This window comes from Tumidithrix elongata BACA0141, from assembly GCF_036349135.1.
GTDB lineage: Bacteria > Cyanobacteriota > Cyanobacteriia > Pseudanabaenales > Pseudanabaenaceae > Tumidithrix > Tumidithrix elongata.
In genome coordinates this window covers 1-57,671 of the sequence record NZ_JAZBJZ010000012.1, presented here as the reverse complement: position 1 = coordinate 57,671, position 57,671 = coordinate 1, and the positions used below count along the sequence as shown (strand labels likewise).

Genomic DNA, 57,671 nt, shown 5'->3' with positions numbered 1-57,671 from the left:
TATTGCCGTTGCGATCGTATTTCCTCTCATTGGTATTGTGGTTAATATGGCATGGCAAACCCGCCAACGCCGTCTTGAGACCACAGGGGGAGGTAAAAGTAAAATTCCACCTTTAGTGGGTCCAGAACATCTTAAGTATGGGCGATGGTTGGCAGGAGGCGTAGTAGGGCTATGTCTACTGGGTATGCTTCATCCTTCGGTGAAATATATTCTCAAAAACAATCTGCTCGATAAAGAACCGTCACAGGTAGCGATCTTGGCGTTGTTGTTCGTCGCAACCATTGGCTCTTTGGTTTGTCTGTTTCGGGCTCGACAACGGCTCTGGATCGTTATTTTTACAGTGTTGGCAAGTTTGGGCGTACTGCTATTAGGGTTTCAGGATACGGTATTTGCTCGAAAAGGCTTTGGGGCAATTTTTCGGCTTGATAACGAATGGTTTTGGTCGCATTTCTACTTTGGTATGGCTGCCACTTTACTCATGATCTTCTCTTTGGCGATTATTCAAGATATTTATCGCGATCGCAGCAATCGTTGGCGTACGGTTCACGTAATTTTAAATTGCTTTGCCCTGTTGCTCTTTTTGGCTCAAGCCTTCACGGGTACTAGAGATCTTTTGTCAATTCCGTTCAGTTGGCAAGAACCATATATTTACTCTTGCAATTTTGAGTTTAAAACTTGTCCTACTCCCAACAAGTAGAAGCGATCGCTATGCTTCAAGAGAGTTGGGTTGAGTCTTCTGAGTTGTCAGGCAGGTTTACTTTAAGCGATCGCTTATTATGTAGAAGTCCTAAATTAGTGGTAAAAAATTCATAAGATATCTGGATTTTCCTAGTGGAGAATATGCCTGATTCTTGAAATTTTCATAATATACAAATTCTGATTTTGAAATAAAGCTTTCATCTTCAGTAATTCGCTAGCAAAACTCCAATCTCAGTTTGTTGCAAATTCCAATGAAATTGCGATAACTTACGTCGCTCAAGATTTTAGAAAATTACCAGCGATCGCTTTCCCTGATACGTCGGAATCAATTTATTGCTCGTATTATTTTTACCCAGAAAGGATTCTACGATCCGTCACTCTAGAAACCTAATAAAGACTTTCTGATGTTGTCTTGATGCTGTAACCCCGAACTCATGAAAGAAATTACTGCTTCTAAACCCCACGCCAGTAAGTTTGACGCCCCAGATATCCGAAGTGTTTTTCGTCCCCAAACGGCCACCTTGGTCATGCTTGGCATCATTCTTTTCTGTGGCTTGATTGCTGCAGCTTGGTTTACTAAAGAAGGTGTCGTTAGCAAAATTTTCTGGCAGATCCAATGGTTGCAGAGAAATCCCCCCATGTGGCTCAAAGTACCCATGGTGACGGGGGAATTTTTGATTGCACCGACGATCGCACTGGGACTGCTGGCATTTATCATTACCCAAGTCTCGCCCAAACCTAAAGTCTGGTCGCGGTTTGCCGTGGTGGCAATTTTGCTGATCTTGACGATTCGCTATGTGATTTGGCGATCGCTCTCGACCCTGAATGTGGGCAATGCTTTGGACGGTGTGTTTAGCATGGGGCTATTCATTCTAGAAATGCTCACCATTTTTAATGGGGTCTTGCAGTTGTTTCTCTTGGTACAAACCCGCGATCGTCGCTCTGAGGCGGATGAGGTGACGAAAGCCGTTCTGGATGGTACTTTTGTCCCCCATGTCGATGTGTTTGTGCCCACCTATAACGAACCTGAATTTATTCTGCGGCGCACGATAGTGGGCTGTCAGGCAATGGAGTACCCCCATAAAACCATCTATCTGCTCGATGATACGCGCCGACCTGAGATCAAGGCATTGGCAGAAGAACTGGGCTGTGAATATATGAGCCGTCCCGACAATCTCCATGCCAAGGCGGGCAATTTAAACCACACGATCGCGCGTACCCACGGCGATTTGATCGTTTGCTTTGATGCTGATTTTGTCCCCACGCGAAATTTTCTCAATCGCACCGTTGGCTTCTTTCAAGACGAAAAGGTGGCACTGGTACAAACTCCCCAGAGCTATTACAGCGCCGATCCGATCGCGCGCAACCTCGGCTTAGAGAATATTCTAGTGCCAGAGCAAGAGGTGTTTTATCGACAAATTCAACCCGTTCGAGATGGCACAAATAGCGTTGTCTGTGCGGGGACTTCCTTTGTCATGCGTCGTGCAGCGCTTCAGAGCACGGGTGGAGAGTTCGTCACCAGTTCCCTCAGCGAAGATTACTTCACATCCGTGAGACTATCTGGTAAGGGTTATCGTCTGGTTTATTTAGATGAAAAGCTCAGCGCTGGCGCTGCCCCCGATGATATGGGCGCGCAAGCTACGCAGCGATTGCGGTGGGCGCAAGGAACGCTACAGGCATTCTTTATCGAAGAGAATCCCCTCACAATTCCGGGACTCAGCCCCATGCAACGGATCGCCCACCTCACAGGGATCATGCATTGGTTTACCAGTCTCTCAAGGGTAGGTTTTCTTTTAATCCCGCTTGCCTATTCCTTTTTGAATGTGATTCCAGTCAGAGCCACACCTGAGGAAGTGGTGTTTTATTTCTTGCCGCAATATGTCGTGCATTTGATCGTGTTTTCATGGCTCAGCGATCGCAGCCGCTCGGCTTTCCTATCGGATATCTATGATGTGGTGCTGTGCTTCCCCCTTGCCGCCACTGTGATTCAAACCATGCTCAATCCATTTTCTAAGGGGTTTAAAGTTACGCCTAAGGGAACCCAAAGCGATCGCGTGCGGTTTAATTGGAATCTAGCCTTGCCACTAGCGATTTTATTCGTTGCCACAGCAATTAGCCTATGGCTCAACCTTGGCAAATGTATGATGCATATGTCCAACTATACAACTTCCCTCGCAGAAGTTAAGGGGCTAGATCTCGGTTGGTTTTGGAGCACCTACAACCTGATTTTGTTAGGCGTAGCCTTACTGGTAATGCTCGATTTGCCCAAGCCCGATGCTTACGAATGGTTCAATCTCCGCCGTACAGTCAAAATCGAAGTAAAAGATGATACAGATAGAAATCATACCTCGATCCCCATCCGAACCCAGTTTTGGGGTGTAACCTCAGCGCTTTCGGAGGTCGGTGCTACGGTTCTACTGACGCAATCGGGGCTACCTGCCATTCCCAAAGGCGAAACCTTGCCGATCGTAATGGAAATTATGGAGGAAGGGCTAAAGTTGCAAGGACAGATGACGGGAACTGGGTTTAGTGAAGGATTCCCAATGGCGAGAATCTCTTTTGAGCAGGTGAGTTTAGCTCAACACCGCTGCCTAGTGGAATTGCTCTTTTGCCGTCCCGGTCAGTGGAAACGTCAATATGCCCCTGGGGAACTGACTTCGCTATGGTTGCTATTTAAAAACCTGATCAAGCCCAAAGCGCTATTTGGTAGTCGCACCGAACGCAATGCGATCGCGGTTTCTCAAGGGTAAGTCTTCCATGAGAGCGTGTATAGCAGTATTTCGGGTTAAGGATTTCGGAACAAAGCAAGCCAACTTGCTGGAACCGAGGGGTTCGATCCCTCTGCCCTATCGGGCATCCCTTGAAAAAGGAAAGTGGGTTCTCCCCCCTTTTTTTTCAAGGGGGGCTGGGGGGGATCCTTGGGATGTAAAGCGTTTCAAGTTTTCTTATCCCGAACTGACGTTATCGGTAAAAGCCGCAAGGGTTTTGCATCCGTAATTTGAGATTATGGATTCTGTTTATGGGAATGATTTGCATACCAACGAATCACGAGTTTTTCCATTTCTACCCATACTAAGATTAAGAGACTAAAGCCAAAGCAAACAGCTAGCTCCACCAAAGAGAGTGGCTCCGTACCAAAAAATCGCTGAAGCATCGGCACGTAGAGTAGTGCTAATTGCAACACTGTCGTAAATACAACCGAAGTCAGTAGATAGGGATTAGAGAAAGGATTTAGCTCGATCAAAAGTTTAGAATTGGAGCGACAAGCTAGCGCATGTCCCATTTGGGCAATGCAGAGTGTCGTGAAAACAATACTTTTCCAATGCTGATGCCATGAGGGATCGGTGGAATTGTAGGCAGTTTCCATTAGTAAAATCGTCAGCAAGCCAAACACAATGCCAATCCGAATAATGTACCAACCCAGACCTCTAGCAAAAATACTTTCTTTAGGGTTAAAGGGAGGGCGTTGCATGATGTCAGGTTCAGCAGGTTCGACTGCCAAAGCCAAAGCGGGTAAACCATCGGTGACCAGATTCATCCATAAAATCTGGAGGGGAGTGAGGGGAACATCGGGCAGTCCTAAAAACGGAGACGCACTTATCGTTAGAACCTCACCAATATTGCTACCCAAGATGTACTTGATAAATCGGCGAATATTGGTGTAAACCGTGCGACCCTCTTCGGCAGCAGCAACAATCGTGGCAAAATTATCATCGAGCAAGATCATGTCACTCGCCTCCTTAGACACATCTGTGCCTGTGATGCCCATGGCAATGCCGATGTTTGCTTGCTTGAGTGCAGGGGCATCATTGACCCCATCCCCCGTCATTGCCACAACTTCGCCCAGTCTTTGCAACGATCGCACGATTCTAAGCTTATGTTCGGGAGAAACTCTGGCATAGACACTAGTTTGCAGCGCGATCGCATCAAGGGCAGGATCGGTCATACTTTCGAGTTCTTGTCCAGTCACGGTTTGGGCGCGATCTTTCTCGCTCTCTGTAATTCCAAGATCGGCAGCGATCGCTAGGGCTGTGAGTTGGTGATCGCCCGTAATCATCACAGGTCGAATCCCAGCTTGTTGACAGATCGCCACGGCTTCAGCGACTTCAGAACGAGGGGCATCCCGCATCCCCACCAAGCCCAACCAGATTAAGTTCTGTTCGAGGTGAGATTCGTTGGCGGCAATCTCTTCTATGGGCGGTAATGATTCGATAGACTTACAGGCAAATCCCAATACCCGAATTCCCTTTGCCGCAAGGAAATTGTTTTGATCTAATATTTTGCGGCGATCGCCTAGGTCGATGGGGAGTACCTGGTTGTCAATCGCAATGCGATCGCAACTTGCCAAAATCAATTCTGGCGATCCTTTCGTAAATATGAGGTACTGATTAGAATCGTGCGCAGGCTGTCCTTCGCGCTCCGTTGCATTTTGCTGTGATTCTTGCAAGCCGATCGCAGCCAACTGTTCGCTATATCTTCCTTTTCGATCGCCGATCGGCAAAAATTGACAGACCACACTCTTACACTTGCGTTCTGATGAGAAAGGAATCTCTGCTAGTCTCGGTAAGATTACATTTAGCTCGGTCGCTTCAATTCCCGCTCTGCCTGCCAAAGATAAAAGCGCCCCTTCCGTAGGATCGCCGATCGCCGACCACTCACCATCTTCGTTTTGTTGGAGATAGGCATCATTGCAGACCACACAGGCGGTGAGGATATTTGTCAGCTCTGGACATTCCGACACGCTTAAATCGGATTGGATGCGATCGCCCGTATTACGGCTAATCGCAAACTGCCCCACAGGCTCGTATCCCTTGCCCTGCACCTGCACGAGATATTGAGGCGTGAAGATCGTTTCAGCCACCATCTTGTTTTGCGTGAGCGTACCTGTTTTGTCAGAACAAATGGTGGTGACCGATCCTAGGGTTTCCACAGCAGAGAGTTTACGAATTAGGGCATTCCGTTTTACCATGCGTTGCGTTCCCAAAGCCAAGGTAACGGTGATAACGGCAGGCAATCCCTCTGGGACAACGGCAACAGCCATACTGAGAGAGGTATTGAGTAACTTAATCAAGTTTCCTCCATGCCACAGCCCCACGCCCACCACGATCGCAACCAAGAGCAATGAACCAAAAACCAAGATATTGGCAAGCTGTCCCATGCGGTTTTGCAGGGGCGTAGGCTCATTCTCAACCTTTTTTAGCATCAATGCTACGCGCCCCAATTCTGTCTGCATGCCAGTAGATGTCACCAGTACCCTGCCGCGTCCCTGAAGTACTTCGGTTCCCTGAAACACCATATTGCAGCGATCGCCCAGCCCTTCTTGGAGATCGAAAACTTTGGTTGCCGTTTTGTTGACGGCTTTGGCTTCTCCCGTTAAAGCCGATTCTCTAACCTTGAGATTGACAGCCTCTAAGAGCCGTCCATCAGCCGCTACCTGCACCCCTGCTTCGATCAGCATGATGTCTCCTGGAACCAAATCCACCGAGCGAATTTCTTTCAATTCGCCGCGTAAAACCAATACGGTGGGTGAGGAGAGTTTTTTGAGCGCTGCGAGGGTGGCTTCGGCGCGGCTTTCTTGCACATAGCCTAAAATGCCATTGAGAATTACAATCGCGGCAATGGCGATCGCATCTCTAGGAAACTGTTTGGCGCTAATATCCAGCCAAGCGGAAATAATTGCCACGCCGATCAGCATCAATAACATGATGTTGGTGAACTGATCGACCAAAATACTAAATTTGCTGCGAACTTCAGAAGCTTCGAGTTGGTTGCGCCCAAAATCAACTTGGCGATGGGCAATCTGCTCGACGGTTAATCCCCTATCCCGATCTGTTCCCAGAGACGCGATCGCTTCCTCTGAGGATAATGTGTGCCAATCTCGATCTAAACGTAGGTTCGACATCCCTAATTTCTGCGCTGCCCTGTATCTAAGCCTATCAAGTCTAGAACGAGTTAATGTTTCTAAACTCTATAGATTCGTTAAGCAGTCAGCAGAGAGAGCCTGAGCCGAAATATCATAAGATTTAAGCAAATTTACCTACACAAATGCTCTATCTTGGCAGTTTTAGAGATTTCTTCACAGATACGCTCAATTAATATCCTGATTTCTCTTTGCGAATAAAGTTAACGATACTGCCTGACGAAAGCAGAAAGATCGTGCGAGTTTTATCCATTACCGAGATTTGCGTCACTCGATCGGCAATCCCCAGGGTATCGTGGTTGCGATAGTCGTCAGGGATCGGATGAATCGTAGAAATAGGAACTTCCAGCATCTCGGGTAAAGAAATCACAGGAATCCCATATAGAGCCTGCAACTCTGACTGAATTACAATTAGATAGCGGCTGGCGATCGCATTGGAAGCATTCAAAATTCTCTGGTGCAGATCGACCACAATGATTTCTTGGTCTTCAAAGTTGGTTATGCCCAAGAGTTTATTGCCACTTTTGGCGATCGCTGGCACCGGAATCACCTTTTTGACGCCCTCAAGTTTAACCGCTAGAAACAGATTACCAAGGGGGAATGTCAGAATTTTAAGCGTTGCTTCTTTGACTTTGGTTTTTAGCATAGGGATTTTGCCTTTAACTCAAAACGAGTTGTTTTAGGTTTGCCTCTAAAGTTTTCAAGAGTTCGTGTTCCAAGTATGGCTTGGTCAAATAGCCGCTTGCCCCAAACAGCTTAGCAAGAGAACGATGTTTCTCACCACCGCGAGAAGTTAACATCACAATGGGCATCGTTGATTGCGGATGCTCGTGACGGAACTGATTGAGAAATTCAAACCCATTCATACGAGGCATTTCCACGTCACAAAATGCGGCTTTAATGTTGGGCTCCAGTCTGATTTTCTCAAGGGCATCGCGACCATCGATCGCTTGAACCACGCGATAACCAGATTTTTTTAAGGTCAGTGCCAGTGTTTGTCGGGCTGTGAGTGAGTCATCAATTACCAAGATGGTCGGTACAGAGGGGCTATAGGTGGTATCGCTCGGTGGAATTGTAACCTTATTGAGATCCTGCTCGGAATCAGTAACCGAGGAAATGGATTCAAGCTCTGCTGGTATAGAAGGCTGTGCATAGACTTCTCCAGAATGCTTGAGCCATTTTGCAATCAGTGCCGAACCATCTACTACTGGCACTAAAGAGCCATCGCCCAAAATTGTGCAACCATATAGGTAGGGAGGCGGCGCGATCGCTTTACCAAATGGCTTGATCACAAGTTCTTGCTCGTTAAAGATTTGATCTACTTCTAATGCGAGAAATTGATTGCCTGCTGAGATAATCAGTAGTGGCGTTTTGTTCGCGATCGGCAGAGACATAGAACGAATCTGCTCTTCAGAGTTTTTTGGTAGGGGATAGCGATGGTCAAAAGCAGATTGGGGATACATAGGGATCAATTCATCCTGATAGCGATAGAACTGCTGCCCTTGAATGGTTTGAATCTGATCTTCGCCGGCGGTAACAATCGATAAAAGTGTATCTACAGGGATTGCCATCAGATTTACACCTACACTAAAGACCAGCAACTTAGCGGTAGTGAGGGTAAGAGGCAAGCGGATCGTAAATACCGTTCCTTTCCCTAGTTCGGAGTCGATCGTGACACTGCCTTTTAATTTGATAATCTGCTCGCGCACAGAGGTCAAGCCCACGCCTCTACCAGAGATCTCGCTGACTTTTTCTGCGGTCGAAAAGCTAGGAGAAAACAAGAATTCGTAAATCTGAGCTTGAGAGGTTGCATCTGTGGGAGACAGAATTCCTTTGGCGATCGCGGCAGCCCGAACTTTTTCTGGATCGATTCCTCTGCCGTCGTCTCTGATTTCAACAAAGGTTTGATTGCCGCGATGGTAGGCACGCACTTCAATGGTTGCCTCTGAGGACTTACCCTGTTTCACCCGAACATTTGAAGGTTCCGTACCATGATCGAAAGCATTGCGAATCAGATGCACGAGGGGATCGTACAACTTTTCTAGCATGGCTTTATCTACAAGCGTAGCACCACCACTAATCGACAACTTGACTTGCTTACCATATTTGGTAGACAGATCGCGCACCATACGAGGAAAGCGACTGAGAATTTCATTGAGGGGCATCATTCTTGCCCACAACAGGTCATTCCGCAATTGCTTGAGAGTTTGCTGTTTTTTGCGTTGGGTGTTTTGAGCCTGCATCGCGAGCAAATCCATATCTCGAATGGTTTCACCCATTTGCGCCATTTCTTCGACGGACTCTTGCACGAGGGTATAAATGTAGCTGTAAGAGTCCATTAGCAGTGGATCGAAAGTTGCTAACTCAGGCAGCATTGAGAGAGACGTACTAATCTGCTCGCCACCTGTTACGGGTTTCTGGCTTCTGACTTCAGTCTTTTGACTGCTATCAATCCAGCTTTGTAGTTTTTTGGTTAATTCTTCAAAATGATCGGAACGGCGTTGTAAATTGAGCAACATGCCTTGCAACTGTTGGCTTTGCAATGAAGAGCTATTCTCTTGGGTTACGAGTTCCCCTGCAAGGTTGTTTAAACGTTCGAGTCGAGATAGATCGACACGAATCGCTTCGCTCATCTGAGGTGTCGGCACCGACTGGGCTTGTTCTTCTTGCTTGGTGGTAGATTTGGCTTTGACCTGATTTGCAATTAGAGAATTAGCTGGAGTATCAGGTTTAGAGCTACCTTGTTTGAGCAGGGTTTCAATTTTGAGGTCTGTATCCTGTTCCTCTGTTAGGCTAGGAATAGTTGGGAGTTTTTGAGCAAGTTGATCTAAACTAATGAATTTTTCTTCAACGGGTTTGTTTTGTTCGGTACTTGCAACGGGTTCTATGATTTGATTGGGGACAAGCTGTGTGGGTGTCTCAGCGCTTGTATCTTTAAGGATCTGGGCTTGGTTGGCAATCTCTAAATCTTGGACATTCTGGTCGGAAAGAATGAATGCGCTCAAATCTAGTGCTTCGGATTCTTCTGTGTCTTCAGAATCGCCAAACACTGATTCTAGAGCACTAAAATCTAATCCAGTATCAAGATCGCTCTCACTGTCGGATGTTACAGAAGTGATTTCGATTACTTCTATCTCCTCAAAATCATTCTCCTCCTCTAATGATTCGACAATTGATTCCAGTTCGTAATTTGTCTCGATGCCAGTCTCTTGCCGAACAGGATTTTCAATCTCTATATCCCAAGGCAAATCATCTGCCCGATCGCTCCCGTCCTGAAAACCATTTGATGATTCGCTAGGAACTTCGGCGATTAATTTATCTGTTGGCTCTAGGATTGGCTGGGAGATTGCCGTTACTGGGATTTCCTCAAAAAATCCAGCGGCAGATTCTGGACTCTCCTCAAGCATATCTTCAAGGACATCCTCAAAAAATCCATGGGTGGATTCTGGACTCTCCTCAAGCATATCTTCAAGAACATCCTCAAAAAATCCACGGGTGGATTCAGTAGGTTCTTCAGGGATTTCCTCGAAAAATCCATGGGTGGATTCTGTAATTTCTTCAGGGATTTCCTCGAAAAATCCATGGGTGGATTCTGTAATTTCTTCAGGGATATCCTCAAAAAATCCATGGGTGGATTCTGTAATTTCTTCTGTTAAAACTGCTTTAAATACATCTTCTAATGCCGAACTGGATAGATCGTCCTCGCCACCAAGGTCAAAAGTAGAGGCTAGATTTTCTGCGATCGCAGAGGCACTGGCAAGCATGAGCAAAGCCTCACTGGGAACACCCCCTCGATCTCGATCGCCTGCTAAAACTGCTTCTTGGGCTTCTTTGAAATTATCGATCGCTACTTGTCCCACTAAAACAGGCTCGTTGGGATGAGTATCTAGGGCGAGTAGGGTCTGCTGTGCGATTTCTGAAAATCCAGGCAAATTGAGTAGTTCACCAATACCTGAAAACACTTCTGCCTGCGCTCTGATTTCACCAGAGACCTGTTCTTTTTCAGGGCTATTTAAAATTGCTTGCAGACGATCTAAGCCCTGAGCAACATCACTCGAAAATACGACTTGGGCAATATCAAAGCCTAGTTCCGCAGAGGTGGGTAGCTCGACATCTGCATTGAAGTTATCTCCAAACAAAGATTCGATCACAGCAAAGATGGGTTCGGCTTTTTCGATCGCAGCTTCGACATCATGCTTACCTGTTTGAATTTGCTCGACCAGAGGCGATCGCAGGCAGTCATAAGCTTGTAGCAAAATTTCCTCAATATCGCGATCGATCTCAAGATCTTGGCGATAGAGCGCTCTAAAAATATCTTCTAAACGATGAGAGATACGCTCAATGGCAGGTAACCCAATACTGGCAGCGCCCCCTTTGATCGAGTGAGCCGCACGCATGAGGCTATGAATTTGCGGAGTTTCGTGCTCTGCTTGAAGGTTGAGTAATCCTTCTTCGATAATTTGCAGAAACTCTAGAGCTTCTTGACTAAAGTATTGATATGCCTGGTCTCTAATTTCAGGATCGATGGTATGCATGATATCCCCACTATGGCGCGATGCGATCGCCTGTTAGTTAATAGCTTATTTAAGTTAATTTGAGTTCGGGTTACCTCTCCCAACCTCCCACTTCCAAAAGTCGAGAGAGGGGCAAGAAGAAATTTTTCTTTTTCTTAGCCCCTCTCCTTGCAGGAGAGGGGTTGGGGAGAGGTTTCGGATAGCTCGATTTAGCTGAGTTTAAACTGACCCACGCTGACTTGGAGCGCTTTTGCCACTTCTAGGAGTTGTTTAAACGAACTCGCTACCGTTGCTGACTGCTCCGAGGCATCTTGGGCGCTGGTTGCCACATCTTGCATGGTTTGACTCACCGATGCCGAAGTTTGCGTTTGGGCTACTGCTGCCAAAGAGATTTCTTGGACGAGTTTGTTTACCTGGGCGCTCACTGCCGAGATTTGACTCAGCTTTTGGCGTGACTCTTCTACCAACTGCGTTCCCACAACCACCTGCTCTGTACCTGCTTCCATCGCAGCGACTACCTCGTTGGTTTGGGCTTGAATTTCTTCTACCAGTTGTTCGATATCTGCGGTTGCAGCAGCCGATTGTTGAGCGAGCGCGCGAACTTCTTCGGCAACCACCGCAAACCCTCTACCTTCTTCTCCTGCACGGGCAGCTTCAATCGCTGCGTTAAGTGCGAGTAGGTTGGTTTGAGCCGCAAAGTTACCAATCAGGTTAACCACCTTAGAAATTTTCTGAGAAGCTTCACCCAAGCGTTTGACCTTTTTAGAAGTTTCAGACACCGTTTCACGAATCGCAGAGATACCCGTTACAGTACGGTTCATGGCTTCGTCCCCTGCTTGTACCACAAGGTTAGATTTTGCCACCTGCTCTTCTGCCTGTTTGGCGCGACTAGCAACCCCCAAAATCGATTCGGAAATTATCTGAATTTGGCTCAGTGCGTTGGTAATCGATTTGGCTTGGCGACCAGACTCGGTAGCTGCACTGGCTACAGCCATTTCGTTACCCTGTGTGGTGGTTACTACAGATTGCGAAGCCGTTTGCACCTGCTCGACGATCTGGCGCAAACTCCGAATAATCGAGTTGTAAGAGTCAGCCAGCGTACCAATTTCATCGGCGGTTACTTTTGCCCGAACTGTCAAGTCGCCTTTACTTACAGGGTCAACTTCCATCAGCAGCTCAAGCGCGCGTTTTTGCAGAGTTTCTTTTTCTTGGCGCTGTTGTTGTGCGGTTTGGTCGGCTTCTTGACGAGCTTCGACCCGTGCCACTTCAATTTGTTCTACAAAGGTGGCTTGCCCGATCGCAGAACCAGCTTGAGTAGCGAGTTGAGACATAAAGTCAATTTCATTATCGAGCCAAACATGAGTCTGGGTGCAATGATGTGCCACCAGCAGTCCGAACAGTTGATTTTGTTGCACGATCGGAACGACTAGATTTGCTTTGATCGCCAGACGTGATAACAAGGCTCTATGGTCTGGGTGATAATCGCGCTCTTGCATGTCATTGGTGGGTACGATGCGACCGTTGCGATAGGCGTCCAGTAGAGTCTGAGGAATACAGGGGTCGGTGGCTTTTTCAGCCAAGGCACTGGGGAGTCCGGGTGAGACTGCTTCGTGGGAAAGATAACCGCTCCAGTCAGGATTAAACCGATAGATCACCACGCGTTCTGCCTTCAGAGCGGTTTTGGCTTCATGCACTAATGTCTCTAAGATTGTGTTGAGATCGAGAGACTGCCGTAATTGAGATGCGATCGTCGCCACCAAATTTTTACGTTCGGCTGTGGCAGTTTGCTCGTCGATCAGGGTCTGAATCTGACTTGCCATGACGTTGATGTTCGTCCCCAACACGGCGAGTTCGTCATCTCCTGTAATCCCCTCAATGCGGGTATCGAGTTCGCCTTGTCCCAATTTTTCGACAGCTTCCGAAGCTCGAATAATCGGGCGCGTGGCACGGTTGACTAAGAAAGCCGCCAAAAGACCGACCAACAGAGCGGCTGCACCAGTACCAATTAAAAGAGCGTTTCTAAGTGCAATCTCAGAAACTAGTACTTTATCGGTTTCTGCCAAATAAGCATTACCCCAATTGAGATTAGGCATATCTTGAAATTGTGGGAGCTTGCTATAGGCTCCGATCTGTTCGACATTGCCACCATTCGAGATGTCATGGGTGACAAATTGTTTGGTCTCGCCCTTAGCATGGAGTTCGCGCAGTCCGGGGATATCCTCTAATGCATTACGACCGACCTGTTCTTTTTCTGCTGCCATAAAAAGGACGCCATCAGAGCCAAAAATGTGATAGGTGTCTCCCTTCTCTTCGCTACCATAATTTACAATCACATTATCCAAAGCCTTGATGGGCATACGGGAGCGCACGATGGCGATCGTCTGACCAGTAACAGCATCTTTGATCGGTGCAGAAAAGAAGATACTGACTTCTTTCGTCACTTTTGAGATTTCAGGCTGACTGATGTAAGGCTTACCTGTCGTGAGGGCTGCTTGGAAATAAACGCGTTCTTTAATATTCGGAAGAGCCGCTGTAGAACCAGCCTGCACGATCAGATTGCCATCCGTTCCGAAAACTGCAATGCTATCGTAAACTTTGTAGGAGGTTACGAAGTATTCCAATGCCTCTTTTCTTTGCTGGGGAGTTGTTGTCGATCCAGACACCTTGAGATCTCTTAACACGTTCAGACCTGCCAGTACCTGGATGTCACCATAGCGTTCAAACATAAAGCGATTGATCTTGTCGTTGATTTGAATCGCTTGTTCCTCTTGGGTGTCAGAGACCTCTGCTCGCAGGGCGCGACTAGAAGTCAAGTAAGCAATTGTACCCGTTGCAACAATTGGTAAAGTCCCGATCGCGATCGCGAGTAATGTTGCCTTCAAACGCAGACTCAACCCAGATCTGCGTTTTCGCATTTTTGGTGCGATCTCAGCAATCGGTTCGGTTAAAGGCAAGACACCATTTTCTTCATTGCTGAGTTCTGCAATCTTACCGTTGCTGCCCTTCCCATTCATGAGCTTGGTGCTGTTGTTTTTGCTCTTTTTATTGTTATCTGTAAGCATTTCTAACTCCTTGATTCGTACTTAAAAAGTGGTTTGTAATCGATCTGTAACGGAAGCTTCTCTTCCCAAATTTGGGTTGCCAGCTTCATGCATTCCTAATGCTTTCGCAGTCCCATTTTCCGACTCAGAAACCTAGCAGCCTGACAAAGCTGAAAACTATTGGAAGGCACGAACTAAAGCATCACCATTCAAAACCAACAAGGTTTCGCTACCCTCAAGCCAGCCCGTTTCATTGAGCCAATATCCACGTAAAAATTTCCCCATCCCCGAATTTGCGATCGTCGCAGGAGCTGGCAAAATCTGCTCGGATTCGCACCATAGCATCTGCCCCACTTGGGTCACCGCTAACCCAATGGCTATGCCCTGCGATTCCCTCTGGGATGCATTCTGCCGCACCAAAATTACACTACAGTTGGTCTGGGTATACCCAGACCGATATATGGGCTCAAAGCCCATCAAATAGGCAAGATCGACAACCCATAAAACTTCACCCCGCCAGTTGCAAACCCCCATCACGGTTGGTGCTACGTCAGCGATCGCGGTAATTTGTCCCAACGAGAGATTGAGAATCTCTACCAGTTGTCGCGTTGCTAACATCACCTTTTGGGTGGGTGACACTGAAAAAGTTAAAAACTGCTCAGAGTTAGCTTTTTGACTAGTTGAGCCAACTTGTTTGGGGGGTGAACTAGTCGTCGAACTGGTTGTTTTCAGGGGAATAGCCATAGATTCTGTGCCTGCCTTGCTAGCTTTGATATTTAACTTTGAGCCTTAAACTGACTAGCCTTTTACCCAACTTTTTGATAAAGCCTTGAGAGAAAGTGCTGCATCCCGCAGAAAATCACTAAATCAACCGCTTTATTTCACTATTTCACCAAAAGCTTCACTGTCCGAATCAACTCCTCTGGATCGATCGGTTTGGTGATGTAAGAAGAAGCCCCCTGCTTCATGCCCCAAAATTTATCCATCTCGCCACTTTTGGTAGAACAAAGCACGATCGGAATATCTTTGGTGTCTGGACTGTCTTTGAGTTCGCGACACAGCTCAAACCCACTCTCACCGGGTAAAACTACATCCATCACAATTACATCAGGCTTTTGTTGAGCGAGTTTTACTTTGGCATCTTCGCTACTGGTTGCAACAGAGGTTGTAAACCCAGCTCCCCGTAATGTACCTGTGATGATTTCAGCTTGAGTTAGCGTATCTTCTACAATTAAAACCGTTGCCATTGCGAAATCTCCGTAAATAATTCTAGACCCTGAAAATAAAATCCTAGCGAAAAATTGATACGACTAAAACGAATGCCTCCTTTAAAATTTTGCTCCAAGTAGCTAACTACTTTCTAGATACTTTTCCACAATTTGAACCACCTTTGCCTCTTCGGGGGGTTTACTGAGAAAATCAGAAGAACCCGCCATTTTGGCTCTGACGCGATCGATCACGCCGTCATGCCCTGTGAGAATCACGATCGGGACCTCACGAAAAGCAGAGGTTTTGCGTAAAAAAGAGCAAAGCTCGTAGCCATTAGAGTTGGGCATGACCAGATCGAGAAAGATCAGGTCAGGTTTGTTTTTTAACAAGGTGCTGACCCCTTGCAATGGATCGAGAATATTTAATACCTCGTACCCAGCTTTATTCAAAATTCTTGTCATCTCCATCCCAATCTGGGGACTATCATCAATACAGGCAATCAAGCCTTTTTTGGTCTCAGGCTCTGCTTCGACTTGCGGGGCAACTGGAGAAGGCAAATCTGGCGCTTCTCGTAAAGCAACAATGCCATCAATCACGAGGGGTAAAAGCGATCGCATCACCGAAATATGCGATCGATGCATCCTGATCGACAAGTCCCAAATCGTATTGTTGCCATTGAGCAACTTGACCAGCATCTGATGCGCTTCTGTGGAAAGTGCCTCAGCTGCCACCATGGCTTTTAAGCGATCGGGTGCAAGTATCACAGGCACGAAATTTAAAGAAAAGCCCGGAATCATATTTTGTACGTGACCTAGACCCGCATCAAGCCATTTTTGTCTTGCTTGTAAAGCTCCTTGCAAAATTTGCTGTGAAGATACCAAGACGAAAGGCTGTTGAGGATGTCTATTTTCAGTCCAAGTTGTTACGAGTTCTTGGCGACTAATAACGGCATAAAAGACTTCTTGAATACAGCCAAGAACGAGCATTTTCGCTTTTTCTTGCTCGATCAGTCCTTGCTTGAGGGCTTGGTTGACAATAAAAAATTCCCAAGGCTCGCTGGGTTCGCCAAATTTAGTCAGCCATTCATCTAGTTTGGCGTTAGGGCAATTTTGTCGCAGGGATCGATAAAATCTTCTAACCCGATGGCTACCACCCGTAGCATAGACCAGTCTTCCCAAATAGAAGTAAAGATAGTAATGAACTGACGGGTTTCTTTCCGAGAAAACAACAAGTTCACCAGAGCTACGCTCATCTTGGATTAGCTTCAGATGAGGAGCGATTTCTATTGTCGATGTAGCATCTGTATCCATTAGACTTACTTCAAAACAACTCAGGAACCCCAACAGCATGAATCAAAGAAGATTCACAAGATTTTAGCTTTGTCTCGGAAAATAAAATACTTGTTTCAAAGAATACATAGAGCAATCGCACGGTACAAGACAACCTTTATGTTTCTCAACCTCTACCCTGAGAATAGGATTGAAGCAATAACTTAACTTATTTCTCAAGCTATACAGAGTTATACAGTGCGATCTAACTTTAGAGCTATGGTTGTTGCACAGCATCACCCAACTAGGTGAGCTTCAAACTATCCTATATATTAGTGCCTAAATTTTGTTTTTTTTCAGGTAAACCCTCAGCATTATCACTTAGTCCAATTTTCTAGCAAAGATAAAAACATTTTCTGTAGTCTAGAACTGTTATTGGCTAAATTTAATAAATTTAATCGAAGTAAATTTTAGATTCGGCTAATTTTAAACTCAATATATATTATTTGGTATTTTTTTATTGTTTTTTGGGTTTTGAGCGATCGCACTTCGACAGTCTACATTTATCAGGAAATCGCTCATTTCTTAATAGGCTCATTTCTTATAGATAGTTGAGTCAATAATTTCAAATTGATGGTGGTTAGCAAAGCGAATGGTGTCAGCTTTTACGCCTCCGATACACTCTTCTACTTTAAATTCGACTCTGTATTCAGGAATTGCCTGTTCGGCACATAATGAGGCAGTGATTTCAGTATCTTGAAGGTTAAATCGAAAGCAAATTGGAAACAACAAATTGTTTTGAATGCGCAGATCTTTATAACCATAGACAACCGTAGCATCAGATCCTAGGGGCGCAAACCGCGTTTCGGCTGTGTATAAGTCTCGCGAGTGGGGATATCGCTCGATCGCAATCAGTCCTGCTTTGAGCGAGAGAAAGTACAACAAACCTGATAACTGACATAATCCTCCCCCTACATCGGCACTGAGTTCATCTCCCAAGATCGCGCGCCCCTTCTGATAGCCTTTGCTTCTATCTGGTTTTCCAATCAGGTGCCAAAATGAAAAAATCCGCTCGGGATGAATCAGCACGTTCTCAACCCTTTGAATCGCGATCGCAAGGTTATGCTTTTTACTCTCTGAATAACTGGTTGGGTAAATTGCTTGGGCGATCGTAATTTGGGGCTGAAAAGATTTTTGCTGTTCGGGACTCAGCTGATTAAACTCGACAAATTGATGGGATAGTCCTGTAGAGCGATCGCGTAGGTGTCTCTGCACTAATTTGAGGCGCACTTTCAGACCAAATGGGACTAAATGCTTCATAGATTCATCGTTAGTATGAATGAGTCTAATCATAATCAGCAATGCGATCGCTTGAAAACCCTAAGATGTCATGGTTGACAGGGTTTATTCTTGAGATTCTCTATATCTTGTGGGCTTTGGTAGCCAGCGCTGGATTTGCTTCTGAATTTGCTTAAGTAGGTCGGGTGTAATGATACCCTGTGGGAAAAAAATGCTCCCTAGTACAATCAACAATCCAAAAATAATCAAGCGACCCGCACTCAAAAATTGTGCCAACCAAATTGGGATACCTGCAATGCCAGCGATCGCGCGCAGAATTTCAGGCAGAGCTGTTAAGACCATACCGCCCACCACAGGCCCAATAAAAGTTCTAGAGCCACCAATCAGCACAAAAGCTAAATAGGTAATACTGGCATCAAAGGTGCCTTGACGGGCATTCCAAGTATTGAGAAAGTGGGCACTGAGCGCCCCAACTATCCCCGCTAACACTGCCCCCAAGGTAAAGGACAAAACCTTGTAATAGGTAGGATTTATCCCCATGGCATCAGCAGCCAGCTCATCTTCACGAATGGCAATCAAGGCTCGACCGACTCGGATGCGTTCGAGGCGATACATAAACACCATGCTGAGCGCCAGTAAAGGCAGTGCAATCCATAAATACTCTATGGGCGTGCGAAAGGGCTGCGGAATATCAAAAATCCCCACGGCGCCGCCCGTAATCTCTTGGGTCTCCGAGAAAATTTGTAAGATGCGTACAAATGCGATCGTCGCGATCGCCAAATAAATGCCCCTCAAACGCAAAACTGGAATCCCCAGCACGATCGCCAAGAGCCCTGAAACGACACCAGCAATCAGCATCTCTAAAAACAGCAGGGGCATTGAGGAAAGCTGACCTGCGGCAGGCACGCTCACCCTGATGGAGATAATTGCGGCAATATAGCCACCCAAGGCATAAAACCCCGGCGTCGCTAAAGAGAGCTGCCCCGCCATCAAGGGTAAATATACGGAAATCCCCAAGATCGCACCCAGCACCATCTGCACAATTAAAGAACCATAGGTATTAAAAAAATCTGCCATTGTTTATTGCGATTAAAGGGTTGCAAGTGCGGTTTAAAAAAGTTGTAGCTGCTGGGCAGGTTGAGCGAGTTTTGTCCAAGGCAACGCGGGCACAGGTAGGTTTTGCTGCTCTAGCATCTGTTGAAAATAAAGGGCATTGTGGGGCGATCGCTCTTCAATCGGGCAGTGCATAAAGAAATAAATGCGTTTGTTTTGCTGCAACCATGTTTCAATCCAAGTTGCCCATTCCGCTAAAAAAGGTTGGTTATAGGAGCGATCGGGATGGCTGACAAAGCGCACAAAACTAAAATCTGCAGTCATGCTGATTTGAAGTGGCAGTCTAGGTTTGCGCCGTTCGGAGGGCATCGATTCGGGTAAAAAAGGTTCGGGAGACTCATAAATCGGTCGAGAGTCTAGTAAGACACGTCCAATGCCAAACTGTTGTAGGGTCTCAGTCAGATTGCTAGCATAGGGTTCGCGAAACCAAGCAGGATGACGCACTTCTAAGGCTGTAGCATAACCACTTTGAGATAGCGCCTTGAGAAACTGGGTGAGATCGTTGGTATGGGCAGGGCTGTAACTGGGGGGTAGTTGGGCAAATGTAACCCCTAAGCGATCGCCTAAGCCACCCATTAATTCTAAAAACTTGAGCACCTCAGGAATCATCGGAACCAGAAGTCCCTGATGGGTAAGAGCCTTAGGAATTTTAGGGCAAAATGTAAATCCTTGGGGTGTTTCGGCAGCCCAACGCGCCACAGTGTCTTTGTTAGGCGTTACATAAAATGTTGTATTTCCCTCTACAGTCGTGAAGCGTTGGCTATAGAGTTTCAAAAAATTTGTTGGTTGACTTTTGGGTGGATAAAAATCCCCAATCCAACCCTTATAAGCCCAAACAGCACAGCCCAGAAAAAAATTAGGCGCAAAATTATCCACAGCTAACTAGCCTTTCACTTGGCTGAGCAGTTGCTTGATAGTTTTGAGTAACTCTGGTGGATGATAGGGTTTGGTCAAATAAGCATCAGCCCCCTGTTTCATTCCCCAATATTTATCAAACTCTTCACTTTTGGTCGAACACATGATCACGGGTACATCTTTTGTGGCGGCATTATTTTTAATCCAGCGACACAGCTCATAACCATTCATCCGAGGCATCACAACGTCTGTTACCACCAAATCTGGCGTCGTCCCCTTCATCTTTTCAATGGCTTCAGCCCCATCCTGGGCTTCGATTACATCCATGCCTTGCTGTCTCAGTTGACCTGAAACCATATCCCGCACCATTGCACTGTCATCTACAATCAGAATCGTCGCCATATCTACCTTCCTGCTAAACCTACTTTAGCGTTGACGGGATGGGCTAGCTCACTCATATTGCTTATATGCCTGATTTTCGCCGCCAACATATCTACAAGTCTTTGTTTTTCTAAAATATTAAGTCTTAAATATTAATCAGCATACACGACATGCAATCCCCGTCTAGTTGCATATACAACAACCAAGTTTATTTATGAAGTGCCTTAGCAAGGGTCAATCATAATATGCTGTACGCCTCTAGTAGAACATCTGAGAAATTATTGATCGACAGTATAACAGAATGCAAATTACAACAGGATGCAAATTTTCTAGTAATCCATACTTGCGTAAATTCGTTTTTCCCATGCTCCAAGTCAAATAATTCATTCAGGTAGCTTTGAGTAATGTCAATTATTACGGTAGAAGGTTTAAGTAAGCTCTATCCGATCGCGGTCAAAGAGGCAGGCTTTGCGGGCACGCTCAAGCACTTTTGGAAGCGCACCTATCGCACGGTTGCCGCTGTACGGGATGTATCCTTTCAAATTGAGCCCGGTGAAGTCGTGGGTTTTTTGGGCCCCAATGGTGCAGGAAAAACCACAACCCTAAAAATGCTAACGGGACTGATTCATCCATCGGCTGGGAAAGTGCGCGTTGCAGACCACATCCCCTTTCGACGAGAGTCCAAGTTTTTGCAAAAGATCACCTTGGTGATGGGACAAAAACAGCAGCTTTTATGGGACTTGCCCGCATTAGACTCGCTCAAAATTAATGCGGCGGTATATGGCATTCCTGACAAAATATTTGCTTATCGCTTGGCAGAACTCACCGAGATGTTGAAACTTGAAGACAAACTCAGCCAACCCGTGCGTAAGTTATCTCTGGGCGAACGCATGAAAGCAGAGTTACTGGCAGCGCTGCTACATCAGCCCCAGATCTTGTTTATGGATGAGCCCACTTTAGGTTTAGATATCAATGCTCAAGTGGCAGTACGCGATTTTTTGCAGCAATATAACCAGCAGTACGGAGCTACGATTATTCTCACCAGTCATTACATGGCAGATATCACAGCACTCTGCCGTCGCGTGTTACTCATCTATGAGGGAGGACTGATTTACGATGGCAGTTTAGAGGGGTTGCTAGAAAAATTTGCCCCCTATCGCGAAGTGCGAGTTGAACTGGCACAGTCTATTCCCGAACTTGTGGCGGCTCAGTCTTCTGCGCTGTTATCTGGGCTGCAAACCTATGGAGAACTAGCCAGTGTGGATGGGCAGTCCGTCAGGTTTTTAGTACGACGAGAGGAACTTACCAAGACGGTATCGCGAATTTTGGCAGAGCTGGAAGTGATTGACCTGACCGTCACCGATCCCCCCATTGAGGAAGTGATTGGTCGTGTATTTCGAGCAGGTAGCGTGTCATGAATCATATCTTTCGGATCGCGAAAGCCTTGCTTTCTGTCTACTACGCTCATATGGTTGAATATCGAGCCGAGCTGATCTTGTGGGCATTGTCCAATTCTCTGCCATTTATTCTGATGGGAGCTTGGATACAGGCATCGCAAACTGGAAGCTTTGGCTTTACCTCCATAGAGTTTGCCCGTTATTTTTTAGCCGCTTTTATCGTGCGCCAGTTTAATGTGGTTTGGGTAATTTGGGACTTTGAGAAAGAAGTCATATCAGGACAGCTCTCAAATCGCCTGCTGCAACCCCTCGATCCGTTTTGGCATCATTTTGCCGGTCATGTTGCCGAACGATTTGCCCGTTTTCCATTTATTGTCGTGCTGGTTGGATTGTTTTTTGCTCTCTACCCGCAATCTTTCTGGATTCCCAATTTAACCACGGTACTGACATTTATCTTTGTGGTCGCGATCGCCTTTTGTTTGCGTTTTTTGACTCAGTACACCTTTGCCCTATTTTCTTTTTGGACAGAGCGAGCCAGTGCGATCGAGCAGTTTTGGTTTTTGTTGTATTTGTTTCTCTCAGGCATGATTGCACCTTTAGATGTTTTTCCCGCCACCGTACGCGCCGTGTTGGAATGGACGCCGTTTCCTTACATGATCTATTTCCCCTCGGCTTTACTGATGGGCAGATCCGTTAACGTGGTTCAAGGCGTATTGGTGATAGGTGCTTGGACATTTCTTTTCTATGTGCTCAACCGCTGGCTATGGCGACGCGGACTCAAACATTATTCCGGAATGGGAGCATAAACAAAGATGAGTACAGAAAATTTCTACGCGGAACTGCCGATGCTAGAGAAGTTTACCGATATTACCTACGGTAAAAACTTTGTCTTTGTCCCTGATGACTGGTACGCGATCGTGACGGATATTACTATGTCAACCAAGGCGATCGAGGCAGGCAAATACAAGAATGTCAATTTATTGGGTGCATGTTCGATTATTGCGATTTTGAATGTTGCCCAAAATATCGAGATTCCCTTTGTGTTTGGTGGAGATGGGGCTTCATTGCTCATCCCACCATTGCTAAAGGATGCTTGCGAACGAGCGCTATTGGCAACCCAAACCCTCGCGCAACAGGAATTTCAAATGGAGTTGCGTGCGGGGATAATTCCTGTGTCTGCGATCGCGGCAGGGTATGAGCTGAAAATTGCCAAACTCCGCATTTCAGAAAACTACAGTCAAGCAATTTTGCGGGGTGGAGGCATTACCTATGCCACCCGTTTGGTTAAAGATATTGCCACTACAAATTTGTATTGTCCAAAATCGAAAGAAAGCCCTCCTTCGGCTGATTTTTCGGGCTTGGAGTGCCGATGGAAAGACATCTTAAGCCGCCATGGCGAGATTCTCAGTCTGATTGTAATTGCTACAGCACCGAGCGAAACGCAAGTGGATGCGATTTATCGAGAAGCGATCGCCCAAATCGAAAAAATCTACGGGAGAGAACAAGATCTCCATCCTGCGTTTCAACAAGGATTGCACCTTGCGTTTCAAAAGGAGCAACTTCTACCTGAGACGCGAGTGTTTACCAAATCTGGAAACTGGTTGCAAAGACAGTCTTACATGCTCAAAATTCGCTTAGAAAATCTATTAGGCGTTATCTTCGTTAAATTTAATCTCAAGGTGGGTGGCTTTGAGTGGGGAACCTATAAACAGATCGTATCTGAAGCGACGGATTACAAGAAGTTCGATGATGGTTTGCGCATGGTGATTTCAGGTAATGCGAGTCAAAGAAAGAAGTTAGTTATTTACCTTGATAAAAAGTTTAAAGAAGGAAGATTGGTTTATGGATATCATGTCAGCGATCGCGCCCTAATGACCTGTCTGGTCTTTGAACGGAACGGTCGCCAAGTTCACTTTATCGATGGAGCCGATGGTGGCTATGCCCTCGCTGCCAAAGAAATGAAAGATCGATTAAAATCCTAGACATAAGTATAAACTGCGGAAAACCGCTTAGGATCGTGAACTAAATTACCTGCAATTCTAATGGTGTAGAGTCATTATTTTAGAATGCCCATTATTTCTAAAGAACAGCACCTTAATAAATCCACGATCCTTATGACAACCCAGATCGTTCAACCCACAGCAATTCCTTGCGTGCTCACCAGACCTGTTTCACAGTACCAGATGGGTCTTGATGAATATAATGCTCTGGATTTTTTCAGTATTAAATCGGGTATAGACAGCATAGGCTGTGGTTTCATCTTGCGTTTGAATTGAGGCGACATCAACATACTGATCGCTCCCTTCTTTAGTTTGGGTTACAAGTACTAGCTGAGGCACTCAGCTCTGCTTGGGGCGATGACTCCAATTAACGTTTAGATTCTCGGCTGTACCAAAGCAAAGTAATGCTCGCAAGAATTTTATAGGTAGGGAGAATTTACTTGTCCCCCTTTTTCAAGGGGGATGCCCGATCGGGCAGGGGGATCAAACCCCTCGGTTCAACAAGTTGGCTTGCTTTGATCCGCAGTCCTTGCCCCGAATTCACGTTAGGTAAATAGGGCAGTGGACTATAGCAGCAGAAAGCGATAAACCTGAAGACTTGTGAAAAGTTGCCCCAATTTAGAGAATTGGGGTGTTATCATACGCTGAACGCTAGGAGTGTCTGGGTAATCACCAGGCTGAGAAAACATCCTTAGAACCTGATTCGGCTCACACCGGCGTAGGAAAGCAAACAATTAAGGAAATTCTAAATTTTATGACTGGATCAAGCAATCATTCTGCTCCAACTCGTCGTGGCGCATATCGCGGCACTCAAATGCACTGTGCGCGTCAAGGAGACATCACAGAAGAAATGTACTACGTGGCGTGGCGAGAAAACTTACCCGTTGAACTTGTACGTTCAGAAGTCGCCAGAGGTCGGGCGATTATTCCAGCCAATAAAAACCATACCAACTTAGAGCCCATGATGATTGGGATTGCCTCTAAGTGTAAAGTCAATGCCAACATCGGGGCATCGCCCAATGTCTCAGACTTAAGTGAAGAAGTCGCAAAGCTAAATCTGGCTGTGAAGTATGGTGCGGACACCGTGATGGACTTGTCCACAGGTGGCGGCAATCTTGACGAAATTCGGACTGCAATTATCAATGCCTCACCTGTACCAATAGGTACAGTACCCATCTACCAAGCCTTAGAAAGCGTCCACGGCAAGATCGAGAATCTAGCCCCAGAGGATTTCTTGCACATCATTGAAAAGCAAGCCCAGCAAGGGGTTGACTATCAGACCATCCATGCTGGCATTTTGATCGAGCATTTGCCTCTCGTCAGAAATCGGCTTACAGGCATTGTTTCCCGTGGTGGTGGTATTCTAGCGCGATGGATGTTGCATCACCACAAGCAAAACCCCCTTTACACGCACTTTGGGGACATCATCGAAATCTTTAAGCGCTATGATGTGTCTTTTAGTTTGGGTGATTCTTTACGTCCTGGCTGTACCCATGATGCATCGGATGATGCTCAGTTGGCCGAACTCAAAACCCTTGGTAAGCTAACTCGTCGGGCTTGGGAGCATGATATTCAAGTTATGGTTGAAGGTCCCGGTCACGTACCGATGGATCAGATTGAATTTAACGTGCGCAAGCAAATGGAAGAATGCTCCGAAGCTCCTTTTTACGTGCTAGGACCGCTGGTTACCGACATTGCACCGGGATACGATCACATTACCAGCGCGATCGGGGCAGCAATGGCAGGTTGGTACGGTACGGCAATGCTTTGCTACGTCACCCCTAAAGAACATTTAGGTCTTCCCAATGCTGAAGATGTGCGTAACGGCTTGATTGCCTATAAAATTGCCGCCCATGCTGCGGATATTGCCCGTCACCGTCCGGGCGCACGCGATCGCGATGACGAACTTTCCCGCGCTCGTTATAACTTTGACTGGAATCGTCAGTTTGAGCTATCTCTCGATCCCGAACGGGCGAAAGAATACCACGACGAATCCCTGCCTGCTGATATCTACAAAACCGCTGAGTTTTGTTCTATGTGCGGGCCTAAGTTCTGTCCAATGCAGACCAAGGTAGATGCGGATGCTCTTACTGAACTAGAGAAGTTCCTCGCGAAAGAACCAGTAGCACAAGTATAAAGGGAAAGGCAACGTAGGGACAATTCATGAATTGCCCCTACGTTGCCTGCTGGTAGTTAAGGAGAAATCGCTTACCATTCGCGGTAAAGCTTTTCGGCATAAAACATAATCTCTTCGTTAGGCAGTCGGATTTTAGGTTTATCTCTAGGATAAAGGCTTTCAAGCGCAAGGCTATCTTGCTCGACAACCGTACCAACAGCTCTGAGAAACGACTCCTTTAACAGAACTTTTAGGAAGGAATATTTCAATTGTGCGAATGCCAAGACAAAAGTTTTAGTTCTATTAGCGGTTTCAGGGTAGAGAATATGAACTTGGGCGACCTTACCGATCGCTGTCTGGGTTTCAAATACTGTCGTTGAGGGAAAAGCGTATTCTAGATAGCCCCGATAGACTTTAGGAACTGTGAGCAAAACAGGGTCGCGCAAAATTTCACTGAGACTATTGCTGGCCCTATATAAATCTTGGGTGACTTTGGTGTAATACCCATTCTCTTCAAACTGCGGGATCTCATTTTTGGCGATTCTAAAGAGTTCGCGATGGGTTCCATTTTGGTGATTAAAGTCATAGTTGACCATGAGGGAACTCAAAAAATCTGACTGAATGCTTTTTTCTCCTGCTACACCAATAAATTCAAATTCATCGACGATATGTTGGTGTACCTCTGGAATCGGTAATCTTGGCGCAAATCCTCCATAGGTCCAGACGCAATCGTTGGAAACAATTAGCTCTAAAGCCTGAATCAGGGGCTTCGCTCCCGATTTGGAGTTGGGTTTGCCTTCTGCGCAGAGCCTTCCACGCGTGTCAAACTCTAGGGCATGAAAAGGACAGGCGATCGCATGGCCATCCTGACAAATCCAACCCTTTGAGAGGGGAGCTTGCATGTGAGGACAGATATTATCGAGGGCAAATACCTCTCCTTGGGAATTTTGCCAAAGTACATAATCTTTTCCTTGAAAAGTAATCTTATGGGGCTGGTTTATGCCCAGCATAGAGCGATGTGCGATCAACCAAGGAGCACCTGCGAGAATTGATTCCATTTCATTCTCCAAATTTATGGGTTTAAAAACGTAGAATATAACGTGACATATTATTCATGTTTAAAAAATATGACAGATTCCTCGTGTTTGTCAACTGGTTTCTTGACACTGAATTTTTTAGGACTATCAAGTAAGCAATGCGCTCGATCGCTATGACTTTTGACAGGAATCTTACGACGATGCGTCGCCAACCCAAACAAAAGCGCAGCCAAGAACGCGTAGAGAAAATTCTAAAAGCTGCGGCTGAGGTGTTTATCGAAGTGGGCTATGAAGCTGCTACAACCCATACGATCGCAGCAAGAGCAGGCACGGCGATCGGTTCTCTCTATCAATTTTTTCCTGATAAATTGGCGATTTTTCATGCGCTCGAAGTTTGCCACATGGAACAGGTGACTGCCGTGAATGCCAAACTCTTAGTGCCAGAAATTACCTCGCTGCCGATCGAGCAATTCATTCAGATCATGGTCGAAACCCATGCCGCCTATTTTCAAAACCCGATTCCACGCATTGTTTACCTTCAATATTTCATTACCCCTGAGATGTTTCAACTGTTTGACGATCGCTATGTGCGTCAACTGATTGAGACGATGGCAAACTTGCTGCGATCGCGCAACCCCACATTAAATCCCCAAAAATGTGAATTGATGGCTGAGGTTTGTCACTATTGCTATAACACGGTTTTGCTGCAAGCACTGCGCAGCGACGAAGCACATCAACAAAAGCTGTACGAAGAGTTGCAAGCCCTGTTAGTGTCCTATTTAAAACCCCATGTCGAGCCTGTTTCTTTAGAGGGCAACCCTCAGATTGAGAATGACAAGGTAATGAAAGTAATGATATGCCCTCGCTGTAACTCTAACCGCATCTCAAAAAATGGTCATCGCCATGGAAAACAACGGTTTATTTGCAAGGACTGCGATCGGCAATTCTTACATTGAGCCAGCCAATCTCTCTCTTAAAAAGCCGATCGGGTTTGGTATTTAGATGCAAATAGACATCGATCTAGATTTTCATTCAGCTCTAACTGATGCCAATTTTTGGTATTAGGAGCACATCAGTGGAATAAGTTTAAGCAATAGATTGCCAATCGAGCGCAGTAATGAATCGGCTTAGATGCGCTACGTTAGTGGTTGCAACTATTGCTTCTACAGAGTCATTACTGAGAAGACGTGCTTGAGCCGCCAGAATCACATCTCCATCTAATGCCTTGGGGTCTGCGGTAGGTTGCCCAGTTTGTCTTGCCTCTGCCCACAAACTGGCAGCTAGCAACATCGTATCTGTCTGAATCGGAGCATATTCAAGAGCTTGCTTCAAATTATCCAGACGACGTACACTCCGCAACAAATTTGCACGGAGCAATTCTCGACGAACTTCATAGTCTGCGATTTCTGGAATAACAACCCGTTCTCCTCGTTGCAAAAGTGATTTTAGCCACATTTGACAAGCCAGCGTAATCCCCTCGGCTTTGGGATTTGTTACCATTCCTAGTGGACCTGAATCCAGTAAGATCAGTCGCGTCATGGGAACAAGGGACGATTAGACAATCGATCTTCGTCAAGAGCAGTTTTCAAAAAATCCCAGGTCATTTGCTGTTCAGATGTATCTTCGTCATCATCAAGCCAAGAATCTAACAAAGCGATCGCCGCTTGATTTTTTTGTGCTTGCTCGGCATTGACAACGGGTGAGGTGGCTGATGGAATTTTCTGCCGAAACTGACGTAAGGCACTCAGTAAATCTGCCCAATACTCTCTAGGAGTTGCTTCAATTTCATAAAGTAGCAATTTGAGAGAGGTTGTAGTCGCGCCAGAGCTGTTTACCATAGAGCGAGATTGCGATCGAAGGTGATTAACTCGATTTTAACGCAAGTATTACAGGAGTTGTAGAACTTGTCTAAATTTGATTGATTTTTAATGTGGGCTGAGCCAGCCAACCTTTCGGTTTCCCTACTAAAATAGCTGACTCGGTTTGATATTTGGATGCTATTTCGAGCACCACAGGTCTAGATCTGGACTTCCATAACGTACGCTCGCTTCATTCCCATAAAACGATTCTGACCCTTGGCAGACCTCACACTCAAACAAAAAAGAGAACTCAAGAAACAACAACGCGAAAACCGATATTGTTGTTCCTATTGTCTAAATTGTTCCTGTTGCGATTCGCCGAACGACAATTGATTGCATTGTTGTTCCACGAGCCACCCCGCAGAGCGCTATCGATCTACACCCTCTCTGGCTTCTCAATTGTTGATGCTAGATCTAGATTGAGAGCGCCAAATAACTGTTGCTGCAATTGCCATGTATCTCCGTGTTGCAGATGTCCTTTCCAAGCTTGCAGAGAATTGTAAAGATTGCTGATTTTATCTTTTCCTACTTTTACATTTCTGCACATACATTTTATCCGCTTTCTGCCATGACGAACATTTTTAGAGAGTACGCGGATTCTTTTGGGAAGGATGCGAAATCCCACAAAATTTGCACCATGTTTTGTTTCAAATATCTGAGTCTTTTTAGGATGAAGTAGTAACCGTAGATTTACTAAATAATTTTGAATTTCTTGATGGGCAATTTCTAATGAATTTTTGTCGTCTGAGAAAAGGGCAAAATCATCAACGTAGCGCAAATATTTTTTAATTTTCAGATTTTCTTTGACAAATCGGTCAAACTCATTGAGGTAAATGTTGGCAAAAAACTGACTGGTTAAATTACCAAGCGGTAAGCCTTTACGTCGTTCGAGTGGTGTGAGCAAGTCGTCATTTGGAAAGTAATGTAGAAATGGTTCTTGTAAATTGCTGCGATCGATAATTGCGTCTATTAACCAAAGAGTATCTACACATTTGATTTTTTTGCGAATGGTTTGTTTCAGAATCTGATGATCGATGCTAGGAAAATATTTACTCAGATCGCATTGCAAAATATAGCGACTGGAACGAGCAAACTCAGTAAACTTTCTGAGGGCTTTGTGAGTCCCAAAACCGACACGATTTGCGTAAGAATCTGCGATGAAGGAACGCTCAAAAATGGGGGTAATGATATTACATAAAGCGTGATGAACCACTCTGTCGCGATAGGGTGCAGCAGAGATTTGACGAGGTTTGGGTGCAATAATCTTAAAAACTGTATACTCACCTGGCTGATAAGTTTGGGAGATTAGTTCTTTTTGGAGCGTAATTATTTCGTTTTCTAGCTGGAAATTAAACTCTAAAACATTGGGGCGAAAGCGCTTTCCTTTTTGGGCTTTTTTGGTTGCGAGCAGAATATTCTCAAATGTGATTATTTCTCGCCAAAGATTTCCAGATCGTTTCATTTTTTATCTAATTTTTTGCTGTTTTAACCATCCACCAATTTCTGAACCAATTTCGTGCAACGCTTGGGTAAAATATTCATAACGATTGGTTGAGACTAATTGCAAGTCGTGTAGCAAACGAATTTGATATCGCAGAATATCCACTGTCGCCGTTAGCTCTTCTAATAAAAGAATTTTGTCTTTGCGATAACGTGCTACGATTAAACTATCCAAAAGTTCGTAAAGAGAATTAACAATTCTGTTTCCCATCAAGAATTTTTGATCTTTTGGTAATTTGTTGAGGATAGGAATTGTCCATTTGATCAAATCGTAAGTTTTTTGAATTACAGGCAGCTCAGACATAAAAATTCCCTAAAATCCAAAAAACAAAAAAAGCGCCTTTGGCGCAAACCGAGCGCAAAAGAAAAAGAGCAAAGTGCAGAGGGCTAAAGAGCAAAGAAAAAGAAGTCCTCACACTCAAACAAAAAAGAGAACTCAAGAAACAACAACGCGAAAACCGACATTGTCGAGCCTAAAGTCTAAATAGTACCTGCCGCGATACGCCGAACGACAATTGATTGCACAGTCGCCCCACGAGCCACCCCGCAGAGCGCGTCTTGATTGATCGCCACCATTGAGCCAAGGTTTTCCATCGGTCGGTGCGCCTTGATAGTTTTCATGCCACACATCTTCGCACCATTCCCACACATTGCCGTGCATTTGATATAAGCCCCATGCATTTGGGCTAAGACTTCCTACATCGACAGTTTTTTGTCTGTATTCACCTTTTGGCACATCGCCATAGGGATAATTGCCATTATAGTTTACCAACTCAGGTGTAATCGTTTCGCCAAAATGAAAGGGTGTGGTAGTTCCCGCCCGACAAGCATACTCCCATTCTGCTTCGCTAGGTAGCCTTACATTCTTTTTTGTTTTTTCAGAGAGCTTCTTGCAAAACTCTTGACAATCTTCCCACAAAACGCCCACCACGGGTTGATTTTTGCCTTGAAACTTTACATCATATTTCTCTGATGGCTTGGTTCCCATTACAGTTTCCCATTGAGAATTTGTAATGGTATATTTTCCCATCCAAAACGATGGAAGTATCACCTCATGAATTGGCTGCTCATCACTATCTTCATTACTTCCCATCATGAATTTCCCCTCAGGTATATTCACCAGATCGAGAGTCACTCCTTTCCCTAAATCCAAACGAATATACTGAACCTTACCTTTCTTACGCTCTAACTGAACTTTGGTGTTACTACCAAGCCCAAGAAAACCGCTGCTTTCTTTTACTAAGCGAACCTTGTTGACAAACTCAAATTCAAACTCTTGTTGAGTAGGTTTAGCCTGATGTTGCCGGTTCAGACGTTCTGCTTCCATCTGATGCATCAAACGTACATCCTCTTCAGCTTTCTGTCTCAATTGTTCTAACATCGAAGACTTATTCTCTTGCACCTGTTGACGCTTCAGTCTTTCTGCTTCTGCGGCTTGTTGCTGTTTTAAACGTTCTGCCTCTTCATGCTTTTGGGTTTCCCCTAATTGCTTCTCATATTCAACTTGTCTCGGCGCAACAATTCTATTCGCGATCTCTTTAATATCTTCTTCTCGCAAGCCGAGATGCTTTTCATAGTCTTGCAATTCAGCCTGCATCACTTCGCCAAAAGGAAACTCTTCTGCGATCGCTTCCAGTAAAGTTTGCTTGTATTCCTCAAGTTTTTTGGTATATTCCTGATAAGGGCGCAAAACCTCACTGACAATTGCTTCTGCCTCCAGTTGATTTATTTGCAGTTCTCCCTGTCGCCGAGATAAAAAGCTTTTTGCGATCGCTGAAATCTTTCCGTTACTGCGACGAACAACTGTTTCAACTTCCTTCCGAAACTTGAGTTTGGGATCGCCTTGGGCAGCTTTTGCCAACACAATGCGATAGCCTTCTTTGACTGGATAAAACTCTGGCGACATATTATCGTTTGTGCTTTTGACCTTATCCCGCACATAGTCATACAAGTCCTCAACCGAAATATCCTCATTGTCATTCTTTGCGGCAGCCCCCGTTTTCAGACCCTCCACCAAAAAATGCGTATAGAGCGATAACTCAAACCCTTCCTGCTCAAACGCATATTGGGTCGAACTCGATGCAGTCAAAATCGCTCGACCTTCGCCACCCAGTTTGGGTAGCACATTCACAGTGCCAATATCTTTCATCGGCATTCCCTTTGGAAACGCTCCACTATGGCAGCAGTCCAAAATTATCACTTGGCGTTTAGATCTGCTCTGATTCATCGCCTTATGCACGTAGTCCGAGGACAAAGCGGTTGGGGGCAATTCATCTTTGATCGTCGAAAGCCCTGTGAAATAAAAGTCACTGCGGCTATCAGTTACGCCATGCCCTGAGAAATAAAATAGTAGCAAGTCATCGGTTTTGCGATCGGCAAACAGTTTGTAAATTGCAGTTTCGATCGCCCCTTTTTCAACATCCTTTAAAACCGTCACATCTGACTCAGCAAAGCCACCCACTTCAGGGTTTAGCAAAACTTCTCGCAGCGCTTCTACATCCCGTACCGCACTGGGCAAAGGATTGAGTCCAGCCGTGTAGTTACTATTGCCAACCAGTAGCGCGTATCGCCCCATGCTTACTCTTTATTCTTTTTATTATGCTTCTCGATAAACGCTTCAATCTGTTGTACTGCAAATACTAACTCTTCTTTAGAGTAGGCGCTAGCCTTCATTTTTGTACCATCCGTCTCAGCCTCAATTACGATCGGCTTGTTGCCCAAGCGATCGCCTAACCAGCCCAAAGCCTTTTTAGCATTTGCCGCAGTCACCTGAGCCGTCAGCACGCCGACTAAAAAGCCACCCACACTTTTATTCCCATCAGGTGGATTGGGGTCGCGCACGCGATCGACGGCTTCGATGTCGCTGCGATCGCTCAGTTCTTCTAGCAACCGCACCACTTCTTCGTCAAGCTCTTCATTCGTCAGATCGGGATCGGTAAACGTAATGGTTAAAGCAATCATCGACAATTCCTTCGGTAAAATTAGCGATTTTCAAATCAATATTCTTTGCCCAAGGTAGGGGCAATTCATGAATTGCCCTTACCTTGCGATAGGCAATTTCTAACTGCAAGCATCCTTCGCAGGGGGCTGCGTTTCAATTGTAATCTTAGAATACCCTGAAAAACTCACTAATCTCGTCACCGTCAGTTCGGCCTTTTCGTTAGCCATTTCGAGTAAGCCATTGTTGCAAGCTGCCGTACTGATTTTACCGATCGCCTCCTGTTGGGCGAGGCTTTGCAAACTGTAGCTAATGTCTGGAGCCAAACCCATCACACCCTTCTCGTAGTTATAGACCCGCGAACGGTTCACATCAATCTTGCGATCGAGAATCTTGGGCGGTGGTAAGCGAATCACAATGGAATCTCCTTGGACGACAACATCCTGCCGTTGGAGTTTAGATAAATCCACCCCTGCCCGCACTTCCCCATAGGCGACGTACAGCAGTTTACTCGATCCAACCGTCCAACTTCCCAATGTCCAATCCTGTTGGGTAGGAACCACGGCTTCCATCACAAAAATAGCGGTGGTCAGATCGCTAGCGCCGCGAACTTGACTAATCACAATAGCGGATATATCCGCCTTGGGTGCAGGCTGTGTCAGCGATACCATTGCGCCGAGGTCGTTAAAAAACTTCCCTCCCTTGTGCCACATTCCCACAAGCGATAACGCGATCGCGACACCAATTCCCCCCGTCACCATCAGGGTCACATTATGGAAAAAAGTTTTGACGCCACTGGTGGCTGGCTGCCGATTATCTACTCGCTCAATCACGATCGCGCTCCTCGCTGGATAAGGTACCCATAGCCTAACATCCTCCAGGGCAAGGATTCACACAGGAAATATTGGTTGTGGGGATTGTTTCAATTTTCTCAGTTTTGAGGTTGAGCCGCCATGCTTGCCGAATTTGCTTGAATAGATCGGCGTCGCGATCGCTTTTGGAGATTTTCACCAACGCCACAATCCCAGCATCAGGTTTACCGTCGAGCATACAGCTACTGGTATTGACAAATTCTTCAGCCAAAAGTTGGGGAATCAGTTGCACGTCTAAAACTGCATTCACAGGTGTTTGACCACCCGTACTACTAGGACGATAGCGTAGGGGTTTGAGCAACATCAGAATGCCACCAAAATCATTCTTTTGCGTGGCTCGCTCAGTCCCCTGATTAGAATTGTCCTGACTAAAATTAGGGGCGACATGGGTGACGATATACCGACAGAGTGGCTCACCGAAACAGCTACCTCCAATGTACCAATTGGGTGGGGTGGCATCTTTTAAGTCCCACGTTAAATATTCAGCCAGCGCTTGGCTTTTGTAGGCTTGTTCGGTGTTGTTTTCTTGAGCGAATAGGGCAGCAGCTTTTTTTAACGTAGCGATCGCGCCGCGAAAATCTTGCCTTTGGGTTTTATGCAGCGCTTGCTGAAATAGCGCTTCGGCATCTTGAGGGTTAGAATTCTGGGCAATTTGCTCAAATTGAGGCAGATTGGTGGGTGCAGCATAGATAGGCTGAAGGATGCCAGCAAATCCTGCTAACAAACAAATTGATAAAGCACCAAGTCCTGCACTGTTTTTCTGCCTCATAGATTTCCATTCATTATTGCGGTAATCTCAGTTTGCCTTGACCCACCATTTGTATAACCACATTGCGGCAACCCGCACAGTCACAGCCTAATTTAGCGATCGCCAAGTCTCCCACGCGATCGCTGTACAAAAGCGTATTCTGCTCATTCGCTTGAGAAGTGGAAGGATCTACCGATCTTGTGATGACAATCGAGGTATCAGATGCGGGATCGATCTGGCTAGATAGTTGACCTGCATGAGCGGAAGAATTTCCAAGTAACATGAAGGTAAGAAACATGGGACTCGCGAGCAAAACTAAAGCAATTTTTTTCACAATCGTCACTGAAATCTTCACGCTCATAATAACCCAGACTTTAGAGATTCTCTAAGGGTTCCATGGAGTTAATAAAATTTGGAAATTCACGAATCACAGGCATTACTCTGCTTTATGAACCTACCTATAGACATAAGTTCCGCTTTACCAACATTTGCGATCGCTCTGCGCGAGGGCGTTGAGGCATCCCTCGTGGTCGGCATTGTGCTTGCCTATCTCAAAAAAGCCAACCGTTCCGAATTAAATGCCCAGGTCTACTGGGGAATCGCTACGGGCATTGCCGCTAGCTTTGGCTTAGGCATTTTATTTAATGTGGGGCTGCAAAGTTTTGGCATAGAGGACTCGCCTCTATTTAAGCAACTGTTTGAAGGCACGTTGAGTGTAGTCGCGATCGCCATGCTCAGTTGGATGCTGCTGTGGATGACCCAAAATGCCAAAACCTTGAAAGGTGAAATCGAAGGCGCAGTTAGCACAACCCTCTCTAGCACATCCTTAGGCAAGGGATCGCGATGGGGAATCTTTAGCCTGATTGCGATCGCAGTCTTGCGCGAAGGTATCGAGGTAGTTTTGTTTATCTTTGCCAAATTTCAATCAGGACTGATCCCGATCTCAGCAACAATTGCGGGCACAATCGGAGGTTTGGTCGTTGCCACCGCGATCGCCGTGGCGCTCTTCAAATTTGGCGTAAAGATCGATATCCGCACCTTCTTTCAGGTGATGGGAATGTTCTTGCTACTGATCGTGGCAGGGCTCGTGATTAGCGCCCTCGGTCATTTTGACAAGGCGGTGGATGCTTGGTCGCAACTACCTGCTGCTACCAACCTTTGTCTTTTCTCCGATCGCGCTGCTCAAATTCATTCCTGTATCCTCGGTCCCACCTTTTGGAATGCCAGCCAAGTTTTACCCGAGCGTCAGTTTCCTGGAGTTTTGCTCAAAGCCCTATTTGGCTATAAAGACAGGCTATATGTGGTTCAAGCGATCGCCTATCTTGGGTTTGTGAGCATTGCAGGCTCTCTCTATTGGAAAAGTTTAGGCAGTAAAACCCCTCCTAGTACTTCCATCAAAGAAAAGCAGGCAGAAATTAGCTCCGTCAAGCCATAACCTTGCCTCCGATAGACTAGCAGCCACTCAGCCAACCGAGGTCAGCGAGCGAAGTTGAATTGAGCTGAATTGAGTTAACGGCTTACGACATGAGGCTAGCGATCGCATTTTGCAACTCGGTCGCTAAAGCGATCGGATCGGCGGCAGGATCGGATGTATTCAAAGCGTTAGCAACTGCCTCTAACTGAGGACGCACGAGATCCATCACATCTTGCACGGGGCGGAGGATTTTCTCTTGGGTATTTACCTTTCCGAGCAATTCACCCGTCACAAGCATCTGTTCTTGCAACTGATCGAAAGCCTGTTGAATCTCTTGTTGCAGTTGTTGATGCTCGTGGGTCTGACGACTTAGTAGCTCTTGTTGTTGCTGCGTATAGCTCTTTACCGCCTCGATCTGGGTTTCCATCTTTTGAATTTCTTGTTCTTGTCGAGTCTTTTGCGTCTCAACTTGAACGAGTAAAGGCAGTAAACTTTGGATCGAACCCTCAGATTTTTGTCCGCTTTGCCGACGCTCAAGGATGGCTTTTTGTTGGGTCAGAATCGATTGTCTTTCTTGAATATTACGTCTTTGCCCAGCCAAGGCTTCTTCGAGGAGCTTGTACTGCTCTTCAGCAAATTCTTTGTTACTTTCTAGTTCAATGCGAGCAAATTGATCGGCTTTGGCAATTTGACTTTGAAAGTCAGCAATTTCTCCCTCTAAAGCCGCCAATTCATCTTCTTGAGCACCAAAGTAGCTCGACATTTTATCAAATTCAGCTTGCCAAGCATTGATAGAAGCTTCTAGCTCCTGAATGGGCATTTCCTCAAGCCGTCTTGCCTCATCGGGGTCGAGAATACCAATACTAGAGCCACCCAAAGATTCGACAATTTGGCTAGTTTGAGCAAAAAGTTCGCTCTGAGCTTCTAGCTGAACCCGCGCGATCGCCAAGTTATTTTCTTGCAGCTTTAAGATTCCCCTTTGGGCTTTTAGCTCAGCTTGAGCATCAGCCAAAGCTACTTGGGTCTGTTGCCATTGGTTTCTACGATTTTTTAAATCATCAGAGGCTTTAGCTAAGGCATTTTTTTGTTTTTCTGCGTCTTGCTTTTGGGTATCTAACTCTTGCCAAAATCCTGTCAAGATTTCCTGACGTTGATACATTACATTCAGAGAGGATGTAATTTTATCTTGGATATCGTGAGGGTTGACCAAACAAGTCATTAACTTAGTCACTAAGTCTCTTAGTTGTGCCGCTTGCTCGGTGTTGAGGGAAGCTGCTTGGGCATCAAGGCGTTGTTGCTCAGCTTCTAAACGTTGTCTCCACTTGTCAAACTCTTCGCGCTCTTTGCGAAGCTGTTCTTGTGCTTCCTCAACCTCTTGTTTTTTAAAATCTAGCTGCTCAAACTCTTGCTCTTTTACCTCTAGCTCAGTTTCGCGGCGGTGAAGCTCTTGACTCTGAAAGTTTAAAGACTGCTTCCACTGTTCGACTTCATCTTCACCAGCTTTATATTTTTCTTGGGCACGGGAAAAGGTCTGCAAAATTGACACAATGCGCTTTGATGCATCCTGTAAGCTTTGCAATTGGTTACTGGCAGAGATATCCGCAATGACGAGTTGCCCATCTTTTGCTTCTTTGGCTTGATTGGCATCTTGGATGGGGATGGTTTGCTCGTTGTTAATAGCTTGCCAGTTATTTTCACCAGCATTGCGTGCCAGCAGACGAACTACTGCTTTTCCTCCTACCCCAAAAGCTGCCGTTTGCTTTTGAACTTCTGCTAAGTACTGCACGCTACTTATTCTCCTATGTTTCCGATGGTAACTCTCAGACTGCCACTTAAACCGATCATGTTATAGCTGACTATCTAAATTAAAACATTATGAATAAGCCTTATATTAACCGCCATATTAATCTCCAGTCAGCGAAAATACAAACCAATTTGAATGGAATTTTATATTAACGAATCATAATGATAAATATTTTGCCAACGATCAAAATATCTGTTGCCTCATCGCTGCACATTTTGCGGATCGAGGGCATCGCGCAAACCATCTCCCAATAGGTTGAAAGACAAGACAGTCAAAACAATCAATACTGCAGGTGCCCAGATCAGCCAAGGCTGAAGCACAATGATCGAGGCATTGGTAGATAAGGATAGCATATTGCCCCATGATGGTGCAGGTGGTTGAATGCCCAGCCCCACGAGGCTTAACACAGCTTCAGCGCCAATAAAACTAGGAATTGATAATGTTGCCGAAATAATCAAGTAGGTGGCAGTTTGCGGCAATACATGACGCAGAATAATTCTGAGAGGACTCGCACCTGTAGCTTTGGCAGCGGTGATAAACTCTTGCTCCTTAATCGAGAGTACTTGACCGCGAATCACTCTGGCTAAACCGGCCCATGAGATAAAGGAGACGAGCACCACAATCAGCACAAATCTCTGCATATTGTCAATCTGCGGCGGCAAAACCGCCGCCAATGCCACCAACAAATAGATCGAGGGCACAGACATTAAAACCTCAGCCAAGCGCATCAAAACCGTATCGATTAGTCCGCCGAAATAGCCCGAAATCGCACCGACAATACTACCGACACTAAATGATATGGCAGTGCCAATAATGCCGATAAAAAGACTAAAACGTCCACCAAATAAAAGGCGGGTTAGCTGATCGCGACCTTGCTCATCTGTCCCCAGTAGGTTTAAACGCCCTGTACCACTCGTACTAAATAGATGTCCATTTTGAAACAAGAGGATTTTGGAGGGTTTGCTGAAATCTACCAGAAGAGAGCGATCGCCTGTTTCTAAATTCACGGTTCCCTGTGTGGTGGGATAAACATGAGGCCCGATAAACTCACCCTGTGGAGTTTGCCAATAAATCTGGGTTGGCGGCAGTAAAGCCGCATATTTGACGGACTCTTCTGCTTTGTAGGGCGTAATCAGGTCAGCAAAAATTACGGAGGTATAGAGCACAATCAACACGATCGCGCCAAATTTTGCTAATGGATTTGCTTTAAGCCTTTTCCACCAATTCATGAGTTTTTGTAGTAATTGAGCAGATAGGATTATGACAATCGAGTGAAATCTCAATTGAACCCTTACACAAAATATACGTATGGAATTTGTGTAGAGATTCAAATTAAACTTGGCTTTTCAAAACTAGACGCTAAGGATTAGCTTTTGAGGATTAGCCTTTAAGTGCTTTGGTGAAATTACGGCGATAATTACCATTCATAATGAAAAGCACGGGCCATAGTAGGGCTAGTCCGATACGATTTTGGGTAAAGTTGGTGCGATCGAAACCTGCTAAAAACTTCCAGATGCCAATGATATAGAGAATTCCAAGCGCAATTCCAAGTAAATTTAGCAGCATACGTGTTACTCCTGTTTCAGTGGGTTCAACAAATTTAGAAGTTATTCAAATTGAATTTACATCGCCAGCGATCGCAAACGATCTGCAATTTTAGCGAACTTAGAATTGTAGCGGTGTATTTCAGTCTGTCCTTGCAGCCAAGACAAGATGACTGCAAATCAAACGGATTTACTACTGACAACCTATCTAAAATCATATTCTACTTAACTTGCCCCTGTTGCTGAGCTGAGCTGTTTTTTAGTCCCAGTAAGTCAACATTAATAAATGGCAAGGGGGAGCCATCATAAATTAAGGGAAATTTACCATCCCATGCCTCTAAGGCTTTGTTCTTTAATACTTCAGGTGTAAGTGTAGATTGGATCAACGATTGGGCTTCGGCTCGACCTTTGGCGCGATTGACCTCAGCTTCAGCTTCGCGCTCTGCCTTTTGGGCAATATAAACAGCTCTTTGCGCCTCCTGCTCGGCAACCTGCTTTTGCTCGATCGCATCGGCAAACTCTCGGGTAAATTGCACATCTAGCAAGGACACCCCATCAAGGATGATGCCATAGACCTTGAGGCGATCGTCGAGATTGGCGTCAATTTCGGCTTTGAGTTCGGGGCGTTTGGTCAAAATTTCCTCGGCATTCTTTTTGGCAGCCGCCGCTTTAATAATTTCACCTACGGCAGGGTTAAGAATGCGATTGACCACTTGCACCTCATCGCCAATGCTTTGATACACCTTATTTACCTTGGCAGGATCGACATGCCAATTAACCGCAACATCTAGCTTCACCTCTTGCAAATCTTTAGAGCCTACCTGCGACAAGATATCTGTCTTTTGCACCCTCACACTTATTTGCCTGATTTCAGTCATGATCGGTACGCGCCAATGTAGCCCTTCATTGAGAATCTCGTCTTGGACTTGACCAAAGTTCATGATTACGCCTCTATAACCAGCCCCAACCACAACCAGAGGCCCTGCGGAGGCTAATAAAAAGATAAGGGCAACGACAAAACCAATTGCCACAATGAGATTTTGATTAAGCTGACTACGCATAGCAAGAGTGTTTGAGTTTTGAGCAACAAAGTAAGATTGAAAAAAATTGACATTTTCTTGTGTAAGAAGTTGCCAAGTTTGTTATTATAGTACTCTCCAGTTGGGCGGATGGCGGAACTGGTAGACGCACCAGACTCAAAATCTGGCGAAGAAATTCGTGAGAGTTCGACCCTCTCTCTGCCCATAAATTTCACCTATAGCGATCCCGCATGATGATCGATAGTTCTGATCACGTTTTTCCGACATGGCACCTCTAACAACCGATCTAGAATTATGGCAAGATTAAGATGCGATCAATCTCAAGCTGAAATAGATTCGGTTTGATCTTCCGTGGAGCAGCAATTTAAAACTTTTCAATCTGTTCGAGATGCTTACGAACTACTTCAAGATCTAGGTGCATCAGCTCCCTTAGTTCAGCATGTTAAATTAGTTGGAGAAGCGGCAGAGTCCCTTGAAATTACGGCAATGGAATGCTTTGCGATCGCAGATGGCTTAATTTGCGATCGCTGGGGTGCAAGGGATTCAGCTTCTCAATTTAGACAAATGGGTTTACCGCTCAGTTGAGAATTCCGTTCCATCGCAAAAAATCCTAACGTTATGACAAAGGTTCATTTGCGTAGAATTACGAAAGCTAAAGAGTTTGGCTTGAGAATAAGAAGATTGTCGTTACAAAAACTGCAACTGAGATCGCGAGGCGTGATATCGGTGTCATTGTGTTGAATAAGCACTCAGCTATCAACCTATGAAACTCGCATATATCATACCCGCAGCGATCGCCTTAACTGGATTTGCTGCCCATTATTCCTTTGCTCAGGCTAATTCTCAGACTAATCCTCAAGCAAGTAAATCATCCTATGTTATGGCTAGTTCTAATGCAGTAATCGAACCCACAGGCGATCGCCAAAATCAAGGGAAAGATCCCAACAAAGACGCTAAACCTCGTCCCACAGGGGGGCTATTCGTTCAGGTTAAAGATGGTAAGCAGCAGGTCTTTCCACTCAAACATACAGAGGTCAAAGCCAATGTGACTGGCAATGTGTCGCGGGTAGAGGTGACGCAGACCTTCCAAAATCCTTTCGATCGCCCCCTCGAAGCGATTTACGTATTTCCCCTGCCTGATGAGGCAGCCGTCGATGAGATGGAGATTAAGATTGGCGATCGCGTAATTAAAGGCAATATCAAAAAACGGGACGAAGCCAAAGCGATTTACGATCGAGCCCGCCAAGAGGGGCGTACCGCAGCTCTGCTCGATCAGGAACGGGATAATATTTTTACGCAGTCCCTCGCGAATATTAAACCGGGCGAGCAAATTGATGTCACGATTCGCTATACCGAAAGTCTCAAGTTTGAGAAGGGAAATTACGAATTTGTCTTCCCGATGGTGGTAGGCCCGCGCTATATCCCCGGTCAGCCCATTGGAAGCGGGAAAGATACGACACAAGTGCCCGATGCCTCGCGGATTACACCCCCCGTTCTAACCCCAGGCACGCGTTCGGGTCATGATATTAATGTCACGGTTAATCTAGATGCTGGCGTACCGATTCAAGATATTCGTTCTACTTCTCACAAACTGAATATGCGTCGAACGGGCGATCGCATCGAACTGAAACTTGCCCCCGAAGATACTATTCCCAATAAGGATTTGATCGTGCGGTATCAGGTGGCGAGCGAACAGGCTCAGTCCACAGTCCTTTCGACGAGTAACGACCAAGGCGGACATTTTGCTACCTATCTGATCCCTGCGATCGACTATCGCACCAACGAGATTGTACCGAAGGATGTGGTGTTTCTAATGGATACATCGGGTTCGCAATCGGGCGATCCGTTGCTGAAGTCACAGGAACTCATGCGTCGGTTTATCAATGGCTTAAATCCCGATGACACCTTCACAATTATTGACTTTGCCACCACAACCAAACAACTGTCTTCCTATCCGCTCAAGAATACAGCGGCAAATCGTCAGAAAGCGATCGCTTACATCGATAAGCTTGATGCGGAAGGCGGCACTGAACTAATGAATGGCATCAATGCTGTGATGAATTTCCCCTCACCATCGGACGGTCGCGTGCGCAGCATTGTGCTAATTACGGATGGCTATATTGGTAATGATAATGAAGTAATCGCCGCAGTGCAAAAACGCTTGAAACCGGGAAATCGCCTCTATAGTTTTGGCGTGGGTAGTTCGGTCAATCGCTTTTTACTAAATCGCTTGGCTGAGGTGGGAAGGGGGACAGCCCAAGTGGTGCGCCAAGATGAGCCTACTCAAGCCGTTGCCGAGAAATTCTTTCAGCAGATCAACAATCCCGTGCTGACAAACATTCAAGTCAAGTGGGAAGGCAGCGGTGTTGCCCCAGAAATCTATCCCAGTGCAGCTCCTGACCTCTTCGCAAATCAACCCTTGGTACTCTATGGACGCAAGCAAGATACGACCAGTGGCATCTTGCGAATTACAGGTACGGCGGCAGGTGGCAAGCGCTATGAGAAGACGATTAGCGTTAATTTCCCCACGGGAAGCGATTCCTTGCAGGATGCGTCCCGCCGTGGCAATAGTGGCATCGCTCAACTCTGGGGACGGGCAAGGATTAAAGACTTGATGAATCAGATGTTTGGCAATGAAGTCAAATCTTTGGTGGATGCGGTAACGAATACGGCGTTGAGCTATCACTTAATGTCTCAATATACTTCTTTCGTGGCAGTCAGCGAAGAGGTGCGGGTCAATCCTGATGGGGGCAGCGAAAGGGTACAGGTTCCTGTGGAAATCCCTCAAGGGGTCAGCTATGATGGTATTTTTGGCATGGACAAAGATAGCGCTCAAGTACCTGCCACGGTGATGCCTTTGTCACCCCCTGCCCCCTATCCAGCCCAAACTGGAAGAGCGCAGCCCAGTCTCAATACGACTCCCATGAGAGAGGAAGCCAAAGTTGATGCTGCAGATCTTACAACCCAAAAACCTGCATCTGAGACTCAGTATAATTTTCAGCCTAATCCACGCATTCAAGTTGTGAGTGTGACGGGAGCTTCGGGTGTCTCTAGTGCGAGTTTGGAACAAGCGATCGCACAGCATTTGCGAACCTTGAGCCTACCCAGTGGTAGCGGTACGATCGTGTTGGAGTTCCCAGTTATCAACGGTCGTGTGGGAAAAATTATCCTAGACGATACAGCTTCGACCCTGACTGATGTGACCTTGGTGGAATTGATTAAGCGATCGCTCTTAACTTGGTCTGTTCCCGTCGCTGCTCAGGGTACGATTCGCCTCACCTTGCAGATTAATTAACGTCAGTTCAGGATAAGAAAACCTGAAACGTTATACAATCCCAAGGATCCCCCCTAGCCCCCCTTGAAAAAGAGGAGAACTTACTTTTCCCCCTTTTGTAAGGGGGATGCCCGATAGGGCAGGGGGATCAAACCCCTCGGTTCCAGCAAGTCGGCTTTCTTTATTCCGAAATCGTTAAGTGGAAACGATACATTCCACTCGATCCCCCCCAGCCCCCGTACCCTTCGGGAAGTCGCTTCGCGGCTAGGAAAAAAGGGGGGAGAATCAATTCTTCCTGCTTTTCAAGAAGAATTAAGGGGGAGCGAAACCTTGAAACTAAGACAGATAGATTTTTCTAGAACGTAAACACTGTGCGGAGCGTTCCTACAGTAATCGTGCTATTGGCACTGTTATTGTTAGGGTTAAAGATAAACTGCAAATCGGGCGTAATCCGAATGTTGTCGGAGATGGGGAAGTTGTAGAACAGTTCCACATTGGTTTGCGTGCTGTTACCCACAGTACTCGCAATAAAAGGCTGTCCGATCGCGATCGCTGCCACGGCATTTTCTTTAAACAGGTTGGGGAAGGCAAAACCCGCCGACCAAGTTTGCGGACTGATGCTCGTACCTGTAAACCCAGCATTGATATAGGTAGGCAGGGCTGTGGAAATCAAAGCGCTACGGCTACTGATGCTACCAAAGCCATAACGACCAAACACAGCAAAGTTCTTAGCGATCGCCCATTCCGCATTGACACCGCCTGCATCGAGGTCGAGGTTATTCAGAGAGGCTCTGGTATATTGCAAGCGCAGGGCAAATGGGCCTGGATTGCAATCATCTTTGTCGCATACTTTTGGGGCAAATTCCAACTCTGCGGTGAGCTGGTTGCGATCGCCAAACAAGCCGCGATTAATGCCAGTAGCTGGATCGGTTGTCGGAGATGCTGCATCGGCAGCCACATAGCCCGCACGGAGAGTAAAGGCACTCTTACCAATATTCCAGCTAAACGCAGCACCTGCACCGTCATTGACAGGCATAATCAGGGGATTGTTGATAAATAGACGCGTTGAGAAGTCTAAGGCTTCATTATTCGCAAAGCTATTGGTATCGAGGGTTTCATTGAGCGACATCGCCGCGCCAACTATGACTGTGGCATCTTTACCCAAGGGGAAGGAATAGCGCAATTTATCTAAAACGAAGCCTGTTCCAGCCGCGTTGTAGTCAAAAATGGAACTACTTTGGAACCCAATAAATCCTGTATTGAATGCACCCGAATCTAAGAGAGAACCTGCATTCCCGCCATTATTCCCTGCTTGCAAACGGGTGTAGAGTAGATCTTCACCCGTAAAACTAGTATTAAAGTTCAATCTCACCCGCGTAATTACATTTACGTTCGTTTTGCCAGGTTGGCCGCTATTGGGTGGTAAGGTCGGATTGTCGTTGGGTAAAAAGAGCGTATTTGTCCCTGAGGTCGCACCACTGACAGAGACGATAACCTGCCCGTCTAGTTTGGTTGTGGTTGAGAACTGTTGGGCTTCCAGTTTGGCAGTTTTGGCTTCGAGAGCATCGACGCGACCGCGTAGGGTAGCTAATTCTGCGGCAAATTCTTCTTGGAGTTTCTGTAAGGCAGCTAGGTCTTCTTTACTAACTTTGTCAGCTAAACCCGTCGAAATAATTTCATTGATCTTGTCGAGGCAGGCATTTAAACCTGCGGCAAACTCATAGCGGCTCAAGGCTCTTTGTCCGCGATAGGTGCGATCGGGATAGCCTGCAATACAGCCATAGCGTTCGACTAGTGACTGCAAAGCTGTAAATGCCCAATCGGTTGGTCTGACATCCGATAGTTGCGACACAGAAGTGACATTCTGAGCGGTGGTATCGTTTTTGCCTGATAGCCGATTGTATTCTTGGCTGTACTTCTGTATTTCTGATGAGAATACAGGAGTCGTGGCAGGGTTTTGGGTATTCGCTGGGACTGTTTCTGCTATGGACTCAAAGGCAATGCCAGTACTCGCTAAACTGAGGATGCTGCCCAGTACCCCAATCAGAGCCAGATTTTTTGATAAACGATCGCAATTCATAGATTCCTCACACGAAAAATACAAGATTTAACTTTGACCATTCTCGATCGAGAACGATCGAGCTGTTTTTGAATTCCACACCTAGCGCGGTTTTTCTTTCAAAAAGGAGCATCATAGCTTTTTTTTGAAAATAGTAGCACCTGAACAAACATGTCCTTTCACAAAGAGCGATCGCAATGGAAGAGAAGGCTTTTGCTTGAGGTTTTATTCTTCGATCGGCAGTATGCTTGTGTCAAAAGACACGCTGTCAAACTCGACTAGCGCAACAGCTAAGCATTCTAGGATTCCGAGCGATAGAATTGGTTGATGAATGTCGCAGTAAGTATAAAATAGCCGCTATCATACAAAACCCAGCCCTGTTTGGCAAACTCAATGAGCGAACGAGTTATGGTTACTCGCGTCGTACTGATGATTTCCGCAATTTGCTGGTGTGTTAGCTTTATATCGATCAGCTTGCCACATTGAATCTCTCGACCAAATTTTTCCGCAAGCCAAATCAAAAAAAGTTTTAAGCGATCGCTAATTGGATGCCAATGCAAAATGCTTAAAAGCTCTTCAGTAAGCTGAACGTGATGAAAAATTGCATCAAGTGCCTGATACCAAAGCCCTGAGGGCAGAAAGTCAACCTTCACATGGGTCAGACATTCCATCTCATAGGGGCTCACATGGGATAGCGGTTCGCCGATCGCATCGCCGATCCCCCAAAGTCCGAGCGTAGCTTTTGTGCCTTCAACAGACCATGTGGTCGTGCGTACAACTCCTTGACGAATCTGCCAGAGAATTCCTACTTGACAAGGGATAATCTCGCCTTTTTGAAATTCTTGCTGCATCAAGTGCAGTGGTAGCGAAGGGGAAGGACGTATTTCCCTTTGCGGCGAGCTACCTGAATACCCTAGTTCTATGCTAGAGAATTCACCATCATTCACGAATTCAAACATATTTCAGCCTTCCTAAAGAATGACAATTTATGTAAAGAAGGGCAACCACGGGGGGATTGCCCCTACAGCAATTTATTTGGGGGTTTATAGGGGTAGCGGACGTTGTGTGCCTACCCGATACGTTGGTTCTACATAAAGTCAGACCAACTAAAATCTCGCAACATTTTTTTGATTTCTAGGGTATGAAGCTCTTCCTGCCCAATCATGTTGCGGGCAAACTCCTCTAGGTAAACACTGCGATCGTCCACCACGTCCAAAAGCTTCTTATAGAGTTCAAGCGCTTTCTTTTCATGACTGAGGCTCTCCGCTAGGATATCTTGAACGGTGTGCTTGTCAGTTTCTTCAATGGTGGCAATCTTTAAACTAGGATGACCATCCAGTCCAGTCAAAATTTCACCCGCTTGCTGGGCGTGCAGTAAGGATTCACTCGCCTGTGCTTTAAAGAAAGCAACAATGGGAATGCGATTTGCGCCTGTAACCATTAAGGAGTAATGGGTATAGCGAACGACTCCTGCCAGCTCAAATTCCATAATGGTGTTGAGCAGGTCAATCGCAGCTTGGGTATCAAGTTCTTTCATGTTTTTGGGGGTTATAGAGAATGCAGGAATTGCAAAAGTGCGGCGCGATCGCTTGCAGGCATTGCCCGAAACGATTCTTTAGACTTTTCTGCCTCGCCACCATGCCAAAGAATGGCTTCTTCAAGGGTACGAGCGCGACCGTCATGCAGAAAGCCAGAATAGGGAAGTACGGTATGGGTTAAGCCGATCGCCCACAGGGGAGCGGTGCGCCATTCGGTTCCAGAGGCAAGAAAATCGGGTCGGTTGTCCGCCAGACCTGCACCCATGTCGTGCAACAGCAAATCCGTATAGGGATGGATAGTCTGATTGGCAACCGCCGCCAGCTCATGTTTGCCCGTGCGTAGGGTTTGAATGTGACAACTGGAACAGTTTGCCTGATGAAACAAGCGATCGCCTGTTTTGACCGTGGGATCGTTCAGCATCGCCGCTGGACGCGCTGGAACCGTCAGGCTTTGGGTATAGAAGGTTGCCGAAATCAACTTCTCATTCGTAATATCGCTGGTCTTTCCATCGGGTTCGGGAAAGACAGGATTGGTCACGCCCATGTCATTGAAATAAGCCGCTGCCGATTGCTGGCGTAGGTTGGGCTGATTGGCTTTTAACCCAAATCTCCCTAGAGAAGTGGCTTTTTTCTCCACATCCCAAACCATATTCGCTTTCCCAGAAATGCCATCGCCATTTTTGTCCTCGGGATCGGCTAAAGCCAAAATAGTTTTATCTTCTAAGGCTTCTAGCAAGCCCAAGCCAATCACAGGTGGGGGTTGCCGCAAAGAAGTCATGACTTCAGGCGGAAGGGATCTGCCATCGGGAAGTTGGATTGTGGTAATGGGCGATTGTAATTTGTACGCTGTGCCATCCCCATACTTTCCTTCGGTTTCTTGCCACTTTACGGTAACGCTGGCATTCGGTGTATAGCCATAGATGGCATGGTCGCGAATTTGCGTCCCGATATTCGGAACGGGAACCGATCCGCCAGGGACTTCTGGTTGACCTTGGGGAAGACTCACCCGCACTAATAACTGAGACTTAAGCGATGTCGCCGAACCTATGACGGGCATTCCTCGACCATTTTGGAGATGGCAGCCATTGCAGGAAGTATTGTTAAATAAAGGCCCCAGCCCCGGATTTACATCGGCAGGTGCGCTCACAAAGACATCGTTAAAGGTGGCATTGGCTTCTGCATGCTTATCCTTTTCCAATTCCGTGAGATTTGCTGCGGGATTGTCAAAGGCGCGGGAAGTACGATTTACAATCGAAGTCTGACCGCCAGAGAGTGGGTCGTCATTCAACTGTGGCGACTTTTGAGCGTCGAGCCATGTCTGAATGCCAATCGCGATCGCGGCGGATATGACCAGTACGAGGAGAGACTTGACAACTGGATGACGCAGCCATCTTGGCAACAGTCTCTGGGAAGGGGAATAGGCTTGCATAGGATTCCTGAACTATTGCACGATTAGAGGTTTAACTTCCTTCTCAAAAGTCTCTTTGACTGTGGTTACAGCCGCGATCGCTTGTTTAATCTTGTCCGCCGCACTGGCATCGGCAATCGCTGTTTGGAAAGGTGTGGGAATTTCATCGATCGCCGCGATCGCCAACTTAATTTCTCGTTCTACTCTTGCATCCAGATCGGGCTTGACCTTTGCTACGAAAGCGCTTATCCCCGATTTTCCTAAGGTATGATTCTCTGTAGCGCCAAAATAGACGTTCTTAACGCAGTTGAGATTGCTTCTAAAGTCATTGAGTGGGTTGGCAATGGCATATTGCGATTCGATCGCTTTGGCATCTTTCTTGGTAAAGGGTTCGCCAATCTTTTTCTCGGCAACCTCAGTAGTGCTATCGATAATCCCTTCCACCATCTCCTGAGCAGCATCGGGTAAGGAAGGATAGACTGGGTTATTCCCAGCCGTAGCAAAGGAATCGCGATAGGCGGCTCGACCATCGATGCCCTGCGTCCAAGCGGTAAGCAGCTTATTCGCATCGGCATCCAGTACGACCGTTGCGGCTTTTAGATAATCAAATTCGCGTGGGGTAAAGTCAGCGATCGCCTTTTTACCTTCCGATCCAAATAAGAGGAATTCAATGGTATGAAATCCCTTTTGACTTTCCTGTAAATTTTGGACGACTTCAGGCGTAATCCGATCGCCGCTCTTTAAAATCCTCTCAACATCAGACTTGTCGAGCGGCCAAGTATCGATCGCGGCATCTAAGCCATAGGATTTTGCTGGCCCAATCGTAAAAGATTCGCCTTGTTCCCAAGGTACACGCGCTGCCATCCAAGCATCTTGAGCCGCCTTGAGGGTTTGCTCGTTGGGGTTTGTCGCGAAAGCTTCAATAGCAGTCCTTAGGTCTTTGGTTTTACTCGCGAACGTTTGATAGGTCGGAATCACGACACGATCGGCAAAATCCACCACCACTTGCCGATCGCTAAACTTGGCTGGGGCAATTACGGCAGAGGCATTGGCGATTTTGGGAACCGTAGGAGCGATGGAAGTTGTGGCGTTAGGTTGGCTGCAAGCGATCGTCAGGAAAGAAGTGACAAGCGCAATACTGGCAATTTTTTTGGCAATTTTTTTGAGGTTAAATCGAAATCGTTTCATAAGTTCGAGGGGGAAATAAAGGAAAGTTCAAAAGAGAATGGGCAACGAAAACTTAAAAGTGGGTTTGTTGGGAATCTTGAAACGAATTTTGGGTAAACGAAACCCTGACTAGCTAAAAGCTAACCGAAAATCTTTCTTTGGGTTTTTAAGGAATTTCTTATATGGCTGATATATAGAAGCTTGGAATCGTAATATCAGCGATGCATTACGCATCCTACAAAACTAGATTTGGGGATTGCCTTTTCATAAATTCATTTCATCCCAAATTTACCGCAAATGAGAGGGCAACCACGGGGGGATTGCCCCTACATGTCTTTCTGTATATGCCATGCCCCCTTTATGCAATCGGGGTTGACTTTCTAAAGCTAAATAATGGTTTGCCTGAGAGAGAACGGAAGTAGAGCGTTCCCACGGAAATCAAGAAGATCGCATAGGACACCAATTGCGTGGCGTAAAGCCTATCTGTGTAACCAAATAGCGTAGAGAAAATAATTCCTGGAAGCTTGTCTTGAGGCAGGAAGCCTGAAGTGTCGGCAACGAGTGGGCCTAGTGAGAACCAACCGATCGCTTTCTGAGGAGGATCGAGAAATTCGTAGCTTCCCGTTACAGGATTGAGAACCTTATCGACTGTGTTCGCCAAATCAAAGGCAGCTAGAGAGGTGATTACTAAGCCAGAGACAATCAATAACAGAAAGATACCTAAAATCTTAAAGAAGGCGCGAATATTTAGCTTCACCCCAAACTTAAAGATAGCCAAACCCACGCCCATAGAAGCAAGAAGACCCAACACGCAGCCGATCGCAGGTGCATACTGAGCTAAACCAACTTGGGCGCGATCTGGCGAGAAAGTTCCAGCGATAAAGAGAACGGTTTCGGCACCTTCCCGCAGCACTGCCACGAAAACTAGGGTTAGCAACGCCCATCCAGCCTGTTTTTCATTCGCAGACTGGCGTCCTAGAGCATTTTCAATGCTGGCTTGTACTTGATGCCGTAGGGTTTTCGCCTGTTGGGTCATCCAGACCAGCATCCAGCTCAGCATCACGATCGCTGCCACAGAAAAAATGCCTTTGGTGAGGTAATAGAGCGTGCCGCTAAAGCCACCAACGAGCTTTTGGGCAATGCCACCCATAACGCTACTGGCAAATAGTCCTGCGGCTACTCCGAGAAACACCCACTTATTTAAATAGGACTGTTTTGCCTTACTTAAATAAGCTAGAACGATTCCCACCACCAAGGTTGCTTCTGTTCCTTCCCGCAATGTGATTAGAAAGGTAGGAAGTGCGCTGCTAAAGTCCATGATTGCTACCTATTATTTCTCTTCAAAGGTGATTAAGTTCTCAATCAGCTTGAGTTCGTCCTCAGAAATTGCTTTCTTACTGACCAATTCTTTTGCGTCTTTATAGGGTCTTGCCCCCTGAATCCGCTCTGAAAGGGAAGGCTTGGTTCCGGGTAATTCTAATTTGTCTAACTCAGCGATCGGGGCTGTATTGACATTGATTTTTTTGCTGTTGGCTTTACTATTCGCCGCTGTGGTAGCAGCAGGGCTGGGTGTCGCCGCCACATCGCCCACAGTGATTAGATTCTCAATCAGCTTCAGTTCTTCTTCGGAAATTGCTTTCTTGCTTACCAGATCCTTAGCGTCTTTATAAGGTCGCGCACCTTGAATCCGCTCTGATAATGAGGGCTTGGTTCCGGGTAATTCTAATTTGTCTAACTCAGCGATCGGGGCTGTGTTGACATTGATTTTATTGCCCTGAGCAGGCTTAGATGGTTCGGTCTTAGGTGCTGCTGAACTGGAAACTGTAGCACTAGGAGCTGTGCTAGAGGAAACCGAGGAGGTGGAACTATCACTACAGCCGCTGACTATTGCCAGACAAGCAAACACCCCAAGTAAAGAGAGACGAGAAAGTTTTAACTGAGTCACCACGTAAACGATCCTAAACAATAACTACATAAGACTGCACTTAAATTCAGAGATACACCGAAGTTAAAGCCTTAACTTGCGTATCAACGAGGCCATCACCTAGTCAAAAAATTGTGTGTTGCGTTAAAAGTACCCAACTGCACCAAATCTTTGTCTAAGTATCTAGATAGATCCTAGATAAGTCCGAAATAGGACTAATGCTAGTAATTCCTACTAGGCTTTGTGTTTTCACTCTAGTATAAATGACTATAATTTGCAATAAGGAATCAAAAAATATTTTAGACAGGAGGGCTGGGTTAGAGATTTTCTAGTTGTTTCAGCCTCTCGTTATGGCGCACCTTTATTGTTTTTGAAGGTGATGTGGGCTTCGATAGCAGGCAAGATGCCTGCGCTACAAATTAATTAAAACTCATTGCAGGAATTCTGATTTATTCAATCCGCAAGCCTAAGTTGTCAAGATCGCCAGATCTATAAGCATTTTCAAGAAAACTCTTTAGGAGTTAGTCGCAACTACTTACCCTCTTATGGTTATAGGATGTGAAAATAAGATCTCAAATAATTGCTAGTACTTCTTAGTTAGGGAAGCGATCGCGTAAATCTCGATCGCATCCCGAGCAAACTATGGTTCGATATAAAATAAACCTAAAACACAAGGGCAAATTCGTTCTAGATTCTAAAATATGCATAAAATTCCCGTCACCGTCATCACAGGCTTTTTAGGAGCTGGAAAGACAACCCTCGTCCGCAACCTATTGCAAAATAATCAAGGTCGGCGCATTGCCGTGGTTGTCAACGAATTTGGTGAAGTCGGTATAGATGCGGAACTTTTGCGATCGTGCCAAGTTTGCGATGATGAAACCGAAAATACTGCAACGCTCGACACAAACATTATCGAACTAACCAACGGTTGTCTCTGCTGCACCGTGCAAGAGGAATTTTTGCCCACGATGCAGGAATTGCTCAAACGCAGCGATCGCCTCGACTGCATCCTGATTGAAACATCGGGTCTAGCCCTGCCCAAGCCGCTCGTCCAAGCCTTTCGCTGGCCGACAATCCGTACAGGGGCAACGGTTGACGGTGTGATTACTGTGGTCGATTGCGAAGCCGTAGCCAACGGACAATTTGCCAGCGATCTAGATGCCTTAGAAGCCCAACGCCAAGCCGACCCAAATCTAGAGCATGAAACTCCGATCGAAGAGCTATTTGAAGATCAACTCGCCTGTGCCGATCTAGTCTTGCTAACCAAATGCGATCGCGTCGATGCTGCCACCCAAACCAGAGTAGAAACCTGGTTGCACAAGGAACTGCCCAGCCATGTCAAAATTATTCCCTGTAAGGATGGGGCGATTAGTGCGGATGTTTTGCTCGGCTTTAATGCTGCCGTAGAAGATAACCTAGAGAGCCGTCCTAGCCATCACGACACCGAAGAAGAGCATGAGCATGATGATGGCATTACCTCTGTGTGTATCTCAGCCGATCGCGCCTTTGAGGCAACTGCACTTGTCGCCAAATTAGAGAAGTTAGTCCAAGAGCAGGAAATCTATCGCATTAAAGGATTTGTGGAAGTTCCCAATAAGCCCATGCGTCTTGTTTTGCAAGGAGTTGGCGCCAGATTCGAGCATTTTTACGATCGCCCTTGGCAAGTCTCTGAGCCGCGCCAAACCCGTCTGGTGTTTATTGGTAAAGACTTAGATCGAGGGGCGATCGAAGCTGCCATTCATTAACCCAAATCTGCTATCTTGACTGCATAGCGCGTAATTAAACTAGCCCCCAATGAGTGAAGGAAAATACAGAGCCCTTTGGTTAGAAGGTGAAAGTCTGATCGTGATCGACCAAACCAAGCTGCCATTTAGCTACGAAACCAAACGTCTCACCACCAGCACGGATGCCGTCCATGCAATTAAAGATATGACCGTGCGCGGCGCAGGCGTCATTGGTAGTGTGGCTGCATTTGGGGTCTATCTTGCCGCTTTGGAATGTCAGGGTAATCTGGAGAAAATCGAGATCTTAGCGCAAAGGATTCGCTCAGCCCGCCCTACGGCTGTGAATTTGATGTGGGCGGTCGATCGCATGCTCAAGGTTTTAGAATCCGCGAATTCTCCGCAAGAAATTATTGCGACGGCACACCAAGAAGCGATCGCAATTTCTGATGAGGATGCGTTGGGTTCGCAAAAAATCGGTGAATTTGGTTGCGATGTCATTGCGAAAATAGCTGAGCAGAAGGGCGGAAAAACGGTGAATATTCTCACCCATTGCAATGCGGGTTGGCTGGCGATCGTCGATCGCGGCTCTGCCCTTGCCCCCATGTACGAAGCACGCGATCGCGGCATTGATATTCATGTTTGGGTAGATGAAACCCGCCCCCGCAATCAGGGTGCAAATTTGACGGCTTGGGAACTAGGTCAATCCCAAATCCCCCATACGCTCATTGCCGACAATACGGGTGGATTGCTCATGCAGTACGGCAAAGTCGATCTCTGCATTGTGGGAACCGATCGCGTCACCCGTAGCGGCGATGTCGCCAATAAAATTGGAACCTATCTTAAAGCCCTTGCCGCCTATGACAATCAAGTTCCATTCTACGTGGCGTTGCCGAGTTCTACCTTCGACATGCAGGTTTCCGATGGTGTCAAAGAAATTGAAATCGAAACGCGCAGCGCTGACGAAGTTCTCTATATGCAAGGACTCTTGGCAAGTGGAGACATCGGACAGGTGAGAGTTGCCCCCATAGAAACCCCCGCACTCAACTACGGGTTTGATGTCACGCCAGCGCGACTGGTTACAGGGTTGATTACGGAACGGGGCATTTGTGCCGCAAATGAAGCCGCGATCTCATCCATGTTTCCCGATCTCTTATCATAAGGTCAATGCGGGGAATACATTAGGGGCAAGAGCAACGGATTAGGTTGAATAAACGCAAAAATACAAACTTGCGTTTATTTACTATGAAGCATGGGTTAAACTAAAAAACATAAACTTGCGTTTTATAGGTTTGCTCATGGCAAGAATTAGAGTGCCACCATCGATGGCAAGTTTGCTCGATCGGGTTAATTCTCAAGATTTTTTGCCATTATTGGGTAAGTATGTTGCCACCGATCGCAAAGGAAGATATCTCCATTGGAATGAGTTTAAATGGAGAGTCGAATCAGGCGATCGGGAGGAAGTTGCATGGCTAGCTACTAAAATTGCCCGAAATTCAATTCGTCAAAATCTGCCTCTTAAAGCAGAAACAGAGCGTTACTTTAGTTTTTGCGTTCCTAACTCACTGGCAGCGCTATTACATCGCATCGATCGGATGACAGGTGGAGGTGATGCGATCGGAGATAAAACATTTACCTCACCTAGAGAGAATCATCGGTACTTGGTGCAAAACCTGATGATGGAAGAAGCTATCACTTCCTCTCAACTTGAAGGGGCTTCAACAACTCGGAAGGTCGCAAAGAAGATGCTAGAAAGCAATCTTCAGCCCCAGAACAAATCTGAACAGATGATTTTTAATAACTTTCTGCTGATGAAAGAAGTACTCAAGAGGAAGGATGAGGCGCTTTCAGTGGATATGCTTCTCGATCTGCATAAAATTGCCACATACAATGCGATCGAAAACCAAGCAACACCAGGGGCACTTAGACAAGACAACACTATTTTTATTTCCGATTTATATAACGAGAATCCCTTCTATCCTCCAAGTGTAGAAACATTGGAAGATCGGCTAAACGAGTTATGCTCCTTTGCAAATGCATCGCACGACGAACAGGACTCCCATAATTTTATCCATCCAATTGTTAAAGCAATTATTTTACACTTTATGATTGGATATATTCATCCCTTTGGTGATGGTAATGGTAGAACTGCCAGAGCAATTTTCTACTGGTGTATGCTCAAATCTGGTTACTGGCTCTTTGAATATGTTTCAATTAGTAAGTGGATTCAAGAGAAAAGGAATGAGTACGACACCGCGTTTATTTACACAGAAACAGATGAGTTTGATATTACTTATTTTATCTACAACCAAGCTGAGACTATCGTTAAGGCAGTGGTGGATTTACATGATTACATCGATCGCAGGAAAAAAGAATTTTATGAGTTCATGGAATGGATCGAAAGTAGTCCTATCGCTAAGACATTAAAAAGAGAACATTTGGAAATTTTAAAACAGGCAGTAAAAGAGCCAGGGAGAGAATTTACATCAAAGCAAGTATCGTTAGATTTGGGGGTAACAGAAAACAGTGCCCGAAGCTATCTGAATAAACTCGTAGATCGAGAACTATTAGTATCTGCTAAAAGTAAAAATGGAAAAACGATCCGCTATCTAGCTCCAGCTAGCTTAAAAGATCGGCTTAAAGCCTAGTATTCATTAAGGACAAGCGTTAGACATTCAAAACAGGTGGTTCAAAGTCAAAGGGAAGTTCGTGATTAATTGCTTGGATTTGGCGAACTTCGTAGGAATTTACCTCATGGATATGGGAAACCAAGATTTGTTTGAGACGGTTGGGATAAAAGCGATGCAAACTATAGTTGGGAATTGCAGGAAAGCCGCGTCGCTTTTTATGCTGTCCACCTGCCCCCGGATCGAAGCTACGAATGCCTTGGGCGATCGCCCATTCAATCGGCGTATAGTAGCAGGCATCAAAATGTAAAGAATCCACCTCCTGTACGCTGCCCCAATAACGACCGTAGAGTTGCTCCCCCTTGCGAATGCAAAAAGACATGCCAATCGGTTTGTGATGGCTATCTGTTTCACCTGCGATCGCCTCTGCTGCCACGCCAGCGACAAAGACTAAGCGATCGCGAAAGCAATGCTGCAAAGATTCAAAAAACTTGCGATTGAGGTACTTGCTCCCACCCCAAAACTTGTCACAGGTATCGCTGTAGAGTTCGTACATAAAGCCATAAAAAAAGTGGGGAATTTCTTCGCCCGTATAAACGCGCATTTTTAAGCCTGCATTTTCGACGGCTTTGCGTTCGCGTTTGATGTTCCGCCTTTGATTTGCATTAAAGTTCTTTAAATAATCATCGAAACTGGAGAAGTTCTGATTTTCCCAGATATAGCTGTGGTGCATCCATGCCGTAAAGCCGCGCTTCTCTAACTCAGACCGCCAGTCAGGATCGACAAACAGAAAATGACAGCCAGAGATTTGGGCGCGATCGCAGAAGCGATCGATCTCCGTCAGAATCAAATCGATAATTTTATTCTGCTCCAATACCTCAGGGGCAAACAGAAATCGATACCCAGCAGCGGGGGTAAAGGGAGCCATGCCCAAGAGTTTAGGATAGTAGTTAATTCCCAAGCGGTATGACAAATCAGCCCATTGGTGATCGAACACAAACTCCCCATAACTATGCCCCTTGAGATAAAGCGGCGCGATCGCCACAAGTTGATTGCCTTGCCAAACTAATAGATGGTTGGGTAACCAGCCTTCTTTAGGCGTCGAACAGCCTGATGTCTCTAGGCTTGCCAACCATTCCCACTCAAAAAAAGGTGTTTTTAAAGGTTTTGCTAAGGCATTCCAAGTCTCAGGCTTTACTTTGTGAACGCTGTCAATCCAAGTAGTGGTATAGGGTTGCGAACTTTTGAGCATGGTCAGAGGTGAATAGGTTGCTTGCTTAACACTCCTTAATCTTAGCCTGCGATCGTGGCTTCAGGTGTATAACGCACGCCTAAGAGCGTGTTTGAGAAGTTTAGGGTAGAAAAAAAGCCCCCAAAGTTATAGG

At 46.0% G+C, this 57,671-nt stretch carries 48 protein-coding genes, 1 tRNA gene and 1 riboswitch (1 of these 50 running past the window's edge); of the genes, 14 read left to right on the top strand and 35 right to left on the bottom strand.

From position 1 onward, the window contains the following. Together V2H45_RS05030 and V2H45_RS05025 are read left to right on the top strand one after the other, a co-directional pair. Window positions 1-697, top strand: partial view of a DUF4079 domain-containing protein gene (locus V2H45_RS05030; RefSeq protein ID WP_408648731.1) — the 3' portion only. Its footprint begins 38 nt before the window's first position; 697 of the gene's 735 nt are visible here — the last part of the coding sequence; its start codon lies off the left edge, out of view; the stop codon is at window positions 695-697. A 436-nt stretch (window positions 698-1,133) separates the two neighbouring features. Continuing rightward, the gene (locus V2H45_RS05025; protein WP_330482528.1) at window positions 1,134-3,449 is read left to right on the top strand and encodes a glycosyltransferase family 2 protein; all 2,316 of its coding nucleotides are present in this window, start codon (window positions 1,134-1,136) and stop codon (window positions 3,447-3,449) included. Window positions 3,450-3,703: 254 nt separating this feature from the next. Here V2H45_RS05025 and V2H45_RS05020 read toward each other — a convergent pair whose 3' ends face one another. The 11 genes from V2H45_RS05020 to V2H45_RS04970 form a co-directional block, all read right to left on the bottom strand. Further along, entirely contained in the window at window positions 3,704-6,601 is a 2,898-nt protein-coding gene (locus V2H45_RS05020) for a cation-translocating P-type ATPase (protein ID WP_330482527.1), read from the bottom strand. A gap of 190 nt (window positions 6,602-6,791) precedes the next feature. Then, complete coding sequence (locus tag V2H45_RS05015; protein ID WP_330482526.1) at window positions 6,792-7,265, bottom strand: chemotaxis protein CheW; 474 nt, start codon at window positions 7,263-7,265, stop codon at window positions 6,792-6,794. A gap of 13 nt (window positions 7,266-7,278) precedes the next feature. Beyond that, window positions 7,279-11,154, bottom strand: a complete 3,876-nt coding sequence (locus V2H45_RS05010) for a response regulator (protein ID WP_330482525.1) — start codon at window positions 11,152-11,154, stop codon at window positions 7,279-7,281. Between the two features lie 188 nt (window positions 11,155-11,342). Continuing rightward, a complete protein-coding gene (locus V2H45_RS05005) occupies window positions 11,343-14,195 on the bottom strand; it encodes a methyl-accepting chemotaxis protein (RefSeq protein ID WP_330482524.1) in 2,853 nt (950 codons plus the stop codon). Between the two features lie 156 nt (window positions 14,196-14,351). Further along, window positions 14,352-14,918, bottom strand: a complete 567-nt coding sequence (locus V2H45_RS05000; RefSeq protein WP_330482523.1) for a chemotaxis protein CheW — start codon at window positions 14,916-14,918, stop codon at window positions 14,352-14,354. A gap of 140 nt (window positions 14,919-15,058) precedes the next feature. Then, entirely contained in the window at window positions 15,059-15,421 is a 363-nt protein-coding gene (locus V2H45_RS04995; RefSeq protein WP_330482522.1) for a response regulator transcription factor, read from the bottom strand. A 102-nt stretch (window positions 15,422-15,523) separates the two neighbouring features. Continuing rightward, window positions 15,524-16,693 (bottom strand): response regulator, encoded by a 1,170-nt coding sequence (locus tag V2H45_RS04990; protein ID WP_330482521.1) that lies wholly within the window; start codon window positions 16,691-16,693, stop codon window positions 15,524-15,526. 552 nt (window positions 16,694-17,245) lie between these two features. Then, window positions 17,246-17,971 carry a VanW family protein gene (locus V2H45_RS04985; protein ID WP_330482520.1) on the bottom strand — a complete coding sequence of 242 codons (726 nt, stop codon included), beginning with the start codon at window positions 17,969-17,971 and terminating at the stop codon, window positions 17,246-17,248. A gap of 84 nt (window positions 17,972-18,055) precedes the next feature. Beyond that, window positions 18,056-19,027, bottom strand: a complete 972-nt coding sequence (locus V2H45_RS04980) for a branched-chain amino acid ABC transporter permease (protein ID WP_330482519.1) — start codon at window positions 19,025-19,027, stop codon at window positions 18,056-18,058. A 33-nt stretch (window positions 19,028-19,060) separates the two neighbouring features. Further along, window positions 19,061-19,939 (bottom strand): DUF72 domain-containing protein, encoded by an 879-nt coding sequence (locus V2H45_RS04975; RefSeq protein ID WP_330482518.1) that lies wholly within the window; start codon window positions 19,937-19,939, stop codon window positions 19,061-19,063. A 6-nt stretch (window positions 19,940-19,945) separates the two neighbouring features. Continuing rightward, window positions 19,946-20,320: a response regulator transcription factor gene (locus V2H45_RS04970; protein ID WP_330482517.1), complete on the bottom strand. Its 375-nt coding sequence runs from the start codon at window positions 20,318-20,320 to the stop codon at window positions 19,946-19,948. A gap of 383 nt (window positions 20,321-20,703) precedes the next feature. Between V2H45_RS04970 and V2H45_RS04965 the strand changes: the two genes are divergently transcribed. From V2H45_RS04965 to V2H45_RS04955, 3 genes are read left to right on the top strand one after another with little or no spacing between them, the layout of a single operon-like run. Next, window positions 20,704-21,717 carry an ABC transporter ATP-binding protein gene (locus V2H45_RS04965; protein ID WP_330482516.1) on the top strand — a complete coding sequence of 338 codons (1,014 nt, stop codon included), beginning with the start codon at window positions 20,704-20,706 and terminating at the stop codon, window positions 21,715-21,717. Continuing rightward, window positions 21,714-22,502: an ABC transporter permease gene (locus V2H45_RS04960; protein ID WP_330482515.1), complete on the top strand. Its 789-nt coding sequence runs from the start codon at window positions 21,714-21,716 to the stop codon at window positions 22,500-22,502. Before V2H45_RS04965 ends, V2H45_RS04960 begins: the two co-directional genes overlap by 4 nt. Before the next feature lie 6 nt (window positions 22,503-22,508). After that, complete coding sequence (locus tag V2H45_RS04955; protein ID WP_330482514.1) at window positions 22,509-23,678, top strand: DUF3095 domain-containing protein; 1,170 nt, start codon at window positions 22,509-22,511, stop codon at window positions 23,676-23,678. Between the two features lie 189 nt (window positions 23,679-23,867). On the opposite strand, the gene V2H45_RS04950 is transcribed toward V2H45_RS04955, so the two are convergent. After that, window positions 23,868-24,035, bottom strand: coding sequence for a hypothetical protein (locus tag V2H45_RS04950; RefSeq protein ID WP_330482513.1), 168 nt, complete (start codon window positions 24,033-24,035; stop codon window positions 23,868-23,870). Window positions 24,036-24,339: 304 nt separating this feature from the next. Continuing rightward, a riboswitch (TPP riboswitch) is annotated at window positions 24,340-24,438 on the top strand. Window positions 24,439-24,450: 12 nt separating this feature from the next. On the opposite strand from V2H45_RS04950, the gene thiC reads away from it, so the two are divergent. Continuing rightward, window positions 24,451-25,833, top strand: a complete 1,383-nt coding sequence (gene thiC, locus V2H45_RS04945) for a phosphomethylpyrimidine synthase ThiC (protein WP_330482512.1) — start codon at window positions 24,451-24,453, stop codon at window positions 25,831-25,833. A 71-nt stretch (window positions 25,834-25,904) separates the two neighbouring features. On the opposite strand, the gene V2H45_RS04940 is transcribed toward thiC, so the two are convergent. Then, on the bottom strand, window positions 25,905-26,870 hold the full coding sequence (locus V2H45_RS04940) for a Rieske 2Fe-2S domain-containing protein (protein ID WP_330482511.1): 966 nt from the start codon (window positions 26,868-26,870) through the stop codon (window positions 25,905-25,907). A 152-nt stretch (window positions 26,871-27,022) separates the two neighbouring features. Between V2H45_RS04940 and V2H45_RS04935 the strand changes: the two genes are divergently transcribed. Further along, a complete protein-coding gene (locus tag V2H45_RS04935; protein WP_408648729.1) occupies window positions 27,023-27,805 on the top strand; it encodes a TetR/AcrR family transcriptional regulator in 783 nt (260 codons plus the stop codon). A gap of 130 nt (window positions 27,806-27,935) precedes the next feature. Here the strand turns inward: V2H45_RS04935 and V2H45_RS04925 are convergent, their stop codons facing one another. The 10 genes from V2H45_RS04925 to V2H45_RS04885 form a co-directional block, all read right to left on the bottom strand. Then, the gene (locus V2H45_RS04925; RefSeq protein ID WP_408648728.1) at window positions 27,936-28,388 is read right to left on the bottom strand and encodes a PIN domain-containing protein; all 453 of its coding nucleotides are present in this window, start codon (window positions 28,386-28,388) and stop codon (window positions 27,936-27,938) included. Then, window positions 28,385-28,687, bottom strand: coding sequence for a hypothetical protein (locus V2H45_RS04920; protein ID WP_330482509.1), 303 nt, complete (start codon window positions 28,685-28,687; stop codon window positions 28,385-28,387). The genes V2H45_RS04925 and V2H45_RS04920 overlap by 4 nt, the downstream gene beginning before the upstream one ends. Window positions 28,688-28,958: 271 nt before the next feature. After that, window positions 28,959-29,072 carry an SUMF1/EgtB/PvdO family nonheme iron enzyme gene (locus V2H45_RS25530; RefSeq protein ID WP_408648730.1) on the bottom strand — a complete coding sequence of 38 codons (114 nt, stop codon included), beginning with the start codon at window positions 29,070-29,072 and terminating at the stop codon, window positions 28,959-28,961. A gap of 12 nt (window positions 29,073-29,084) precedes the next feature. Beyond that, complete coding sequence (locus tag V2H45_RS04915; protein ID WP_330482508.1) at window positions 29,085-30,170, bottom strand: RNA-directed DNA polymerase; 1,086 nt, start codon at window positions 30,168-30,170, stop codon at window positions 29,085-29,087. Window positions 30,171-30,173: 3 nt separating this feature from the next. Beyond that, the gene (avd, locus tag V2H45_RS04910; protein ID WP_330482507.1) at window positions 30,174-30,512 is read right to left on the bottom strand and encodes a diversity-generating retroelement protein Avd; all 339 of its coding nucleotides are present in this window, start codon (window positions 30,510-30,512) and stop codon (window positions 30,174-30,176) included. Between the two features lie 132 nt (window positions 30,513-30,644). After that, entirely contained in the window at window positions 30,645-32,783 is a 2,139-nt protein-coding gene (locus V2H45_RS04905; RefSeq protein WP_330482506.1) for a caspase, EACC1-associated type, read from the bottom strand. 2 nt (window positions 32,784-32,785) lie between these two features. Further along, window positions 32,786-33,169: a hypothetical protein gene (locus tag V2H45_RS04900; protein WP_330482505.1), complete on the bottom strand. Its 384-nt coding sequence runs from the start codon at window positions 33,167-33,169 to the stop codon at window positions 32,786-32,788. 99 nt (window positions 33,170-33,268) lie between these two features. After that, window positions 33,269-33,979, bottom strand: a complete 711-nt coding sequence (locus tag V2H45_RS04895) for a DUF4230 domain-containing protein (RefSeq protein ID WP_330482504.1) — start codon at window positions 33,977-33,979, stop codon at window positions 33,269-33,271. Between the two features lie 34 nt (window positions 33,980-34,013). Next, window positions 34,014-34,787: a hypothetical protein gene (locus V2H45_RS04890; protein WP_330482503.1), complete on the bottom strand. Its 774-nt coding sequence runs from the start codon at window positions 34,785-34,787 to the stop codon at window positions 34,014-34,016. Window positions 34,788-34,800: 13 nt separating this feature from the next. Further along, window positions 34,801-35,127, bottom strand: coding sequence for a hypothetical protein (locus tag V2H45_RS04885; RefSeq protein WP_330482502.1), 327 nt, complete (start codon window positions 35,125-35,127; stop codon window positions 34,801-34,803). Between the two features lie 51 nt (window positions 35,128-35,178). On the opposite strand from V2H45_RS04885, the gene V2H45_RS04880 reads away from it, so the two are divergent. Beyond that, complete coding sequence (locus V2H45_RS04880) at window positions 35,179-36,201, top strand: FTR1 family iron permease (protein ID WP_330482501.1); 1,023 nt, start codon at window positions 35,179-35,181, stop codon at window positions 36,199-36,201. A gap of 82 nt (window positions 36,202-36,283) precedes the next feature. On the opposite strand, the gene hmpF is transcribed toward V2H45_RS04880, so the two are convergent. The 4 genes from hmpF to V2H45_RS04860 all read right to left on the bottom strand — a co-directional run bounded on the left by hmpF (window position 36,284) and on the right by V2H45_RS04860 (window position 40,589). After that, a complete protein-coding gene (hmpF, locus tag V2H45_RS04875) occupies window positions 36,284-37,966 on the bottom strand; it encodes a pilus motility taxis protein HmpF (protein ID WP_330482500.1) in 1,683 nt (560 codons plus the stop codon). A gap of 218 nt (window positions 37,967-38,184) precedes the next feature. Beyond that, a complete protein-coding gene (locus tag V2H45_RS04870) occupies window positions 38,185-39,213 on the bottom strand; it encodes an ABC transporter permease (RefSeq protein WP_330482499.1) in 1,029 nt (342 codons plus the stop codon). A gap of 151 nt (window positions 39,214-39,364) precedes the next feature. Continuing rightward, window positions 39,365-39,550, bottom strand: coding sequence for a hypothetical protein (locus tag V2H45_RS04865; protein ID WP_330482498.1), 186 nt, complete (start codon window positions 39,548-39,550; stop codon window positions 39,365-39,367). A 199-nt stretch (window positions 39,551-39,749) separates the two neighbouring features. Beyond that, window positions 39,750-40,589 (bottom strand): prohibitin family protein, encoded by an 840-nt coding sequence (locus V2H45_RS04860; RefSeq protein WP_330482497.1) that lies wholly within the window; start codon window positions 40,587-40,589, stop codon window positions 39,750-39,752. A 102-nt stretch (window positions 40,590-40,691) separates the two neighbouring features. Between V2H45_RS04860 and V2H45_RS04855 the strand changes: the two genes are divergently transcribed. From V2H45_RS04855 to V2H45_RS04845, 3 genes are all read left to right on the top strand, one after another. Beyond that, window positions 40,692-40,773 (top strand) — tRNA-Leu (locus V2H45_RS04855). 146 nt (window positions 40,774-40,919) lie between these two features. Then, a complete protein-coding gene (locus tag V2H45_RS04850; RefSeq protein WP_330482496.1) occupies window positions 40,920-41,153 on the top strand; it encodes a hypothetical protein in 234 nt (77 codons plus the stop codon). A 178-nt stretch (window positions 41,154-41,331) separates the two neighbouring features. After that, window positions 41,332-43,863, top strand: a complete 2,532-nt coding sequence (locus tag V2H45_RS04845; RefSeq protein ID WP_330482495.1) for a VIT domain-containing protein — start codon at window positions 41,332-41,334, stop codon at window positions 43,861-43,863. A 334-nt stretch (window positions 43,864-44,197) separates the two neighbouring features. On the opposite strand, the gene V2H45_RS04840 is transcribed toward V2H45_RS04845, so the two are convergent. From V2H45_RS04840 to V2H45_RS04810, 7 genes are all read right to left on the bottom strand, one after another. Further along, the gene (locus tag V2H45_RS04840; protein WP_330482494.1) at window positions 44,198-45,922 is read right to left on the bottom strand and encodes an iron uptake porin; all 1,725 of its coding nucleotides are present in this window, start codon (window positions 45,920-45,922) and stop codon (window positions 44,198-44,200) included. 278 nt (window positions 45,923-46,200) lie between these two features. Continuing rightward, on the bottom strand, window positions 46,201-46,860 hold the full coding sequence (locus V2H45_RS04835; protein WP_330482493.1) for a Crp/Fnr family transcriptional regulator: 660 nt from the start codon (window positions 46,858-46,860) through the stop codon (window positions 46,201-46,203). Window positions 46,861-46,988: 128 nt separating this feature from the next. After that, window positions 46,989-47,438, bottom strand: a complete 450-nt coding sequence (locus V2H45_RS04830; protein WP_330482492.1) for a ferritin-like domain-containing protein — start codon at window positions 47,436-47,438, stop codon at window positions 46,989-46,991. A gap of 11 nt (window positions 47,439-47,449) precedes the next feature. Then, window positions 47,450-48,868: a di-heme oxidoreductase family protein gene (locus V2H45_RS04825; protein ID WP_330482491.1), complete on the bottom strand. Its 1,419-nt coding sequence runs from the start codon at window positions 48,866-48,868 to the stop codon at window positions 47,450-47,452. A 12-nt stretch (window positions 48,869-48,880) separates the two neighbouring features. Then, window positions 48,881-50,035 (bottom strand): imelysin family protein, encoded by a 1,155-nt coding sequence (locus V2H45_RS04820; protein WP_330482490.1) that lies wholly within the window; start codon window positions 50,033-50,035, stop codon window positions 48,881-48,883. Between the two features lie 337 nt (window positions 50,036-50,372). Continuing rightward, entirely contained in the window at window positions 50,373-51,332 is a 960-nt protein-coding gene (locus tag V2H45_RS04815) for an FTR1 family iron permease (RefSeq protein WP_330482489.1), read from the bottom strand. Between the two features lie 12 nt (window positions 51,333-51,344). After that, window positions 51,345-51,959 carry a helix-hairpin-helix domain-containing protein gene (locus tag V2H45_RS04810; protein WP_330482488.1) on the bottom strand — a complete coding sequence of 205 codons (615 nt, stop codon included), beginning with the start codon at window positions 51,957-51,959 and terminating at the stop codon, window positions 51,345-51,347. 680 nt (window positions 51,960-52,639) lie between these two features. Between V2H45_RS04810 and cobW the strand changes: the two genes are divergently transcribed. The 3 genes from cobW to V2H45_RS04795 all read left to right on the top strand — a co-directional run bounded on the left by cobW (window position 52,640) and on the right by V2H45_RS04795 (window position 56,307). Then, window positions 52,640-53,683: a cobalamin biosynthesis protein CobW gene (cobW, locus tag V2H45_RS04805; RefSeq protein WP_330482487.1), complete on the top strand. Its 1,044-nt coding sequence runs from the start codon at window positions 52,640-52,642 to the stop codon at window positions 53,681-53,683. 49 nt (window positions 53,684-53,732) lie between these two features. Further along, window positions 53,733-54,821: an S-methyl-5-thioribose-1-phosphate isomerase gene (mtnA, locus tag V2H45_RS04800; RefSeq protein WP_330482486.1), complete on the top strand. Its 1,089-nt coding sequence runs from the start codon at window positions 53,733-53,735 to the stop codon at window positions 54,819-54,821. 136 nt (window positions 54,822-54,957) lie between these two features. Then, on the top strand, window positions 54,958-56,307 hold the full coding sequence (locus tag V2H45_RS04795) for a Fic family protein (protein ID WP_330482485.1): 1,350 nt from the start codon (window positions 54,958-54,960) through the stop codon (window positions 56,305-56,307). A gap of 19 nt (window positions 56,308-56,326) precedes the next feature. Here V2H45_RS04795 and V2H45_RS04790 read toward each other — a convergent pair whose 3' ends face one another. Further along, window positions 56,327-57,538 (bottom strand): GNAT family N-acetyltransferase, encoded by a 1,212-nt coding sequence (locus V2H45_RS04790; RefSeq protein WP_330482484.1) that lies wholly within the window; start codon window positions 57,536-57,538, stop codon window positions 56,327-56,329. Between the last annotated feature and the right edge of the window lie 133 nt (window positions 57,539-57,671).

Excerpts from the sequence above, each read along its gene's own strand:
- V2H45_RS04795 (WP_330482485.1), top strand. The coding sequence starts at position 54,958 with ATGGCAAGAATTAGAGTGCCACCATCGATGGCAAGTTTGCTCGATCGG.
- V2H45_RS05005 (WP_330482524.1), bottom strand. The coding sequence starts at position 14,195 with ATGCTTACAGATAACAATAAAAAGAGCAAAAACAACAGCACCAAGCTC.
- V2H45_RS05010 (WP_330482525.1), bottom strand. The coding sequence starts at position 11,154 with ATGCATACCATCGATCCTGAAATTAGAGACCAGGCATATCAATACTTT.
- V2H45_RS04925 (WP_408648728.1), bottom strand. The coding sequence starts at position 28,388 with ATGACGCGACTGATCTTACTGGATTCAGGTCCACTAGGAATGGTAACA.
- V2H45_RS04965 (WP_330482516.1), top strand. The coding sequence starts at position 20,704 with ATGTCAATTATTACGGTAGAAGGTTTAAGTAAGCTCTATCCGATCGCG.
- V2H45_RS04885 (WP_330482502.1), bottom strand. The coding sequence starts at position 35,127 with ATGAGCGTGAAGATTTCAGTGACGATTGTGAAAAAAATTGCTTTAGTT.
- V2H45_RS04900 (WP_330482505.1), bottom strand. The coding sequence starts at position 33,169 with ATGATTGCTTTAACCATTACGTTTACCGATCCCGATCTGACGAATGAA.
- V2H45_RS04865 (WP_330482498.1), bottom strand. The coding sequence starts at position 39,550 with ATGCTGCTAAATTTACTTGGAATTGCGCTTGGAATTCTCTATATCATT.
- V2H45_RS04915 (WP_330482508.1), bottom strand. The coding sequence starts at position 30,170 with ATGAAACGATCTGGAAATCTTTGGCGAGAAATAATCACATTTGAGAAT.
- V2H45_RS05020 (WP_330482527.1), bottom strand. The coding sequence starts at position 6,601 with ATGTCGAACCTACGTTTAGATCGAGATTGGCACACATTATCCTCAGAG.
- V2H45_RS04935 (WP_408648729.1), top strand. The coding sequence starts at position 27,023 with ATGACTTTTGACAGGAATCTTACGACGATGCGTCGCCAACCCAAACAA.
- avd (WP_330482507.1), bottom strand. The coding sequence starts at position 30,512 with ATGTCTGAGCTGCCTGTAATTCAAAAAACTTACGATTTGATCAAATGG.
- V2H45_RS05015 (WP_330482526.1), bottom strand. The coding sequence starts at position 7,265 with ATGCTAAAAACCAAAGTCAAAGAAGCAACGCTTAAAATTCTGACATTC.
- V2H45_RS04940 (WP_330482511.1), bottom strand. The coding sequence starts at position 26,870 with ATGGAATCAATTCTCGCAGGTGCTCCTTGGTTGATCGCACATCGCTCT.
- V2H45_RS04815 (WP_330482489.1), bottom strand. The coding sequence starts at position 51,332 with ATGGACTTTAGCAGCGCACTTCCTACCTTTCTAATCACATTGCGGGAA.
- V2H45_RS04820 (WP_330482490.1), bottom strand. The coding sequence starts at position 50,035 with ATGAAACGATTTCGATTTAACCTCAAAAAAATTGCCAAAAAAATTGCC.
- V2H45_RS04890 (WP_330482503.1), bottom strand. The coding sequence starts at position 34,787 with ATGAGGCAGAAAAACAGTGCAGGACTTGGTGCTTTATCAATTTGTTTG.
- V2H45_RS04835 (WP_330482493.1), bottom strand. The coding sequence starts at position 46,860 with ATGTTTGAATTCGTGAATGATGGTGAATTCTCTAGCATAGAACTAGGG.
- V2H45_RS04790 (WP_330482484.1), bottom strand. The coding sequence starts at position 57,538 with ATGCTCAAAAGTTCGCAACCCTATACCACTACTTGGATTGACAGCGTT.
- V2H45_RS04920 (WP_330482509.1), bottom strand. The coding sequence starts at position 28,687 with ATGGTAAACAGCTCTGGCGCGACTACAACCTCTCTCAAATTGCTACTT.
- V2H45_RS04985 (WP_330482520.1), bottom strand. The coding sequence starts at position 17,971 with ATGAAGCATTTAGTCCCATTTGGTCTGAAAGTGCGCCTCAAATTAGTG.
- V2H45_RS05000 (WP_330482523.1), bottom strand. The coding sequence starts at position 14,918 with ATGGCTATTCCCCTGAAAACAACCAGTTCGACGACTAGTTCACCCCCC.
- cobW (WP_330482487.1), top strand. The coding sequence starts at position 52,640 with ATGCATAAAATTCCCGTCACCGTCATCACAGGCTTTTTAGGAGCTGGA.
- V2H45_RS04960 (WP_330482515.1), top strand. The coding sequence starts at position 21,714 with ATGAATCATATCTTTCGGATCGCGAAAGCCTTGCTTTCTGTCTACTAC.
- mtnA (WP_330482486.1), top strand. The coding sequence starts at position 53,733 with ATGAGTGAAGGAAAATACAGAGCCCTTTGGTTAGAAGGTGAAAGTCTG.
- V2H45_RS04995 (WP_330482522.1), bottom strand. The coding sequence starts at position 15,421 with ATGGCAACGGTTTTAATTGTAGAAGATACGCTAACTCAAGCTGAAATC.
- V2H45_RS04825 (WP_330482491.1), bottom strand. The coding sequence starts at position 48,868 with ATGCAAGCCTATTCCCCTTCCCAGAGACTGTTGCCAAGATGGCTGCGT.
- V2H45_RS04955 (WP_330482514.1), top strand. The coding sequence starts at position 22,509 with ATGAGTACAGAAAATTTCTACGCGGAACTGCCGATGCTAGAGAAGTTT.
- V2H45_RS04845 (WP_330482495.1), top strand. The coding sequence starts at position 41,332 with ATGAAACTCGCATATATCATACCCGCAGCGATCGCCTTAACTGGATTT.
- V2H45_RS04860 (WP_330482497.1), bottom strand. The coding sequence starts at position 40,589 with ATGCGTAGTCAGCTTAATCAAAATCTCATTGTGGCAATTGGTTTTGTC.
- V2H45_RS04830 (WP_330482492.1), bottom strand. The coding sequence starts at position 47,438 with ATGAAAGAACTTGATACCCAAGCTGCGATTGACCTGCTCAACACCATT.
- V2H45_RS04970 (WP_330482517.1), bottom strand. The coding sequence starts at position 20,320 with ATGGCGACGATTCTGATTGTAGATGACAGTGCAATGGTGCGGGATATG.
- V2H45_RS04840 (WP_330482494.1), bottom strand. The coding sequence starts at position 45,922 with ATGAATTGCGATCGTTTATCAAAAAATCTGGCTCTGATTGGGGTACTG.
- thiC (WP_330482512.1), top strand. The coding sequence starts at position 24,451 with ATGACTGGATCAAGCAATCATTCTGCTCCAACTCGTCGTGGCGCATAT.
- V2H45_RS05025 (WP_330482528.1), top strand. The coding sequence starts at position 1,134 with ATGAAAGAAATTACTGCTTCTAAACCCCACGCCAGTAAGTTTGACGCC.
- V2H45_RS04870 (WP_330482499.1), bottom strand. The coding sequence starts at position 39,213 with ATGAATTGGTGGAAAAGGCTTAAAGCAAATCCATTAGCAAAATTTGGC.
- V2H45_RS04905 (WP_330482506.1), bottom strand. The coding sequence starts at position 32,783 with ATGGGGCGATACGCGCTACTGGTTGGCAATAGTAACTACACGGCTGGA.
- V2H45_RS04980 (WP_330482519.1), bottom strand. The coding sequence starts at position 19,027 with ATGGCAGATTTTTTTAATACCTATGGTTCTTTAATTGTGCAGATGGTG.
- V2H45_RS04990 (WP_330482521.1), bottom strand. The coding sequence starts at position 16,693 with ATGGATACAGATGCTACATCGACAATAGAAATCGCTCCTCATCTGAAG.